Here is a 57,671-nt window from a genome sequence, read left to right as displayed (position 1 = left end):
GCGTGAGGCATGTTGCAAGACATGTCCCAGAGGAATGATCGTCCAGGCCCTTTTGGGCTAGACAGAACCCGGCTTACAGACCGTCTGGCATTTTTTCTCCCCTCTTTTCCCGCGTATAAAGCTGGGCACGCATGGGCTTTTACATGCCCTTTTTACTTCAAAAGAACATAACATGAACGAATAATGTCTTCTCCACACCCGATTCTACGCAATCAATACATTCGCGCGACTCTCCAACAAAGTATGAATACTTTATAAACGGCGGTTTTCTGCTATTTTTTCTTCGCTTTTAATTTGCGTCCCATGTGATCCCATGCTATCCCACGGCAGACCACAAAAGTGGTTGCGGTCCCATGTTCCCCGCCCCTCCAAGGAGCAGAAACCATTGGCTCAAAAGGACTTCTGAACTTCGTGAGTGTGTTCCTCGGCACGCATGAAAATCGATTCGACGCAAAAGGACGCGTCTCGATTCCTGCTGGGTTCCGCTCCGTTCTCAAGTCACAGCAGAAGGAAGGCGATGCGCTGGTGATTCTCCGCCCGTCCCATACGCTGCCCTGCATTGAGGCATGGCCAGCCGTGGCCTTTGCCCGCCTGACCGAGCCACTGGACCGGCTGGACATGTTCTCCGACGAGCATGACGACCTTGCCGCCGCCATTTACGCCGATGCCTACCCCATGGACCCCGACCGTGAAGGCCGCCTGATGCTGCCCGACTTCCTGCGCGAACACGCCGGGTTGCAGGACGTCTCTACCGCCGCCTTTATGGGGGTTGGCCGCATCTTTCAGATCTGGGAACCCGAGGCTGCGCGCCTGCGCCGGACCGAAGCACGCCAGAAGTCCCGCCGTGTCACCATTCCCGCGGCATCGCAGACCAGCCAGAGGGAAGACTAGGCTATGAACGCGCTCCCGCTTCCCTCCGCCATCAAGCCGCCCAGCAGCGGGCATGTACCCGTCATGCTTGATGAGGTGCTGCACTATCTGGCTCCCACCCGTGGTGAGGCCATTCTGGACTGCACCTTTGGCGGGGGCAGCTATAGCTGCGCCATTTTGAACACGGCGGAATGCACCGTCTGGGCCATAGACCGCGACCCGGACGCCATAGCCCGTGGGCAGGTGCTGTGCGCTGAAATGGAAAAAGTGGAAGGCCGCTCACGCCTGCATATGCTGGCAGGCAGTTTTGGCCACATGGCCGAACTGACGGAGCAGGCCCATGCCCCCCGTTTTGATGGCATTGTCATGGACCTTGGCGTGTCCTCCTTCCAGATTGATGAGGCCGAACGTGGCTTCTCCTTCCGGTTTGACGGGCCGCTGGACATGCGCATGGCCAGGCAGGGCCGCAGTGCAGCCGACATCATCAACACCGCCCCCGAGGCGGAACTGGCCGATATCTTCCATTTTTATGGGGAAGAACGCCACGCCCGCCGTGTGGCCCGCGCCGTTGTCGCCGCACGGGCGGAAGCTCCGCTCCACACCACGCTGCAACTGGCCGAGGTCATCCGGAGCGTAGTGCCACAGGACCGCTCGGGCATTGACTCCGCAACCCGCAGCTTTCAGGGCCTGCGGATTGCCGTGAATGATGAACTGGGCGAAATCGAACGTGGGCTGGAACAGGCCCTGACCCTGTTAAACGATGGCGGGAGGCTTGTTGTTGTCTCCTTCCACTCGCTGGAAGACCGGCTGGTCAAGCGCGCCATGCAGCGCGCTCTGGGCAAGGATGTCAGCTTTTCCCGCCATGACCCGCGTGCATCACTCGCCCCGGCGGCCCCGGCGGCCTTTGTGGGCCTGACCAGCAAGGCCATTCGCCCAGGCGATGCCGAATGCCGGGCTAACCCCCGTGCCCGCAGCGCCCGCCTGCGCGCCATGATGAAACGTCCTTCTCCATCCGCTTCTTTGACTAAAGGATTGAGTGCATGATCCCCCGCCCATTTACATGCTGCTGCGCTGTTCTGGCGATTGCATCGGGGTTTTTCCTTTATGCAAAGAAGCACCAGACAACCCTGCTGGACCAGCAGATTTCCGCCATTGTCAGCGAAACCGAACACGTGCGCGGGCAGACCGCCATGCTGCGTACGGAATGGGCACTGGAAAACCAGCCAGAACGGCTCGCAGCCCTTGCTGTCAAACATGCGGCTTATCTTCAGTCCATGAACCCGACCCAGTTCGTGCGGATGGCAGACCTTGCGCAACATCTGCCTGATGTGGTCCACGAACCCGTGGCCGTGGCGCAGACCAGCACGCCCGCACAGAGTGCACAGACTGCACAGAGCAGCAAACCCGCAGCAGCCCAGCCCTCCACACCCGTGGCCGTCACCAGCAGCAGCGCCGCCCCGGCGCACCAGCCCACGCCACAGCCTGAACGTGAACACACTCTGGCTGTAGCCGAGGCCGCTCCCGCGCCTCCACATCCTCTGCCTGTGCGCGCCATCCACCCACGCCCGGTAACTGTTGCCGTGGAAAGCCCGGCACAGGCCCCGCATGTTCTGGTTGCACCCGCACCGCTGCCGCCCCCGGTTGCACCGCATGATGCCCCCATTGCCCGCGTAGCGATAGCACCCCGCCGCCAGCCCGCGCAGGTGGCCGATGCCCTCCGCTCCGGCCTGCACCAGAACCCGGCAACAGCCAGCGCGGATGATGCGGACCCCTCTGCCTCCCGGCGTCCAACGCTGGCTGCTGCCAGCCGGGCGGAAGCCATGGCCCCACGCCGTCTGGCCCAGAACAGTGATGATATAGCACCTGTGCGCCACCCCCTGCCGGTAGCCGCGGCAAGCTGGCACCCTGTACGCGCACATAGAGCACCCATGGCAGAGGGTTATATGGAAGCCCGGGCAACTTCCGGTTATACGAACGGGTCCCTGCTGAGTCGCGGTAGCGACGCCCTGCCCGCCCCTGTTCCTGTAACCAATTGATTGTTTTGGCTGAAAGTCCTTCTGATACGATATGGTCGGCACCCCACGCCATGATTCCGAAACAACACGCACAATCGGTGTAACGGGGGATGACCTGCGCGCCCGCGCGCACAGGGAAACAATGCATGTGCGGCTGTTATGGGTGTCCGCCGGGTTTTGCGCGTTGTTTGCCTGCGTTGCCATCAAGCTGACAATAGCCACAGTACTGCACCCCATGGTGCCCGAGCAGCGCCAGATTGCACCACAGGTTCCCAAAATACCCAAAATCGACCCCAAGGGCAGTCTGGCGGGGGATTATGCTCTGCCGCAGGTCCACCGGGCCTCCATTGTGGACCGCAACGGGCAGACACTCGCCCTTTCCCTGCCGGTGGCGCAGGTTTACGCCAACCCACAGGAACTGATCGACCCGGTTGACGTTGCCCACAGGCTCAAATCTGTCCTGCATGACCTGAACGAACCAGAAACCGCCGAGCGTTTGGCCCGGCACAAGCAGTTCGTGTACATTGCGCGCAACATTACGCCCCAGCAGGAACTGGCTATTAACAATCTGGGTATTCCCGGCATTTATTTTGAACCGGGAGAACAGCGGCACTACCCGCTTGGCCACATGGCCGCCCAGATTATGGGGGCCGTGGATATTGATGATAACGGCATTGCCGGTGTGGAGCGCTTTTTTAACAAACGCCTGCTGGTGGACCGCAAGCCCCTGCGGCTCTCGCTGGATATTCGCGTGCAGTCCGCCGTGCGTGAAGAGGTCGCCGCCGCCAAGGATACATTCCAGGCCATTGGCGCATGCGGCATTGTCATGGATGTGCGCACGGGCGAAATTATCGCCATGGTCAGCCTGCCCGATTATGATGCCAACGAGTTTTCCCACGCCACAAACGACGAGCGGTTCAACCGCACCGTAACCGGGCTGTATGAACCGGGCTCCACCTTCAAGCTGCAAACCACCGCCATGGGGCTGGAGACTGGCACCATTCATATATGGGACAGTTTTTCCTCCATTCCGCTCAGGATCGGGCGCTTTACCATCCGGGACATGAAGAACGACCATTTTGCTCCGTGGTTGTCCCTGCCCGAGGTCATGGCCTATTCCTCCAACCCTGCGGCGGCGCATATCGCGCTGGATGTGGGCGGCAAGCGGCAGGCGGAATGGCTGCGTAACATGGGCTTTTTTGCCCCCGTGCCGGTGGAACTGCCCGAAGCCGCCCGCCCGCTGATACCCCGCCAGTGGGGCCTTGCCACAACCATGACCGTAGGGTTTGGCCACGGCGTGGCAGAACCTCCGCTGGCCATTGTGCGCGGCACGGCAGCCACGGTTAACGGTGGTATTCTGGTCACTCCCACCCTGCTGGCACAGGAAGACCCCGACCCTCCCGCACCAGACGCCCTTGCCACCCCCGCGGAAGAACTCCAGCAGGGCGTGCAGAGTGCTGCCCTGCGGCAGACAGTGCCCGCCCTGCCAACAGGTACCGGTGCCCCCATGCCTGAAGCCCCGGTTATTCCGCAGGGCGTGCGCGTTCTTTCCGAAAGCAATTCGGCCCTGCTGCGCAGGCTGCTCCGGCTGGACGTTACGCAGGGCACGGGGCGGACGGCTGAATCCCCGGGGTATTTTGTAGGCGGAAAAACCGGCACGGCAGAAAAAATCGGCCCGCATGGCGGCTACCTCAAACACGTCAACATTTCCGCCTTTACCAGTATTTTCCCCATGAACGCGCCGCGCTACGCCGTGTACGTCATGCTGGACAGCCCGCAGCCCACCCCCCAGACCCACGGCTGGACAACAGCAGGCTGGAACGCGGCTCCCACGGTCTCCCGCGTGATCTCACGCATTGGCCCCATGTTGCAGATTTTCCCCGATGTGGAGCACGCAGCCCAGATTGATGCCCAGTTGGCCATACCCATGCACCCGGCGGTGCCACGGGGCGTTCGCCCGCTCGGTCCGGGGAACGACCCCGGAGACCCGCGCAAGCTTGAGGCCGAACACCGCGCCACCCAGCAGGCAGAAAAACTGGCACGCACCACGGCTGCGCATACTCTGGCAATCCGCAAAAAAACAGCAGGGGAGAACATGGACGAATGAGCACACACCTCTCCATCCTGCTGCGCGCCCTTGACCTGAGCGCTACCGCCACCGACCCGCATGTGAGCGCCATTACGGCCGATAGCAGGCAGGCAGGTCCGGGCGTTGTGTTTGCAGCACTCCCCGGTACGAGGGTGGACGGGCGCACCTATATTGCAGCAGCAGTACAGCAGGGGGCAGCGGCCATACTGGCCCCAACCGGCACATCCTGGCCACAGGGTGTACCAGAGCGGCCATTTATCACCAGTCCCGACCCGCGCCACGTGCTGGCCCTTTGGGCTGCCATGCTGGCTGGCCCGCAGCCCGCACATCTGGTTGCCGTAACAGGCACAAACGGCAAAACCAGCACAACCGACTTCCTGCGCCAGATCTGGGCATTGCAGGGCCACAGGGCCGCAGGCATTGGCACATTGGGGCTGACCGGGGCCGAGGGTACGGGGGTTACCTTCCCCCCCCTGACAACACCGGACCCGGTCGCACTGGCCAACGGACTGGCCGCGCTGGAACGCGCAGGGGTGCATTACGCGGCACTGGAAGCATCATCCCACGGGCTGGAACAGGGGCGGCTGGATGGGCTGCACCTCCAGGCTGCCGGGTTTACCAACCTTACCCGTGACCACATGGATTACCACGGCACCATGGCGGCCTACCGCACGGCCAAATTACGGCTGTTTGATACCCTGCTCCCCCAGAAGGCCATTGCCGCCGCCAATGCGGACATGGATGCCACAACACTTGATGCACTGCACAGCATTGCCAAGACCCGTAACCTGCACCTGCGCCTGACCGGCACCAACGGTACGACCCTGCGCCTGCTGGACTGCCAGGCCGTACCCGCCGGGCAGGAACTGCGCATAAGCTGCAACGGGCTGGTTAAAACCGTCATGCTCCCTTTGCCCGGGCGTTTTCAGGTCGATAACGCCCTGCTGGCTCTGGCTCTGGCCGTGCAGGACGAGGCCGCCATACCCGCAGCACTGGACCTGCTGCCCGCTCTGGTCGGGGTACGCGGGCGCATGGAACGGGTCGCCATATTGCCCAATGGCGCCAGTGCGTATGTGGATTATGCCCACACACCAGATGCGCTGGCCCGCCTGCTATCCTCCCTGCGGCCACATGCGCAGGGTCGGCTGGTGGTGGTTTTTGGCGCAGGCGGAGACCGCGACAGGGGTAAACGCCCCCTTATGGCACAGGCTGCCGCACATGGCGCTGATATTGCCATAATCACAGATGATAACCCCCGCTCGGAAGACCCCGCGCAGATCCGTGCGGAGGTCCGCGCTGGCGCGCCCGATGCGCTGGAAATCGGGGATCGCAGGCAGGCCATAACAGAGGCCCTGTCCATGCTTGGAGCAAAGGATGTGCTGGTGGTGGCAGGTAAAGGCCATGAACAGGGGCAGATTATAGGCACAACCGTGCTACCGTTTGATGATGCCGCGGTTATTCGCACTGTCGTGGGGCAGCCATGACCGCCTTGTGGACCCGCCCGGAACTGGAACAGGCAACGGGTGGGCATTTTCTGCCTGCAGCAGGCCCTTCCGCCCCCACAGGCACACAGCCTGAAGCACCTGCCAGAAGCCTGACTGATCAGGCCATTACCGGCATTTCCATCGACACACGCACCCTTGCCCCCGGTGATCTGTTTATTGCCCTTAAGGGCGATGCCAGCGATGGCCACGCCCATGTTCAGGCTGCACTGGACAAGGGAGCAGCATGCGCCATGGTGCATGCCACAGACGGACTGGCCGACCCGCGTGTGCTGGTGGTGGCCGATACAATGGTGGGCCTGCAACAGCTTGCCCAAGCCGCGCGTGCGCGTTTTACCGGCAAGGTCGTGGCCGTAACCGGCAGCGTGGGCAAAACCACCACCAAGGACATGCTGCGCCTGTGCCTGAGCGCCAACGGCCCGACCCATGCAGCCGTGGCTTCCTATAACAACCACTGGGGCGTACCCCTGACCCTTGCCCGCCTGCCCCGAAATGCAGCCTTCTGCATTAGTGAAATCGGGATGAACCACCCCGGCGAGATCCTGCCCCTTGCCCGCATGGTTCGCCCCGATGTGGCGGTTATTACCACCATAGGCTCCGCCCATCTGGGCCATATGGGGAGCCTGGACGCCATTGCTGCGGAAAAAGCCTCCATCATCACCACCCTGCCAGCCCATGGCGTGGCAGTGGTGCCCGATGATGCGCACGGTACCTCTTTTTTTGTTCAGGCCGCACAACAGGCCCACGCAACCCTGTGGCGCACGGGTTCCTGCCCAGACAGCACCGCGCATATGGGCACTGTGCGCTCCGGGGCCGATGGCACACAGTTTACAGCCAGTATTGCAGGGGTGGAGGTAGCCGTGCATGTGCCAGCACCCGGCCTGCATCTGGCCCGCAACGCGCTGGCCGCACTGGCCGCCTGTGCAGCCCTTGGGGCGGACCTGCCCAAAGCGGCCACGGCACTGCAAGGTTTTGCGCCCGGCAAGGGCCGGGGAGCGCTCAGCCACATTGCGGGGGGTGCCATAACCCTGCTGGACGAGAGCTATAACGCCTCTTCCGCCTCCATCCGCGCGGCATTGGACGTACTGCACCACCTGCCTGCCACCCGCCGCATTGCCATTCTGGGCGATATGCGCGAACTGGGAACATTCTCTACGACTGAACACGCAGCCCTTGCTCCAGTCGCGGCTGCCTCGGCCGATCTTGTTTTCTGCTGCGGATCTTACATGAAAACCCTTTTCGACGCCCTGCCCCCCGCCAGACAGGGGGCATGGGCGGATAATGCCGCGGCCCTTGCTCCTCTGGCCTGCGCCGCCCTGCGCGGGGGAGATGCCGTGCTGGTCAAAGGTAGTCTGGGTAGTCGCATGCGCGATGTCATTGCAGCCCTTGAAACCCTTAACACCGTGGAGTCCACCTGAATGCTGTATCTACTGGTCTCTCACGCGGTGCATGACGGGCACATTACACTGCTCAACCTGCTGCGTTACATTTCCTTCCGGGCGGGCTGCGCCTTCATGACCGCACTGGGGATCAGCCTGCTTCTGGGCAGGCCGTTCATTACCATGCTGCGCCGCATCCAGCGTTACGGGCAGCCCATCCGCGCGGTTGGGCCTGAACGGCATCTGGTCGAAAAAGCCGGAACCCCCACAATGGGCGGCATGCTTATCCTGATCGCCCTCACGGTGGCCACCCTGCTCTGGGGTAATCTGGAAAACGGGTTTGTATGGGCCGTGCTGCTGACCACGCTGGGCTTTGGCCTGATTGGCTTTGCCGATGATTACCGCAAGCTGGCACGGCGCAATACGGATGGGCTTTCCAAACGGGCGCGCCTTGGCTCGGAATTTGCCATATCGCTCATATGTGGGGGATGGTTGCAGTATCTGATGCCGCCTGATCTGGCCAACCATCTGGCCTTCCCCTTTGCCAAGGAACTGCTGCTCCCCCTCGGCCTGCTCTACCCCGTGTTCGCCATGATCGTGATTACCGGCTTTGGCAATGCGGTCAATTTTACAGACGGGCTGGACGGGCTGGCCATTGGCCCCGTCGTGGTGGCGGCTCTGGTCTTTGCCATTCTGTCCTACGTTGTGGGCAACCATGTTTTTGCAGATTACCTTCAGGTCCATGCCGTGCCCGGCACGGGAGAACTGGCAGTATTCTGCGCAGCCCTTGTCGGGGCCGGGCTGGGCTTTTTGTGGTTTAACGCACCACCTGCCGCCGTATTCATGGGGGATACGGGCTCGCTCTCTCTGGGTGGAGCACTTGGCTCGCTGGCCGTTGCCATCAAGCACGAACTGGTGCTGTGCATTGTCGGCGGGCTGTTTGTGGTGGAAACACTCTCGGTCATCATTCAGGTATTCTGGTACAAGCGTACGGGCCGCCGCGTGTTTCTTATGGCGCCCATCCACCACCATTTTGAAAAAAAGGGCTGGGCTGAACCCAAGATTGTCATCCGGTTCTGGATTGTTTCCATCGTGCTGGGCATGTGTGGTCTGGCCACGCTGAAACTGCGATGAGCACCTTCCCTCCCACTGTGTTTGCCGTAAAACGTTTTGCCGTGCTGGGCCTTGGCCGCAATGGCCTGCCCGCCGTGCAGGCACTGGCCGCATGTGGCGCGCATGTTCAGGCATGGGATGACGGAGAGGCCGGACGCCACGGCCTGACACAGGCTCTGGCCCACATGCCCCCCGAACAGGCTGCCCGCATCACCTGCGCCCCGCTGGAGGATCTGGCGGGGTTTGACGCACTTGTTCTCTCTCCCGGTATTCCGCACCACCTGCCGCGCGTGCACCCGGTCGCCGCACTGGCCATTGCAGCGGGTGTGCCCATTCTGTCCGATGCGGAACTGCTTTATTGCGCGGTTCGCGCCGCAGGCAGCAAGGCGCGCTTTGCGGGCATTACCGGCACCAACGGCAAATCCACCACCACCACCCTGCTGGCCCATATTCTGGAACAGGCCGGTGTCCCGGTTGCAGCCGGTGGCAACCTTGGCCCCGCAGCGCTGGCCCTGCCCCTGCTACCCGATAACGGCGTGTATGTGCTGGAAATGTCGTCCTACATGCTGGAGCGGCTGGACACCCTGCATTTTGACGCCGCCTGCCTGCTCAACCTGACCCCGGACCATCTGGACCGTCACGCAGGCATGGCCGGGTATGCACAGGCCAAGCAGCGTGTGTTCGCGGGCCAGACAACGCACGATATTGCTGTTATTGGCATTGATGATGCTGAATGCACCCGCATTGCCGGGCGTCTGGCCCAGTCGGCCACACCCTGCATAACCGTGTCGGGCACCAACCCTGCCGCCAGCTATTACGGCCGGAATGGCGTGGTCTGGCACAACAGCGTGGTACTGGCCACACTGCCCCCTGCCCTGCCGGGTGCCCATAATGCCCAGAATGCGGCTGCCGCACTGGCCATGGCCCGCTTTCTGGGCGTTACGGATACCGTGGCAGCGCAGGCCATTGCTTCCTTCCCCGGTCTGCCGCACCGGCAGAAACTGGTTGAAACCTGCAACAACATTGCCTTCATTGACGATAGCAAGGCCACCAATGCCGATGCTTCCTCCCGCGCATTGGGGTGCTATGACCAGCTGGTATGGATCGCAGGGGGGATGGCCAAGGAAGGCGGGATAGAAAGCCTGAGCCCATATTTTGGCCGTATCACGCATGCCTTCCTTATCGGGCGGGATGCAGCAGAGCTGGCGGCAACCCTTGCGCGCCACAACGTGCCCCATACCGTGGTGGAGACACTGGAAAAAGCAGTCCCTCAGGCCTACAGTCTTGCACAGCAGACCCATACGCCCGTTATCCTGCTCTCACCCGCCTGTGCGAGCTTTGACCAGTATGCCGGGTTTGAGGCTCGCGGGCAGCATTTTCAGGCATTGGCCCATGCTGTGCGTACGCAGCAGATGAGCAAGACGGGGCAGTAGGACAAGCATGGCCGGTTATTCCCGCATTGATGATTCGCCCTTGGGCCGCTGGTGGCGGAATGTGGACCGGACAACGCTGGTCTGCACCTTCATTCTTATCGGCTTTGGCTACATTCTCATGCTTGCAGCCAGCCCGGCGGTTGCGGTGCGCATTGGTGCGTCGCGCAACATGTTCATTTTCAAGCAGGTCATGTTCCTGAGCGTGGCGGGGGTTATTGTCACCGGAGTTTCCATGCTCTCGCGCAAGACGGTGCTGCGGCTCTCCCTGATCGGGGGGGCGCTCATGCTGGGTGCGACCATGCTGACACTGGTCCACGGGATCGAGATCAAGGGCGCGCGGCGCTGGATTGCGCTGCCGTTCATGTCCCTCCAGCCATCCGAGTTTCTCAAACCCTGCTTTGCCGTGGTCACGGGATGGCTGCTGACCCAGCGCCGTATTTCGCGCTATTTTCCGGGGATGCTCATCGCATTCGGGCTGTATGGGCTTATTCTGCTGCTGCTTAAATCCCAGCCCGATATTGGCATGCTGACGGTTATTACCGCCGTTTTTCTGGTCCAGTTATTTGTGGACGGGCTGAACCTGATTTTTGTGGGTTTTGGTTTTGCCTGCATGATTGCCGCAGGCATTGCCGCGTTTTTTATCTTCCCGCACGTGCGCTCGCGCGTGGAGCGGTTCATGCACCCCAATGTGGGCGACCATTACCAGATTGATACGGCCCTGCGCGCCTTTGGCAATGGCGGGCTTATGGGCCGCGGACCGGGTGAAGGCCGGGTAAAGGACCTGCTGCCCGACGCCCATGCGGACTTTGTGTTTGCCGTGGCGGGGGAAGAATACGGGCTTGTGATCTGCCTGCTGATCATTTGCGTTTTTGCCGCTATTGTGGTGCGGACCCTGCTGCGCCTGATCCGCGAGGATGACCCGTTTGTGGTGATCGCCACCACCGGGCTGCTGACGGGTTTTGGCCTTCAGGCGTTTGTTAACATGGCTTCCACCTTGCATCTTATTCCTACCAAGGGCATGACGCTGCCATTCATTTCCTATGGGGGGTCTTCGGCCATGTCTGTTGCTCTGGCTATTGGCATGGTGCTGGCCCTGACCCGGCAGCAACCGGGGGGCCTGCGCTCGGGCAATGGCTTCATCTCCACTCTCAGACAATGGCGCTCAGCATGAAGCCACAGACTATTGTGATTGCGGCCGGGGGCACTGGCGGCCATTTTTTCCCCGCCGAGGCACTGGCCGACGCACTGGTTGCCCGTGGCCACCACATTGTACTGATGACCGATGCCCGCGCGGGCAAACGCATCAGCGGTGTTTTTGCCAACGCACCGCAGTTTGTTCTGCGTGGTGCGGGTGTGGCCGGGCGCGGCCCCATACGCGCCCTGCGCGCAGGGGTGACACTGCTGGCCAGCGCATGGAAGGCACGGGGCATCCTGCACACCCTTCAGCCTGACGCGGTCATCGGTTTTGGCGGCTACCCCTCCATTCCGCCCCTGCTGGGCGCGCGGCTGCTGGGCCGCAGGCACCCGACGCTGATCATTCATGAAGGCAATGCCGTTCTGGGCAAGGCCAATGCCGTGCTCTCCCGCTTTGCTGACGTGATTGCCACCTCCTTCCCCACCGTAGCCAAGCTGCCCATGGGGGCCCGAACGGTGCTGACCGGCATGCCCGTACGCCCCGGCATTGCCGCGCTGGCGGGGGAAGCATGGCCCACCCCGAACGGGACGATCAACCTGCTGGTCTGGGGTGGCTCTCTGGGGGCGCGCATTTTTTCGCAGGTGGTGCCCGCAGCCATTGGCCGCCTGCCAGCCGCCCTGCGCGCACGCATCCACATTACCCAGCAGGCCCGCGCGGATGATGTGGACACCGTGCGCAAAGCCTATGCCGCTATTGGCGTGCAGGCCCGTGTGGAACCGTTTTTGAACGATGTACCCGACATCCTGCGCGCAGCCCATCTGGTTATCGGGCGGGCGGGGGGCTCCTCGGTGGCGGAAATTACCACCGCAGGCCGCCCTGCGCTCATGGTCCCCCTGCCTATTGCCGCCTCCGACGAGCAGACCGAAAACGCCCGCGCCATAACGGACGTGGGCGCAGGCTGGATGATCCGCCAGCCCGACTTTACCGCACAAACACTGGCAGCCCGCCTGCAAGACCTTTTCACCGCCCCGGACGACCTGGCCCGCGCAGCCGCTGCCGCCGCCACGCTGGCCCGCCCGGACGCCGCCCTCCGTCTGGCTGATATAGTAGAAGAATGCCTCCAACTTTCTCCTTCACCCGCCCATCCGCCCTCACACGAGACGGAGACACGCACATGAGAGCCCTGCCCCTTTCCATCGGAACCATCCATTTTGTCGGCATTGGCGGCATTGGCATGTCCGGCATTGCAGAGGTTCTGTGCCTGCTGGGCTACTCCGTACAGGGCTCGGATATAGCGGAAAACGCCAATGTCAAACGCCTGCGGGCTGCGGGTATTCCGGTCACGATCGGGCATGACGCCGCCAATCTGGGCAAGGCGCAGGTTGTCGTCATTTCCACTGCGGTCAAGCGTGACAACCCCGAAGTTGTCGCCGCCCGCGCCAAGCTGATCCCTGTTGTCCGCCGGGCGGAAATGCTGGCCGAACTCATGCGCCTGCGCTGGTCCGTGGCCATTGGCGGCACACATGGCAAAACCACCACCACCAGCCTTGTAGCTGCCGTGCTGGAAGCCGCCAAGCTGGACCCCACCGTCATCAACGGCGGGATTATCGAGGCGTACGGCACCAATACCCGCATGGGTAAGGGCGACTGGATGGTAGTGGAAGCGGATGAGAGCGATGGCTCGTTCCTGCGCCTGCCCTCCGTTATTTCGGTCGTCACCAACATGGACCCCGAGCATCTGGACCACTGGGGCTCTGCCGAGGCCATGGAGGCGGCGTATGACCAGTTTGTCTCCAACGTGCCGTTCTATGGTTTTGCGGTGCTGTGCATAGACCACCCTGCCGTGCAGCAGATGATCCCGCGCCTGTCTGACCACCGGATTGTCACCTATGGCTTTTCCCCACAGGCGGATGTGCGGGCCGAAAAGGTGATTACCGACAAGCTGGGTGCTACGTTTGAAGTCACGCTGACAGACCGCGTTACCCGCCGCACCCGCAAGGCCGGGCCTTTCCGCCTGCCCATGCTAGGCGCGCATAATGTGCAGAATTCCCTTGCCGCCATTGCCGTCGCGACCGAAATGGACATCAGTGATGATGTGATCCGTTCCGGGCTGGCCAGCTTCCGTGGGGTCAAGCGCCGCTTTACCCGTACGGGGGAAGCCGGTGGCATTACCGTAATTGATGATTACGGGCACCACCCGGTAGAAATTGCCGCCGTGCTCAAGGCCGCCCGTCAGGCCGGAGCCAGCCGGGTTATTGCGGTCATGCAGCCGCACCGCTACTCCCGCCTGAAAACCCTGTTTGCAGATTTCTGCACCTGCATGAACGACGCCGACACGGTTATTGTCTCCGACGTGTACGCAGCAGGCGAAGACCCCCTGCCCGATGCCAGCCGCGACAGGCTGATAGAAGGGCTGCGCGAACGCGGGCACCGCTCCGTTGTCCCGCTTTCCAGCCCCGAGCATCTGGCGGAAATGATCAACGCCATTGCCAAACCGGGGGACTATGTTGTGTGCCTGGGTGCAGGCACCATCACCAACTGGGCGCAGGCCCTGCCCGCCCAGCTTGCCGCCTTGCAGGCTGAACAGAAAGGTGGAAGTGCGGCATGAACACCACGCCCGCAACCACGCTGGACGATATGGTCCGCCACGCTTTTGTCGGCACGCGCGGGCGCGTTACCGCGCAGGCCCCGCTGGGGGCGCGTACGTGGTTCCGCGTTGGTGGTCCGGCGGAATGGCTGTTCCAGCCTAGGGATGCGGAGGATCTGGCAGGCATGCTCCAGCGTCTTTCCCCCGAACTGCCCGTGATTGCCCTTGGAGCCTGCTCCAACGTGATTATCCGCGATGGCGGGCTGGACGGCATTGTGGTGCGCATGGCCCGTGGCTTTGCCGATATTGCTGTGGAAGCGGACGGGCTTGTGGTGGGCAGCGCCTGTCTGGATGCCACAGTAGCCGAACACGCGGCACAGGCCGGGCTTGCGGGGCTGGAGTTTCTGGCCGGTATTCCCGGCTCCATTGGTGGGGCCGTGCGCATGAACGCCGGAGCCTATGGCGCGGATATTGCCAGCGTGCTGGACTGGGCGGAAATCGTGACCCGTGATGGCAATATGGTCCGCCTTGGCAACGCCGCCCTGCGCTTTGGCTACCGCCGTTCCGGCCTGCCCGAAGGGGCCATGGTGGTGCGCGCGCGCCTGCGCGGCATGCCTGCCAGCCCGGCGGACATAGCCGCACGCATTGGCGATATCCGCACAGCACGCGAGCAATCCCAGCCTGTGCGCGCACGCACGGGTGGCTCCACCTTCCGCAACCCTGAACCCGAGGTTTCCACCCGCAAGGCGTGGGAACTGATTGATCAGGCTGGCTGCCGTGGCCTGCGCCAGGGCGATGCCCAGGTCAGCGAAAAACACTGTAACTTCCTGATCAACCTCGGCAATGCCACCGCCCATGACCTCGAAACACTGGGGGATGCGGTGCGTCAGCGCGTTGCCCGGCACTCGGGCGTGCAACTGCAGTGGGAAATCAAACGTCTTGGCCGCACACAGGGAGCCCGCGCATGAGCACCTCCAAACGGATTACCGTACTTATGGGCGGCATATCGTCCGAGCGGACGGTCAGCCTGTCTTCCGGGCAGGGCGTGGTCGAGGCCCTGCGCAGTCTGGGCCATACGGTCAGCACGCTTGATGCCGGGGCCGATCTGGGCGCACTGGTTGCCGAACTGGGCGCTCAAAAACCCGATGTTGTGTTTAACGCACTCCACGGCCGCTTTGGTGAGGATGGCTGTATTCAGGGCATTCTGGACTGGATGGGCCTTGCCTATACACATTCTGGCGTGCGGGCGTCCGCCACAGCCATGAACAAGGCCGCCGCCCGCGCCGCTTTTATTTCCGCTGGCCTGCCCGTGGCCGAAGGCCGGGTCATTGACATTGCCGAACTTGCCGAGGGCGACCCCCTGCCCGCCCCCTACGTGGTCAAACCCGTCAGCGAAGGCTCGTCCGTTGGCGTCTCCATCGTGCGGCGCGGCGCCAATGTGCGCGAACGCATTGTGCGGGAGTGGACATTTGGCCCGCATGCGCTGGTAGAGGAATTTATTCCCGGGCGCGAAATTACCGTGGGTGTGATGGGCGAACGCGCCCTGACCATAACAGACATTACCCCCACGGGCAGCGGCCACGATTTTTACGATTACGACGCCAAATACAGCACCGGCGGCTCGCGGCATGAACTGCCCGCCCGCATTGCCCCCGATGTTGCCCAGCGCGCGCTGGACGTGGCGGTGGCCGCCCATAAAACACTGGGATGCGCCGGAGCATCCCGCTCGGATTTCCGGCTGGATGATGCAGACCCGGCCAACCCGCGCCTGATCCTGCTGGAAGTCAACACCCAGCCGGGCATGACCGCAACATCGCTCCTGCCCGAGCAGGCCGCCTATTGCGGCATTAGCTTCCCCGCCTTGTGCCACTGGCTTGTTGAGCAGGCTACCTGCCGCCAATGAAGCGACCCGCCAGCCGCCCCTCCCGCACGGGATTATTCCTCAAGCGCCAAAAACGCCTGCTGCGGTCCGTTATCGGACTTATACTGCTGGCGGGGGCGGGGGCTGCGGTTTATCTGGCGGTGCCTCTTCCGGCCCTGCAAAACCAGATTGCCCCCTTGCGCGACAAATTACTGGGCACCTCCGCCCTGCGCGTAACCAGTATCCGGGTTGAAGGGGCCAGCCTGACCAGTGATGCGGCCATCCACGCGGCCCTGAACATTGCCGTGGGTGACCCGGTTCTCAACTTCAACGTCACCCGCGCGCGTGAGAACCTGACCGCCCTGCCGTTTATTGACCATGTGAGCGTTGAGCGCCACCTGTCTGGCGAGATTGACGTGCACATTGCCGAGCGCCCGCCTTATGCGGTGTGGCAGCATCAGGGCCATTTTATCCTGATCGACCGGCAGGGGCAGAAAGTGCCGGATCAGGGCGCGAACGACAAGGACGCCACCGCCTTTGCCAAACTGCCACTGGTTGTCGGTGACGGCGCGAACGAGAACGCCGCCGCCCTGATAGACGTGCTGGCACTGGAACCGGACGTAAAATCCCACGTAACGGCCGCTGTACGTGTAAGCGACCGCCGCTGGAACCTGAGCCTGAAAGATGGCGCAACCGTGCTCCTGCCCGAAGGGGAGGAAGCCCCGGCCATTCACCGGCTGGCCAGGATTAACGCCACAACACAGCTGCTTGACCGCCCCGTCGAGCTGATTGACATGCGCCTGCCCGACCGGCTGACCATAAGGGAACGCCCCCCCGAACCGCCAGCCTCCCCCCCTGCGCAGGCAGGGGATGGCATAAAAGGCAGCCCACACACACCCCACCATACCCAGCCCCCCAAACCCGCCACGGAGGAAAGCCGAGATGAATGACACCGCGCACTCCCCTGCTTCCCCCGCACTGAATCTGTCGGACCGGCTGCACAAAAAGCGGAGCCATTCCTCAGCCTCTCCCACACTGCGCATGAGCGGGGGGGAGACACCTCTTCCGCTCCCGCCCAGTGAGCGCAACAAACGCCCGCACACATGGCGCAACGGCTACAGTGCGGTGCTGGATATTGGCTCGACCAAAATTACCTGCCTTATCGGCAAGGGGGAACCCAACGGCATGCTGCGCGTGGCAGGCTTTGGCTGGCGTCGCTCCGCTGGTGTGCGCAATGGCGCCATTACCGAGCTGCAGGAGGCCGAAGCCGCCATACGTGCAACCGTGGCGCAGGCCGAAAACATGGCCGAGCGCACCATAGACAAGGTGGTGGTCAACCTGTCCTGCGGGCATCCGGCCAGCCGTCTGTTCAATGTGCGCTGGCCCATTGGCGGGCGGGTCGTGACCGAGGCGGACATCCGCCGCGTGGTGACCGAAGGGCGTGTGCAGGCCACCGTGCAGGGGCGCGATGTCATTCACACCCTGCCCATAGATTTTACGGTGGATGATACCGAGGGCGTGTCCGACCCACGGGGGCATCTGTGCGAAACGCTCAAGGCGCGCCTGCATATTATTGATGCCGCCACCACCGCCCTGCTGAACCTTGAAACCGTACTGAGCCGTGCCGAACTGCGCATGGAGGCACTTGTGTCCTCCCCGCTGGCATCCGGCCTGTCCGTACTGGACAGGGATGAACGCGACCTTGGCACAACGGTTGTGGACATGGGTGGGGGCACCACATCCTTTGCCGTCTTTGGCGAGGGCCAGATCCTGCACACCGCCCAGATCGGGGTCGGTGGGCTGCATGTAACGCGTGACATAGCCCGCGGCCTTGGCACATCACTCGACAATGCCGAGCGGCTGAAAACCGTGTATGGTAGCGCGGACCTCTCCTCCGACGTGGAGGACGAAATCCTGACCGTGGAACTGCTGGGCAATGATGTGCCCCATTTTGAGCAGATCTCCCGCGCCCAGCTTGGCCGCATCATCCGCCCCCGCATGGAGGAAACACTGGAACTGGTGCGCGAAAAACTGGACGGCGCGGGCCTTGGCATGGCCGCCAGTGGTCGTATCGTACTGACCGGGGGCGGCTCCCTGCTGGATGGAATCCGCCCGCTGGCCGAGCGTATTCTGGGGGTGCCTGTCAGTGTTGGCCGTCATTCCGGCCCCGGTTTTAACCGCTCGGTCCGTCTGGGCAGGCCCAAGAATATTGCCGGTCTGCCAGAAGATACGGCAGCCGCGGCAGGCTTCGCCACGGCTGCGGGCCTGCTGTTCTGGGCCGCCAGCGCGGAGCGTCCGTTCAGCGATGTGGAATTCCGCGAAGCCGCGCCAACTGGTTTTTTAAAAAAACTGGTTGCTTTTATTCGTGAGAGGGTTTGATTTGCCCTACGAAAAGTTGGTAAACTATTTGCAATCTTATCTGCAACACCCCTGTTAACCCGCCGCAGTCCGGGAGAGACACATGACACTCAACCTAACCGTTCCACCCCAGACTCATGCCGATTTTTCGCCCAGAATAACCGTTATAGGTGTTGGCGGCGGGGGGACGAACGCGGTTGACAACATGATTGCCTCCAACCTGCAGGGTGTGGAGTTTGTTGTAGCCAACACCGATGCGCAGAGTCTGGCCAAAAGTCTGGCCGACAGCCGCATCCAGCTTGGCCCGCATCTGACCCACGGCCTTGGCGCAGGCGCCAAGCCCGAAGTGGGCCGGGCCGCAGCGGAAGAAGCGGCGGACGAAATTGCCCGCTACCTGGACGGCGCACATATGGTGTTCATCACCACCGGCATGGGTGGGGGTACGGGTACGGGTGCGGCTCCGGTTATTGCCCGCATGGCGCGTGAGCGGAACATTCTGACCATTGGCGTGGTCAGCAAGCCCTTTGCTTACGAAGGCAAGCGCCGCGCACGTGTGGCGGATGAAGGTATTCTGGAACTTCAGCAGTATGTTGATACGCTGATTGTCATCCCCAACCAGAATCTCTTCCGCATTGCCAACGAACGCACCACCCTGCGTGAAGCCTACAAGCTGGCTGACGAAGTTTTGAACATGGGTGTGCGCGGCGTGACCGACCTGATGATGGAACGCGGTTACGTCAACCTCGACTTTGCCGACATCCGCAGCGTTATGGCGGAAATGGGCAAGGCCATGATGGGCACAGGCGAAGCCGAAGGTGAAAACCGTGCAGTGGAAGCCGCCGAAGCCGCCATTTCCAACCCTCTGCTGGAAGACACCTGCATGGCCACCGCCAAGGGTCTGCTGGTCAATGTTACCGGTGGTGAAGACATGACCTTCTTTGAAGCGGAAGAAGCCTTCAACCGCATCTGCCGCGAAGTGCCTGAAGACGCCAACATGATCTTTGGCACGGTTATTGAAGAAAAAATGAGTGGCCGGATACGCGTATCCGTTGTTGCCACCGGCATAGATGTCCCGCCCAACGGGACCGAACGCGCGCATCTGATGGCCGTGGAAACCGAAGCCCAGCCAGAACAGGCCTACGCAGCCCCTGCGGCACAACAGCCCAGCGCCCCCCCGCCCGTACAGCCGCAGGCACCCATGGCCGAACAGAGCGCTCCCTTACAGCAGCAGGCCTATGCGCCTCAGCCCGGCCATGCCGCCCCCCCGGCACACATGGTTCCCGGTCAGGTTGCCGCTGCTGCACAACAGCCCCGCCAGCCTGCACCGGCCCCGGCGCCCGCGCCTGCACCTGCACCTGCGGCATCCAAACATGCCAATCTGTTCAGCGAACCGCCGCGTCCCTCGGCCTACCCTGTGCAGGACCCGAATGCGCGCAGCCTGTTTGGCCGCGTGACCGGCGCATTCCGCCGCGCCGCCACGCCAGAAACGCGGGATGAGCCTGTAGCGCAGTCTCACCCCACCATCAGTCAGGCCGAACAGGGTGCGCCACGTCATGGTGAAGGCGATAACGGGCTGGAAATCCCCACCTTTCTGCGCCGCTAACCCATATGCGCCATCCCCTGCCCGGCACTGGCGCGCCACATGGCGGGGGATGAAACAGATGGCAATAATCATTGACTCGCATCTGCTCCCGACAGGCCCTAGCGTTGGTGTAACGTAACTTTCCACACCAGTACGGGGCGGTCGGGATCATGGATAATCTGTCTGGGGAGCTTACCCCATGTTCCAAATCTGTGGAGTTCCTCCCCACCACCATGCGACAGATGCGCCAAAAAACCGCACCGGCCCAGCATACGCTGCATCAAGCCATTTCTGCTGTGGGCATTGGCCTGCATACGGGTCGCTCCATTAACCTGACCCTTGCCCCCGCCCCCGCAGGGCATGGCATTGTTTTCCAGCGGACCGATCTGCCGCAGGCAGCCCCTCTGCCCGCACGCTATGACTATGTGGTGGAAACACATCTGAGTACCGTTCTGGGCGAAAAAGCACGCCCCGAAAACCGGGTTGCAACCGTTGAACATCTGATGGCCGCCCTTTGCGGATGCGCCATAGACAACGCGCTTGTTCTGGTCGATGGACCGGAAACCCCGGTGTTTGATGGCTCCGCCACGGATTTTGTCTTTCTGCTCGACTGCGCCGGACGCAAGACACAGGATCTGCCACGCAAGGTGGTGCAGGTGCTCGAGCCTGTTCGGGTAGAGCACCAGAATGCTTGGGTGGAACTGCTCCCCCACAGCAGCCCAAACCCGCATCTGTCCATGAGCATTGACTTTCCCGCCCGCGCCATTGGCGCACAAAGCTATGCTCTGGACCTGACCCCGACCTCCTTCCGCAACGAACTCGCACGCAACCGCACCTTTGCCATGCGGCAGGAAATTGAAGCCCTGCATCAGGCCGGGCTGGCATTGGGTGGGTCTTTGGATAACGCCATTGTCGTGGATAATGACGTTGTGCTTAACCCGGCGGGCCTGCGCTGCCCGGATGAGTTCATCCGCCACAAGATCATGGATGCGGTGGGGGATCTGTATCTGGCGGGCTGCGTGCTCAACGCCAGCTTCCGGGGTAACCGCTCGGGCCACACGCTCAACAACATGCTGCTCAAAACCCTGTTCGCCCAGAGCACTGCATGGCAGGACACCACAGACCTGCAATCCACTTCTGCTGCGGCCTGACCAGCTTTTTATACGGCACTTTCAATAATCGGCGTTTCTTTGCTTTTCTTGACCCGCTGACATGCTATAAGATTTTGTCTCGATCTGAAGAGCCGGTATGTTTGATATTTTTATAAAAACACAGTCAGTCCGTCGTCATCTGCCGTTCGTGCTCTCAGCTCTGATGCTGACCGGGCTTACGGGATGCAGTCTTTTGACCGGCAGCAAAAAAGGGCCAATCACGCCCAAAATTGCACCACCGGAGACGCTCTATAACAACGGCATTGATGCCCTGCGCACGCGCCGCTACGCACTGGCTGCCGCCGAGTTTGAAACACTCCAGCAGAACTACCCCTATTCGGGCTACATCCCCAATTCGCAGCTGATGGAAGGGTATTCCTACTACCTTAAAGGGAAATACCCCGAAGCCGTGCAGCAGTTGAACCGCTTTATCAGCCTGCACCCCACCAGCACCGATTCCGCCTATGCCTATTACCTGCGCTCGCTCTGCTTTTACGAGCAGATAGCAGACGTACAGCGTGACCAGCAGGGCACGGCGGAAGCCATGGACGCGCTGGAAGAAGTGGTTACCCGCTTCCCCCAGAGCAAATACGCCCGCGACGCCCAGCTTAAAATCGACCTGTGCCGTGACCATCTGGCCGGTAAGGAAATGCTGGTTGGCCGTTATTACCAGCGCGAACGCAATTATGAAGGTGCGATCAACCGCTACCAGCGCGTTGTGCAGGATTTCCAGACCACCAACCATGTGCCCGAAGCACTCGAACGTATGGTGGAAGTGTATCTGGACCTTGGGTTAACCGATCAGGCGCGCAAATCCGCCATTGTTCTGGGTTACAATTACCCTAGCAGCCAGTGGTACCACTACGCTTACAGTAAACTGAAGAGCTACCACCTGCTCGACGGCAAACTGCCTCCTCCGGGTACCGCTGTAACCACCCCGGCCAAACCGGACCTGCTCAAAGCACAGGCATCGGATACGCGGGATGAGCGTATAGGTGCCCCGGCAGCCATGCAGCAGCCTGCCGCTACCACTCCGGCTACGGGTTCCTCGACCCCTGTGACCAACACGCAACCGGCCCCGGCTCCTGCGGCGACCGCTAAGAAGTAATACGGCTTTTTCACTTTCACTCTTGAATTAAGAACACAACAGGAACATACAGGACTCGCCTTTCCTGCTCACAGCAAGGGTATGCCTGTTCAGGCTCAGGTGGGAGCAGGCGCATTTGTTTAGTCTGCTCCGCAGACTCCAGTCATTTCAGGTGTGAACCTAAAAGCCGGATGTCGCCATGCTGACCCATCTTTCCATCAGAGACGTTGTGCTGATCGAGGCTCTGGACCTTGCTCTCCACCCCGGTTTTACCGCCTTAACGGGGGAGACCGGGGCAGGCAAATCCATCCTGCTGGATAGTCTGGGCCTTGCCATGGGCGAGCGCGCCAATGCGGGCCTTGTTCGCGCCGGCGCGGAGGAAGCCCGCGTAACCGCCTGTTTTGAAACTCCGGCAAGCCATACGGTTTATACCCAGCTGGAAGAACAGGGTATTCCCGCCGACAAAGGTGAACCCCTTGTGCTGCGCCGGGTCATCTCGCGCGAGGGGCGGTCACGCGCATGGATCAACGACCAGCCCGTGGGCCTGACGCTGCTGCGCAGGATTGCTTCCGCTCTTATCGAAATTCAGGGCCAGCACGAGCAGATGGGGCTGGCGGATGCCTCCACCCATCGCGGTCTGCTGGATGCTTACGGCATCAAACCCTCCCTTCTTAAAAAAGTCGCACAGGCCTTTACCCATTGGCAGGACCTGAGCCAGAGCCTGGCCAGCGCGCAACAGGCACTGGAAGACGCAGCCCGCGAGGAAGAATGGCTGCGCCATACGGTGAGCGAACTCTCCACTCTGGCTCCCCAGCCGGGGGAGGAAAGCCAGTTGGCGCAGCAACGCCATGCGCTCCAGCAGGCCGAACGCCGGGGCGAGGCCGTGGCAGCTGCCCTGTCCGAGCTAACCCCGCGTGACCGCCGCTCCACCGGGCCAGCCGCCGCCCTGCGCGCTGCCAACCGCGCCCTTTTGCGTCTGGTCCCTTCCACCACCCCGGACAACACACCGCCTGAAACCGATGGGCTGGCAGGCCGTATCGCCGAAGCCCTGAGTGCGCTGGAAAGCGCAGAAAACGCTCTGGCCGAAGCCGAAAGCCTGCTCTCCCGCCTTATGGCTGATACAGAAGCCAACCCGCGGGAACTGGAAGAGACGGAAGAAAGGCTGTTCGCCCTGCGCACCGTTGCGCGCAAGCACAATGTGCCGGTGGATGAGCTGGCAGCTTTACTGGCGCAACTGACTGCGCGCATCCATGCACTGGACAATGGCGCGACCGAGCTGGAGGGCCTGCGCAAAGCCACGGAAGACGCCCGCCTTGCCTATATGGAGGCCGCACGCGCCCTGACCGATGCCCGCGCCCTTGCCGCCAAAAAAATGGAGCAGGCCGTAACGGCCGAACTCAAACCCATTAAACTGGAAAAAGCCCGTTTTCTGGCCGAATTGCAACCTCTCCCCCCCGAGCAGTGGAGCCGCTACGGCATGGAGCAGGTAACATTTCTTATCGCCGCCAACCCCGGCCAGCCCCCCGGCCCCATTGCCAAGGTGGCATCGGGGGGTGAACTGTCCCGCCTGATGCTGGCGCTCAAGCTGGTTCTGGCCGGGCAGTCAGGCATTGGCACGCTCATTTTTGATGAAATTGACGCAGGTGTAGGCGGTGCAACCGCTGCCGCCATTGGCGAGCGCCTGCACCGTCTGGCACTGAATGTGCAGGTATTGGCTGTTACCCACAGCCCGCAGGTTGCCGCCAGTGCCGATGCGCATTTACGAATTGGCAAACAGACCCGTAACGGACAAACCGCAACCCACGCCATAGCTCTGGCAGAAACCGAACGCAGGGAAGAAATCGCACGCATGCTGGCAGGAGATACCATTACCGATGCAGCCCGCGCTGCCGCCGCCAGCCTGCTGGACCCCAGAAAATGACAACGAACACCACCCCGGTCACAGAGATGAGCAGTGATCAGGCCCGCACGGAACTGGCCGAACTGGCCAGCCAGATTGCCTACCACAACACCGCCTACCATAGTCACGACGCCCCGGAAATCAGCGATGCGGAGTACGATGCCCTGCGCAAGCGCTATAATGAGCTTGTCGCCCTCTACCCCGATGCCGAACCACAGAACAGTGCAGCCAATGCGGTAGGAGCCAGCGCGGATACGGGGCTTGGCAAGCACATTCACCTTGCCCCCATGCTCTCGCTCGACAACGTGTTTGACCGTGAGGAGTTTGAAGGCTTCATAACCCGTGCGGCCCGGTTTCTGGGCTTGAATCAGGCAGATACTTCCAGCCTGCGTCTGGTGGGTGAACCCAAGATTGATGGCCTTTCCATCAGCCTTACCTACGAATCCGGCAAATTCATCCGGGGCACCACACGGGGCGATGGCACGGAAGGGGAGGACGTAACCGCCAACCTGCGCACCCTGCGCGCCCTGCCTCTGGAACTCCCCGCCCCCTACCCCGACCTGATCGAGATTCGTGGGGAAGTCTTCCTCTCCAAAACCGACTTTATCGCACTCAATACCGCGCAGGAGGCAACGGGCAAACGCCTGTTTGCCAATCCACGCAATGCGGCTGCAGGGTCCTTGCGGCAACTGGACCCCGGCATTACGGCCCAGCGCCCGCTCTCCCTTTTTGCCTATGCGCAGGGTTTCTGCTCGGACAAGGCAACTCGTAGCCACTGGGCCTATCTGGAGCAGCTCAAGGCATGGGGGTTTATGGTCAACCCGCTCTCCCGCCAGATTGAGGGAGCAGCCGATGCCGAAGCTTTTTTTGAGGAAATCAACCGCGAGCGCGCCAGTCTGGCCTATGATATTGATGGCGTTGTTTACAAGATAAACGACCTGGGCCTGCAGGAACGTCTGGGCTTTGCCGGCCGTGCTCCCCGCTGGGCCATAGCGTGGAAGTTCCCGGCAGAGCAGGCCATTACACGCCTGAACGCCATAGAAATTCAGGTCGGACGCACCGGTGCCTTGACCCCTGTTGCACACCTGGAACCGGTTAACGTTGGCGGGGTGCTTGTCACCCGCGCCACCTTGCACAATGAGGACGAAATTACCCGCAAGGATGTGCGCGAAGGTGACCTTGTGTATGTCCAGCGCGCAGGCGATGTGATTCCTCAGGTGCTTGGTACGGTCCCAACGGGTGAGGCCGCACCCGAGCGGCAGCCTCTTTTTCATTTCCCCGATCATTGCCCCGTATGCGGCGCGCTGGCCGTGCGCCCCGAAGGGGAAGTGGTGCGCCGCTGCACCGGCGGGCTGACCTGCCCCGCACAGGCAGTGGAGCGGCTGATCCATTTTGCCTCCCGCCTTGCCTTTGACATTGAAGGGCTGGGTGAGCGCAGTATTCGCGAGTTTTATGAAGCCGGGCTGATCCACACCCCCACCGACATCTTCCGGCTCAAGGCCCACGCCGCTGCGCTGGAGCAGCGCGATGGCTGGGGTGAGCAGTCCGTGCGCAACCTGCTTCAGGCCATAGAGGACCGACGCACAATTCCGCTCTCGCGCTTTATTTACGCGCTGGGCATCCGCCGTATTGGAGAAAGCAACGCCCGCCTGCTGGCCCGCCATTACGGCAGCTATGCCAACTGGTTGCGGCAGATGGAGGCGGCCACCATTATCGGCTCTGACGCCCGACTGGAACTGGGGTCCATTACTGGTATTGGCAACGCCATAGCAACGGATGTGGTGGCCTTTGTCGCTGAGCCCCACAACCAGACCACGCTGGCCGAACTGAGCGCCGAGTTGACCATTACCGAGGAAACTGCCGCCAGTGGCGGCCCTCTGGCGGGCAAGACCATTGTATTTACCGGCACGCTGCTCACCATGACCCGCCCGGAAGCCAAGGCCACGGCCGAACGCATGGGGGCCAAGGTGTCCGACTCCGTCTCAAAAAAAACCGATCTGGTGGTGTTGGGGGAAAAAGCAGGCTCCAAGGCCAAAAAAGCAGCAGAGCTGAACATTGCCACCATGGACGAGGCAGAATGGAACGCCTTTTGCGTAACAAACGGATAGAACCGCCACACCCGCAGTTTTTTACCGTTTACGTGTAAAAGAGAGATTGCCCGGCGACCAAATCTGCGCCATGTTGCTGGGCAACGAAGGGGTGGAGTTCGTCGTCCAAACTAAAAATAAAAATTCCGTGCCCAGTCCGGCTGCTGTTCCGGTCTCCCCTGTTCCCATCCCCTCGGTCGGAACTTCAGCTCATCTGGCACAAAAGAATGAAGTGAACGGCAAAATGACCAAGTGGATCTACAGTTTCGGCGCTGGCCAAAGCGAAGGCAACGCCGGGATGCGCAATCTCCTCGGCGGCAAGGGCGCCAATCTGGCGGAAATGGCCAATATTGGCCTGCCGGTGCCCCCAGGATTTACCATTACCACTGAAGTCTGCACCGCCTTTTACGATAACGGACGGAAGTACCCCGCCGAGCTGGAATCCCAGCTTGAAGCGGCGATGGGGCTGGTAGAACAGGCCATGGGCCTGCGCTTTGGCGATGCCGAAAACCCGCTTCTGGTTTCTGTCCGTTCCGGTGCGCGCGTTTCCATGCCCGGCATGATGGACACAGTGCTCAACCTTGGTCTGAATGACGCAACGGTTGAAGGCCTTGTCCGCTCCTCGGGCGATGCCCGCTTTGCATGGGACAGCTACCGCCGCTTCATTCAGATGTACGGCTCCGTTGTGCTCGGTGTGCCGCACCACGAATTTGAAGACCTGCTTGAACAGGCCAAGCGCGCCGCTGGCAAAATTGATGACACCGCCCTGACCGCCGAAGAATGGCAGGATGTTGTTAAAAGCTACAAGCAGATCGTCCTGTCCGAAACGGGAACCCCCTTCCCCGAAAACCCCAAGGACCAGCTGTGGGGCGCTATTGGAGCCGTCTTTGGCTCATGGATGAACCCGCGCGCCAACACCTACCGCAAACTGCATGACATTCCCGCAAGCTGGGGCACGGCTGTTAACGTTCAGTCCATGGTGTTCGGCAACATGGGGGATGACTGTGCAACGGGCGTGTGCTTCACCCGCGACCCGTCCACGGGCGAAAACATCTTCTACGGCGAATACCTGATCAACGCACAGGGCGAGGACGTCGTGGCCGGTATCCGCACCCCGCAGCCCATGGCGGAGTGTCGCTCGGTCGAGGGCCAGACCTCGATGGAAAAAGCCCTGCCCAACGCTTATGGTGAACTGCTCAAGGTGCGTGACCTGCTTGAGCGCCACTACCGCGACATGCAGGACATTGAATTTACGGTGCAGGCCAACAAGCTCTACCTGCTCCAGACCCGCTCGGGCAAACGTACTGCCGCCGCAGCCCTGCGCGTAGCCATTGACATGGCCAAGGAAGGCCTGATTACGCAGGAAGAAGCGGTAACCCGTGTGCCTCCCGCATCGCTCGACCAGCTGCTTCACCCTGTGCTGGACCCCAAGGCCGAACGCCAGTTGCTGACCCGCGGCCTGCCTGCTTCCCCCGGTGCTGCAACCGGCATAATCGCCTTCTCCGCCGAAGACGTGGAAGACCGCGCCGCCAAGGGTGAAGACGTTATTCTGGTGCGTATTGAAACCTCGCCAGAGGACGTACACGGCATGCACGCAGCCCGTGGTGTGCTGACCACCCGCGGTGGCATGACCTCCCACGCAGCCGTTGTGGCCCGTGGCATGGGCCGTGTCTGCGTGGCCGGTGCCGGCAGCATTGCCGTGGACTACAAGGCCCAGACCATGACCGTGGATGGCCATACGCTCAAAGCGGGTGAGTGGATCACGCTCGACGGTGGTACGGGTGCTGTTTACAAGGGTCGCGTTCCGACCATTCCGCCCACCCTTTCGGGCGATTTTGCCACCCTTATGGGCTGGGCAGATGGCGTACGCCGCCTTGGCGTGCGCGCCAACGCCGAAACCCCCGAAGATGCGCAGACCGCCCGCCGCTTTGGTGCGGAAGGCATTGGCCTATGCCGGACCGAGCACATGTTCTTCGGCCCTGACCGTATTGGCCATGTGCGCCAGATGATCATGGCGGATGACGCACAGACACGCGCCCGCGCCATTGAGGCCCTTCTGCCGTTCCAGCGCAGCGACTTTACGGAACTCTTCCGTATTATGGCTGGCCTGCCGGTCACCATTCGCCTGCTCGACCCGCCGCTGCATGAGTTCCTGCCGCATGGTGAGGCCGAACTGGCTGATGTGGCCAAGGCACTGGGCAAGGATGTGGAAAGCCTGCGCGCACGCCGCTCGGCCCTTTCCGAATCCAACCCCATGCTGGGCCATCGTGGCTGCCGCCTTGGCATTACCTACCCCGAAATCTACGCCATGCAGGTGCGTGCCATTACCGAGGCCGCGCTGGACATTGCAAAGGAAACCGGGAAGGCCGTGGAACCCGAAATCATGATCCCGCTGATCGGTACCAAGACCGAGCTGGATCTGGTTCGTAAATCCTGCGAAGGCGTTATTGCCGATGTGCTGAGCGAACGTGGCGTCAAGCTTGCTTACAAGATTGGCACCATGATCGAACTGCCCCGCGCCGCCCTGACGGCGGACCAGATTGCACAGAGTGCCGACTTCTTCTCCTTCGGCACCAACGATCTGACCCAGACGACCCTTGGCCTGTCGCGTGATGATGCAGGCTCATTCCTGCCCGAATACGTGGAAAAAGGGCTGCTGCCGCAGGACCCCTTCATTTCCATCGACCGCGAAGGCGTGGGCGCTCTGGTCCGCATGGGTGTGGAAAAAGGCCGTGCCACCAAGCCCGACCTCAAGCTGGGCATTTGTGGTGAACATGGTGGGGACCCGCTCTCCATCGCCTTTTTTGAGGAAGTCGGGCTGGATTACGTCTCCTGCTCCCCCTTCCGTGTGCCGGTCGCCCGTCTGGCCGCAGCACAGGCGGCTCTTGCCACACGCAATAACAAGGCTGTTAAAGCCTAAGGAAAAAATGGCCGCCTCATAAAGAGGCGGCCATTTTTCAATCTGATACCATGCAAAAAATTCTTACTCTTCACCTTGTGTCCGAGGCTACGGGGCAAACACTCGATTCGGTGGCACGGGCCTGCATAGCGCAGTTCCCCAACACTGAAGTCCGGCTACGGCACTGGAACCTGATCCGCACCCAGATCCAGCTCCGGCGGGTTTTGCGGCATATTGCCAATAACCGTGGGCCGGTTATGTCCACCCTGACAGACCCGATCCTTCAGGCGGATATGGAAGCCGGTTGCTCCAGCCTGAAGATCAGGCTTCTGGACGTGCTGGACAACGCCCTGAACTTTCTGGCCGAAGAAACCGGGGAAGAGGCAACCCGCCACCCCGGCGGCCAGTATATTATGGACGAAAACTACTACCAGCGCATTGAGGCCATGCATTATGTGCTGGCCCATGATGATGGGCAGGAAACACGCGGCCTGAACAAGGCGGATGTTATTCTGGTTGGCGTCTCGCGCGTTTCCAAGACACCGACCTGCTTCTATCTGGCTAACCGGGGCATAAAGGCGGCTAACGTGCCGCTGGTTATGGGCATAGAACCGCCAGAAGCCCTGTTTACCACCACCAAGCCGGTCATTGGCCTGACCATAGACCCCGAGCGACTGATTGAAATCCGCCGCAACCGTCTGAACCAGATGATCCCGGGCAAATCCCGCCCCGAGGCCATAACCGATTACGCCTATATTGATCTGGAAAAAGTGCAGGAAGAACTGCACTGGGCAAGGCGGTTATGCCGCCGTCATAACTGGCCAGTCATAGATGTAACGCGCCGCTCCATTGAGGAGTCGTCCGCTTCCATTCTGGAACTGATTGCCACCACAGCCTGAGAACACGCCCCTGCCGCCCTTTTAAACCGGGCCGCAGGGGCATTCTTCCAACCTCCGCCTCTGGTTAAACAGAGCCATGAGACTGTGGAAGATATTTAGTCGTTCATTTCCTGGGGTGTCAGTCTTTGCACCCGCACGGCCTGCCCCTGAGCGTTGTAATAAATCACACTGCTCCCACGCCGCTGGGCATAACCGTCGGGCTGCCCGTCTTTGGTCCAGAACAGCAGCCTGTTTGTATCAGGCTGTTCCACCACCCTGTCCCCCGGCGGCACAAAACGGTATTTGCTAAAATCCTTATGCGCGCGTGGCAGGGGCAGCTTGCCCGCCAGATTGTGCATGCTGGAGGCCCGATGGGCGTCCGTATCATCATCATCCCCGCCGTTCAGCGGATCACCGTCGGCATGGGCGGGCACACCAGCCATAAGGGGCAGTGCAAGCGCACACAAGCCAAACATGATTTTCCATTTTTTGCGGAATACCGGCATCATGTCGGTGCTGTCTCCTTTACTCAGACCTCAGGTGGCAGGATTTGCCAGTGCCGGGCTAGCGTAACACAGGTTAACATCTGCTACCGCGTTACTCCTGTTACAAAAGACTGTCAGCCCCCAGTTTGGGCATATGCCCCTCATTGAAACTGCACATTGCCCCCGCCCGACTTGCCCGAACCCGAACGGAAAGGATAAGAAGAGCGCATGACACAAACGCTGGTCGGCCCTTTTTTGCTGGAACGGGATATTAAAAAAAGCCGCTTTCTTGCGCGCGCAATTCCCATTGCCAGCATTGCGGAAGCCGATGCGTTTATTGCCAGCATTGCCGCTGCCGAACCGGACGCCACCCACCATTGCTGGGCATGGCAGTTTGGCCCCCACTGCCGCTGCCACGATGCGGGAGAACCCTCGGGCACGGCAGGCCGTCCGATTTTGCAGGTGGTTGTCGCCCAAAAGCTGGACCGCGTAGCTATTGTGGTGTCCCGCTGGTTTGGGGGGATCAAACTGGGTGCGGGCGGGCTGGTGCGGGCCTATGCTGGCACAGCAGCCGAATGCCTGCGTGAAGCCCCGAAGGAAGAACTGATCAAGCGGATCAGGCTTGGGTTCCACTGCCCGTTTTCATTACTGGGAATTATTCAGGCACGCCTGCCTGAGTGGGGCGTAGAGGCCGAACCACCCGTTTTTGATGAAAACGGGGCGTGGTTCCAGCTTCTGCTCCCCCAGGCTTTGCAACAGGAGGTCTGTGCAAAGCTGACCGACCTGACCAGTGGTCAGGCCGATATTCGCCTCATGGAAGACCAGCCAATACCAGCCTAGCGGGGGGTAACCCAGCCATTGCCTGTGGAATCCCCCACCTGCCCCGAACCAAACGGGCCGGAATTCTGGTAAGCGGAACCATAGCGCGACAGGTCGGACCCCGTGACAGAATCCCTGTGCACCTTGGCCAGATGATCCGGGTCATCCCCATGCTGGAACTCCATGGATGGAGCATCCTGATAACCGGGGGGCAGGCTGCGGTGCCCATGCACGGTCTTTGCTTCGGTCGATTTACCCGCGCCAGCCCCCGTATCCACGTTGCCATTCCCTTCGGAAAAGGAAACATCATCGCTCGGGGTCATCAGGGGGTCCGCGTGAGCAACATTTGCTGCCCCCCCAAGGCCTGCCACCAGCAGAAGGCCGGACATCACGTTTACAAACGGTCTACGCAGCTGCGCCATCGCGCGTTACCCCGCAAGAAAAAGGAAAAAACACCCACACCAACCATAAAGCACAGGACCGTGCGGGTTCCATACTGGCCACCCTTATCACACCAAAAGTGCAAAAATCCAAATCCTCTGACCAGAAGTGGGGCAGATGCCACACCATTGACCAGAACATGGCTTGGACCAGCAAACGCTATTTGCCTAATCCGTGCATATTAGACATAAAGGCAGCCGCCTTTGGCAAATTCATGCCCAAGAGAGATTGTTTTTATCCTTCTGCTTACCATTTGTGTGTAATCAGCCCAACTGAACAGGAACGCGTTATGAGTGCTACGCTCACCCAGCCCAACCCGACGTCTGCGACCTGGATGCCGGATAGCTGGCGTTCGTTTCCGTTCAAGCAGATTCCCACCTATCCGGATGCGGTAGCCCTTAAAAACGTTGAGGACCGGCTGAGCGCATACCCTCCGCTGGTTTTTGCTGGTGAAGTGCGCCGCCTGCGCAACCATCTGGCCCAGGCCGCACAGGGTAAGGCTTTTGTGCTCCAAGGCGGCCCGTGCGCGGAAAGCTTTGGCGAGTTCAAGGCCGATATCGTGCGCGACACCTTCCGCGTGCTGCTGCAAATGGCCGTAGTGCTCACCTTTGGGGCCAAGGTGCCGGTCATCAAGCTCGGCCGTATGGCTGGCCAGTTCGCCAAACCCCGCTCTTCCGATATGGAAACGGTGGATGGCGTCAGCCTGCCCTCCTACCGGGGAGACATCATCAACGGGCCGGAATTCACCCCCGAAGCCCGTATTCCCGACCCGGCCCGGATGGAAACAGGGTACTTCCAGTCCACCGGAATCCAGAACCTGCTGCGCGCTTTCTCCCGCGGGGGGTATGCCAACCTGCACGAAGTGCACCGCTGGAACCTTGGTTTTGTGGAACGCTCCCCGTTGGCCAACCGCTACCGCACCATGGCCGAACGGATTGGTGAGACCCTCGCCTTCATGCAAGCCTGCGGGATTGACGCAGCCTCCTCTGCCCAGGTGGATGAAACCGAGTTCTATACCTCGCACGAGGCCCTGCTGCTGCCGTACGAGCAGGCTCTGACGCGCGTCGATTCCACATCGGGCGAATGGTATGACTGCTCGGCCCATTTTGTATGGATCGGGGACCGCACCCGCCAGCCAGATGGTGCGCATGTGGAGTTCCTGCGTGGGGTGCGCAACCCCATTGGCATCAAGGTCGGCCCCACCACCAGCGTGGAAGACATCAAACGCCTGACCGCCATCCTCAACCCCCACAACGAGGCCGGGCGCATTACCCTGATCTCACGCATGGGGGCGGAAAAAATCGAACAGTTCCTGCCCCCGCTCATGCGGGCGGTCAAGGAAACGGGGCAGCCTGTGACATGGATCAGCGATCCCATGCACGGCAACACCATCTCGACCGGGAACAAGATCAAGACCCGCTCGTTCGATGCCGTGATGCAGGAAGTCAAAGGCTTCTTTGCCGTCTGCGCAGCCGAGGGCGTACCTGCTGGTGGTGTTCACCTGGAAATGACCGGCCAGAACGTGACCGAATGCGTAGGCGGTGCCCAGCGCCTGACCGAAGCAGACCTTGGCGCACGGTATGAAACCTTCTGCGACCCGCGCCTGAATGCCGAACAGTCTCTGGAACTGGCATTCCTGATCGCGGAGGAGTTGACCGGCCGCAACTAGGGTCGCGCTGCTCTTTGCCTGATCACAGAAACGGGGGGTGGCCTTTACGCCACCCTCCATCACACCCATCATCTGTGCAGTGTTTGGCAGAAAAGAGCATTTCAGTAATGACGCAGTCCCCCTCTGGCGTAACGGCTCCCGGTATTACCACGGCACAGGCCGCAACCGCCCTGACAGATGCAGAAATCCGGGCACGCACGGATTCCTACTTCAACCGCACCTGCCAGATTGTCAGCCACTTCGGGGATTGTGAGGTCACTTACGCCTTTTTCCTGCGCTGCCCTGTTATTTCCGCCCCCGGCATTATGCTGGAATGGCTGAAAAACGTCATGGCCGAGCGCGGCAGCCACTACAGCGTGGACCTGCTCCACCCCGAGGGCGAATGGGTTGGGGCGGGGGAACCGCTGGTCTATGTTACCGGCTCGTTCCTGCATCTGGCGGATCTGGAAACACTTCTGCTCCAGAAGCTGGGAAGTTCCTGCGTTGCGGCCCTGCGGGCTTACCAGATGGCGCTCTCCCTGCCGCAAACCCGCTTTCTGGCCATGGATGCCCGGCATTGCGCGGGGTATGAAATGCAGGAACTTATGGCCTACGCCGCCTCCGTTGGCGGACGGGCTGCCCAGCAGGACGGAGCGATAGGCTTTGTTGGTACAGCCAATGATGCCGTTTCCACCTTTTTTGGCACCACACAGGGCGCGGGCACCATGCCCCACGCGCTTATTGGGTATGCGGGTTCCACCGTACGGGCGGCGGAAATGTTCCAAGAGACATTCCCCGATTCCGACCTTGTGGTGCTGGTGGACTATTTTGGGCAGGAAATAACCGACGCACTGGCCGTATGCCACCGGTTTGAGGAACTGGCCAAAGCAGGCCGCCTTGCCGTGCGGCTGGATACGCATGGCGGGCGGTTTATGGAAGGGCTGAACCCGCAGGAATCCTATACCGTGGTCAACCGGCACGCCCCCGAGGCCCTGCGCCGCTACCGCTCGGACCGTGAACTGCGCTACCTGATTGGCACAGGCGTTTCCGCCGCATCCATCTGGAAAATGCGTGAAGCACTGGACGAGGCAGGGTTCCAGCAGGTGCGGATTATTGCCTCATCGGGCTTTGGGGTCACCAAATGCGCCTGTATGGCCGATGCCCATGCCCCCATAGACGTTGTCGGCACAGGCTCGTTCATTCCCGAAATATGGAACGAAACCTACGCCACAGCCGATATTATTTCGTACAATGGTGTTGAGCGGGTTAAAATCGGGCGCGAATTCCTGTTTGCCTCCGCCCGCAACAAAAAAGACAGCTAGGAAAACCTCATGAGCGAAACCGAAGCCCCTCAGGAGCAGGGCTGGAAAGTCCGTATTCTGGACCTGTCCGGCGGTGCCGAAGACAATATTGTGGAAGAGGTTGGCGTTTTTCATGACCTTGCCCACGCCAACGCCTTTGCCCGCGCCTATGTGCGTGACAGTGTGGAACGCTGCCGCACGCCCGGCGCCTCCGCCAAGGACGTGCTGGACACATGGACCAGCTTTGGCGAGGACGCCGTGGTAATAGACGCAGAAGACGATGGCTGGCGCTCCGCCAACGAACTGGACGACTTTACCGCAACCCCGGCAACCCCCATGGAGCGTGACTGGCGCATGCTGGACCCCCGCCGACTGGTGGACGGTGAAGACATCCTGCTTGAAGATGATGAGGACGCGGGAGTGGAAGAGGACGACACGGACACGTTCGACCCCGGCCTGCACAACCTGCACTAATTCCCGCCCACAGGCGGCAGTGGCAGGCAGCCCTAACCGGCATGCTACCCCTGTCCCCTGTTTTATGTTTCCTTCGTGCTGGTCTTTCCAGCCCATTCACGGCATAAGCCCCTGTTATGAAACTCCGCTTTGCGCCCAGCCCTACGGGCCTTCTCCATGTGGGCAATGCCCGCCTTGCCCTTGCCAACGCCCTGTTTGCCCGCCGCAACAAGGGCAAATTCCAGCTGCGTATTGATGATACGGATACCGGTCGCTCGCGCGAGGAACTGGTCGGCGCCATCCAGCAGGATCTGGAATGGATGGGCATTACGTGGGACGAGACCTTCCGCCAGACCGAGCGGCTGGACCGCTACGCTGCCGCCATTGAAAAGCTCAAGGCATCCGGCCACCTGTACCCCTGCTTTGAAAGCGAGCAGGAACTGGCCGCAAAGCGCGAAACCCAGATCCGCCAGCACCGTGCCCCCGTGTATGACCGCGCCATGCTCAGAATGACCGAGCAGCAGCGCGCACAGGCCGAGGCCAATGGCAAGGTGCCTTACTGGCGCTTCAAACTTTCTGGCCGCATTGTGCGCTGGCGCGACCTTGTTATGGGGGAATGTCAGGTCAAGCTGCCCTCCGTCTCCGACCCGGTTCTGGTCCGTACCGACGGCACGGTGCTGTACACGCTGGCTTCGGTTGTGGATGACCTGGAAACAGGGATCAGCCACATTATCCGTGGGGAAGACCACGTCACCAATACCGGTGTGCAGATTGACATAGCCGAAGCTCTGGGCGCGCGCCCCGACCACTTCCGCTTTGCCCACCTGCCCCTGCTGTTGGATGAAAACGGCGGCAAACTTTCCAAACGGTTTGACGCCTGCTCCCTGCGCACCCTGCGTCAGGACGGGGTGGAGGCGGAGGCCCTGATCTCCTACCTCGCACGCCTTGGCAGTTCGGATGACCCGGCGCTCATGCCGTTTGATGCGCTGGCCCAGAGCTATGACCTGTCACATATCTCGCGCTCGGCTGCACGGTTTGACACGCGCCAGCTTCTGGCCATGAACCACCGCTACCTTGCCCAGCTTCCCTTTGCCACCGTGGCCGACAGGCTGCCCAAAGGTGCTACGGAAGCCTTCTGGCTGGCTATTCGCAGCAATATCGACCTGCTTTCGGAAGTCAGGCTGTGGCTGAACGTTGTGGAGGGAGACATTATCCCTCCCGTGCAGGAAGAAGACGAAGCGTTCCTGCAGGATGCCGCGGCCCTGCTCCCACCCGAACCGTGGGATGTGGAAACATGGAAGGCATGGACAGCCGCGATCAAGGACAAGACAGGCCGCGGCGGTAAAAACCTGTTCCACCCCCTGCGTGTTGCCCTGACGGGGGAAGAACACGGGCCTGAACTGCGCGACCTGCTCCCCCTTATCGGCCGCAAACGCGCGCTGGCCCGCCTGCTGCCCTCTCAGGTCTAAACCAACGGCAACGCCATATGGCTCCGGCATAGGCTGCTGGGGCCATATGCACAGTTCCTGTAGCGGGTCTGACTGAACATCTTCTGGCCCGTGTCTTTTTGTCCAGTGCGCGTAACATGACTTGACCGTACGTGTTGCCGCCTTTCAATTAGGGGCTGTGCCACTTTAATCTGTCAGTCTGGAATCTGTATGCGCCCTGTTCTGCACCGCCGTACATTCGGTTTGGGCCTGACCGCGCTTCTGGCCGCACCCACAGCCGGACGGGCAACCAGCATACCCGACCCGATGGACCGCCCTCCGCCCGAACTGGAGGACTTAAAGTGGCACCCGCCACTGCGGGAGGCCATTCAGGCGCTGATGAACGCGCATGGCCATTATTCCGACACCTATAATAGCAACGCTCCCCCTTATGTGGTGATGGACTGGAACAACACCGCCATAGTGGGTGATGTGCAGCAGACATTGTTCCTGTTCATGCTGGAACACTTCTGCTTTCTGCTGCCCGCCCAGAAGTTCCGCAGCCTGATCCATGTGTACGCATCCAGCCAGCCCCTGCCAGCACCCTTTGCAAACCTGACCGGGCAGCCGGTTACTTTTCCCGACCTTGTGAGCGATATTGTAGAGGATTACAGCGCACTGGCCGCCCGCTATGGGCACATGCCCCACCCTATTGCGCGTGAGGAATTACAGGATAACCCCGCCATGCTGGCCTTCAGGGTGCGCATGGCGTTCTGCCATCAGACGGTGGCCGCCCTGCACGGCCCTGATGCAGCACAGCAATGGCTGATCCGGCTGGTTGCGGGGCAAACCCAGACCGATGTGATTACCCTGAGCCGCGCCGCCAATGAATGGTGCCTTGGGGCTTCGATCAGCAACCAGAGGTGGGTCTGCCCCGCCTCCCGCCCCGGCAAGGCTGGCCCTGTGCAGGCGGACATAACGCAAATGCTGCGGCTAACGCCCGAAATGGGCAACCTGCTCCAGATTTTGCAGGAACATGGGATAGACCCCATTATCTGCTCTTCCGCACTGGAAGATCTGATTGCCCTGTTCGCCACCTCGGCCGAATACGGCTACAATTTGCGGCACGAGCATGTGTTTGGCGCACGGCTGGTCGAGCGCAAGGGCGTTATGGAACCCACCGAGGTCTCCCACTCCCCATTTCCCGCAGGGGTTGGAAAAACCGAGCTGATCCGCCTCCATTTTGAACAGAAACGCAAGCAGCCCCCCCTGATGATCTTTGCGGGGGAAAGCAGCACGGCCAACCTGCTCAGATCCTTCCCCGATACACCGCTATGCTGCCTGATCAACCGCAAACAGTCCGAGGATATGGAGGTCTTCCTGCGCGAGGCCGCGCAGCCCGCAACGGCTGGCACACCCCGCAGGCTCTACCTACAGGGACGGGACGAAAACACGGGCGAATGGCGGCCCCATACCAGCAGCCTGCTGCTGGGCAGCACAACCCCCACCCTGCCAGCCTGAACCATCGGGCACAGGGGGCAGGCATGGACTGCGGGCAGATTACGCGGACCAGACCTTACGCGGCTTCCAGCGGTTGAGCAGCAGGGAATTGCTGACCACGGAGACGGAACTCATGGCCATAGCCGCCCCGGCAAAAACCGGGTCCAGCAGCCCAAAAGCTGCCAGAGGCAGGCCCAGTATATTATAAATAAAGGCAAAAAACAGATTTTGCCGAATTTTGAAAACCGTTGCGCGGGAGAGCGAGAGCGCATCCACCAGTGCCGTCAACTGGCTGCGCACAAGTACGACATCGGCCGTTTCCAGCGCAATATCGGCCCCTGCACCAATGGCAAAGCTGACATCGGCCAGTGCAAGGGCTGGCGCATCGTTAATGCCGTCCCCCACCATGCCTACACAATGCTGGCCATTGGCCCGCAGCCGCGCAATCTGGGCAGCCTTGCCATCTGGCAGCACTTCGGCCACGACCTCATCAATACCCACCTGCCGGGCTACGGCCTGTGCTGCACGCGCGTTATCCCCACTGAGCATGACAACCCGCAGGCCCTCGCTCCGCAAGGCGGCAATAGCAAGCTGGGCCTCTGGCCGCACCTGATCAGCCAGACCAAAATAGGCGACCACCGCACCGGCCCGGGCCAGCGCAACAATGCTCTGCCCCCGTGCCTGCCAGCCATCGGTCAAGGCATGGTCAACCGGGTAGCCAAGCTGGAGCATGTAGGCCAGCGAGCCCATATGCACATCCTGCCCATCCACGCGGGCCTGTACCCCCAGCCCCGGTATGGCCTTAAAGTCGCTCAGGACCGCAGGCTGGGCACCCCGCTCCGTGGCATAGGCCACAATGGCGCGGGCCAGCGGATGTTCGGAACTCTGCTCCAGCGCGCAGGCCAGCCCCAGCATGGCCTGTTCCGCCACACCGGGCGCACCTTGCACCTGCACAACACCGGGCCGCCCCATGGTGAGCGTGCCGGTTTTGTCCGTAACCAGAATATCCATCTTACGCGCCTGTTCCAGCGCATCCGCATTGCGAAACAGAATACCCGCCTGTGCGCCAAGGCCCGTACCAACCATAATGGCCGTGGGCGTTGCCAAGCCCAAAGAGCACGGGCAGGCAATAACCAGTACGGACACCGCATTGACCAGACAGGCCCCGAAGTCATGCGTGATAACCCAGCCAAGGCCAAGGGCCAGCAAGGCCAGCACCAGCACGGCAGGCACAAATACGGCCGCTACGCGATCAGCCAGACGCTGCACGCTGGCCTTGCTGCCCTGTGCCTGCTCCACCATGCGTACGATGCCCGAAAGCACGGTTTGCGCGCCAACCTTGGTGGCCTGCACACGCAACGCCCCGGTCTGGTTGAGCGTACCTGCAAACACGCGGTCCCCTGCGGTTTTGGCAACAGGAGCACTTTCCCCCGTTAACATGGCCTCATCCAGATCGGACTGGCCATCAAGCACCTGCCCGTCCACGGCAACGCTCTCACCGGGGCGAACCATAAACACGTCACCGGGTACAAGCTGTTCCACCGGCTGTTCCACCCACTGGCCATTGCGCTCCACCTGTGCCGTGCGAGGTTGCAGGTGCAGCAGGCTTTGCATGCCTGCGCTGGCGCGGGCCTTGGCACGGGCCTCCAGAAGCCGCCCAAGCAGAACAAGGGTCATGACCAGTGCGCTGGTTTCAAAATACACAGGCTGGTCAAGGCCAAACAGCATGACAACGGTGCTGAACACAAAGGCAATGCCCGTGCCCATAACCACCAGCACATCCATATTGGCAGCCCCACTGCGCAAGGCATGCATGGCCCCACCATACAGGGAGCGCCCACACCAGACCTGCACAACGGCTGCCAGCACACATTGCACCCACAAGGGCAGCATGGCTGTATGCAGCCCTACCAGCATGCCCAGCATCTGCCCCACAAAAGGCAGGCTCAGCACGGCGGCAAGCACAAAATTACGCCATTCGTCATGCAAGGTGGCCTTGTGCTGCGCGGCCTGCGCTTCCGGGTCCTGCTGGCTGTACAGGGTTGCGCCGTAACCCGCTTTTTCCACCCGCGCGATCAGGGCTGCGGTATCCACCACACCGGGCACAAAACTGACATGCGCGCGCTCGGTCGCCAGATTGACCGATGCCTGAACAGACGGCAGAGCATTGAGCACTTTTTCCACCCGACTTACGCAGGAGGCACAGGTCAGCCCGGTCAGGGCCAGATCCACACTGGTCGTCCGGGGCGCAAAGCCCGCGCTGTGCACGGCGGCAAGCACCTGTGGCAACTGGGCGGTGGGGTCCTCCAGCGTAACCTGCGCCCTTGCCGTGGCAAAATTGACCGATGCCTGCAAACCCTGCTGGCGGTTAAGCACTTTTTCCAGCCGGGTGGCACAGCTGGCGCAACTCATGCCCTCTATGGAAAAACTGACAATCTGGCTCATGCTCTTGTTGCTCCGCGCCCATGGTCACACAGACCGGGGCCAAACATGCTTACGCACAGGGAGTGGTCGGGTTGGAACCCTATCCATTCTTCTTGCCATATATGCCCCCTAGGGGTATATTTAAAAGATGCTGTGTCGTTCTTTCCTGCATCAGATGGTGATAGGCTGCCTGCTTGTGCTGGCCGCAACTCTGGGGCTTTGGGCTGCACATACACCCGCGCAGGCGGCGCAGCCCGCCATGGCCCATACGGCCATGCACATGGCCGGGCACAGCATGACGGCTACATCCGCCCTGCACAACCACATACCAACAGCCATAAGCTGCCCCACAACCACGGCGGCCACACACCACCTTATGCACCACCACGGCGCATGCTGCATGACGGGGAATGCCCTGTCTGTTGTTGATACAGCGGTTGGCGTGCTGCCCAGTGGCCTGTTGTGGCACACCCGGGCTCGCCCGGTTTTTGCAACACTCCCCACCCTGCCCGACCGCAGGACAGCCCCCCTGCTGCGCCCGCCCAGACTGCACACGGCCTGACCACCCGCCGGAGCCACATCTCCGCCCAATCAGCCAGACGCCCTGCCCCGTGCAGAGCGTGCAGTATGGACCAGACCATGCCCAATTCCTCCCTCCGTCATGGCAGGGGCATTGCACGCCGCCAGTTTATAACTGGCGCCAGCGCACTTGCCGCCATGACCACTCTGCCTGCCGTCCCCCGTGCACAGGCCGATACCCTGTCTGCCCCCGTCATCCCCCCCAACCCACAGCAGGTTTATGACCTGACCATAAGCCCGATGGCCTGCACCATTGCCGGCAAAACCCAGACCATACCGGCCATGAACGGCAGCATGCCCGGCCCCACCCTGCGCTGGCGCGAGGGGGAGATGGTAACCCTGAACGTGCATAACCATCTGGCCGAGGATACCTCCATCCACTGGCACGGCATACGCTGCCCGGCCGATATGGACGGCGTACCAGGCCTGAGCTTTGGCGGCATTGCGCCGGGGCGGAGCTTTACGTACCGTTTTCCCGTCAAACAGAGCGGAACCTACTGGTACCACAGCCACTCCAACATGCAGGAAGCGCGCGGGCTGTATGGGGCCATTATCATAGACCCCCGCACTCCACCGACCACAACATGGGAGCGGGATTACGTTATCCTTCTCTCCGACTGGTCGGACGTGGCCCCGCACGACATTATGAACAACCTGAAATTTCAGGACGACTACTACAACTTTCGCCAAAGGACGGCTGTCTCCCTTGTGCATGACGCCAAGCGGGATGGTCTGGGGGCCGCCATAAAAAACCGCCTGCAATGGGCAGGCATGAACATGTCCGCCACCGATATTTCAGACGTAAGCGGGATTATTTACACCTACCTGATGAACGGCTGCACGCCCGACACCAACTGGACCGGGCTGTTCCGCCCTAACGAGCGGGTCAGGCTGCGCTTTATCAACGCCTCTTCCATGACCTTTTACGACATCCGCATTCCCGGCCTGCAAATGGATGTGGTGCAGGCCGATGGCAACGACGTGGAACCCGTGCGGGTTGATGAGTTCCGCATTGGTGTGGCCGAAACCTACGACTGCATCGTGCAGCCCACAGACAGCAGAGCCTACACCATTTTTGCCCAGACGGAGGACCGCACGGGCTTTGCGCGCGGCACGCTGGCCCCCGTGCGGGGTATGCGGGCCGCCATTCCCCCCATGGACCCACGCCCCGTACGCACCATGCTGGACATGGGCATGCCCCCAGCCATGCAGGGCATGGACATGAAAGGCATGGATATGTCGGGCCCCAAACCACCTGCCGCCCACACGCCACCGCTGAATGTTGAAAACCAGAACATTGCCCGCATGCCCACCGACCGGCTGGCTGATCCGGGGGATGGACTGCGCGATAATGGCCGCAGGGTGCTCACCTACGCCGATCTGCGCGCCCTGCACCCGGTGGCGGACACACGCCCCCCCTCGCGCGAGATCACGCTCCACCTGACCGGCAACATGGAGCGCTACATATGGGGCTTTGACGGCAAAAAGTTCTCCGAAGCAGAGCCAATTCCCCTGCGGCTGGGTGAACGTGTCCGCTTTACCCTGATCAATGACACCATGATGGAACACCCCATTCATCTGCACGGATTCTGGAGCGAGCTGGAAAACGGGCAAGGCGCTTACAACCCGGTCAAACATACCATTATCGTGCAGCCGGGGAGCAAGCTCAGCTACCTTGTCTCGGCCGATACACCCGGATTATGGGCCTATCATTGCCACCTGCTCTACCATATGGACCTTGGCATGTTCCGCACCGTGGTGGTGTCATGAGCAGATACACGCCCGCCGCCTGCGCGGCCCTGCTGCTGCTTGGCATAAACCTGCCCAACACCAGCCCAGCCCATGCCGCCAGCCCACAGCCCGCCATGGCGGGTATGGCAGGCATGGAGGATATGCCCGGCATGGACATGAGCGAGGGCATGGATATGCCAGCCCACCCGGCCCCGCAGGCCCCCACGCATGGTGCGGCCCACCCTGCCCCCGCCGCCCGTGCCAGCACGCCACCACCAGCCACTTCCGCCACCAGCGGGGTGAGCATACACCCCCCAGCCTCCGGTACATTCCGCGTGAGCCTGCCCCCCTTGGCACCCAGCAGCCAGTGGCCGTCGACCCCACCGGCAACACCGGTCGTGCATTATATGCACAACATTCCCCCGGTCATGGACCACAGCACTTATTTTCATATTCTGATGGAGCAGTTTGAAGGCCGCTACACAGCGGGGGACAGCCTGCTGCGCTATTCCGGGCAAAGCTGGTTTGGCACCGACCATGACAAGCTCTGGATCAAATCCGAAGGCACGGTGGACGGGCACCGCCATATGAGTGATGGCGACCACGAATTTTTATATGACCACGCTATTTCCACCTATTTTGACCTACAGGCCGGTGTGCGGCTTGATCTGGATAGTGGCCCAACCCGTGCGTGGGGGGCTGTTGGGGTGCAGGGGCTTGCCCTGTACTTTTTTGATGTGTCAGCCACAGCCTATTTTAATGCCCAAGGTGTGGCGGGCAAGCTGGAAGGCTCCTATGACCTGCTGATTACCAACCGCCTGATCCTGCAACCTCAGGCGGAGTTCAACTTCTATTCCCATACCGATGCCCAGCGCGACGTCAGCCGGGGTTTTTCCGACATTGATGCGGGTTTGCGCCTGCGTTACGAATTCAAGCGCAAAATAGCCCCCTATATTGCCGTGACCTATGCCGGTCATTACGGCAATACCGCAAACCGCAGGCCCAACTGGCGCGGCACAGCCGATAACGGGCCAGAGGACATCCGCTTTACCTTTGGCGTGCGCACGTGGTTCTAACTCCTGCCAGCGCCTGAGCGCATACTCTCTTTTGCGTCCGGCGCGCAGACACTCTACACAGGGAACAAGACCACACTCCGGGGCGGCTGCGGGGCCTGAAAGGTTCCTCACCCGTTCCGGCCCCTGCCTCTTCTTGTTCGGAACAGCCTGTAGAAGCCCATGTCCACAGACAAACCCGGTTGCCATGCCTGCACACCCCCCGTCCCGGCCAGCACGGAACGACACGTGACCCAGCCGGACAAGACTGCCCTGATCAACCGCCTCAAACGGATTGAGGGACAGGTTGGGGGGATATTGAACATGGTGCAGGATGACCGCTACTGCGTGGATATTCTGACCCAGCTTTCCGCCGTCAAATCCGCACTGGATGGTGTGGGAGTGCAGATCCTGACATCCCACGCCAAAGGCTGCGTGCGCACCGCCATTGCTGAAAACGGCGGGGAGGAAGCGCTGGAGGAACTGATGGGTGTTATCCGCAAAATGGTAAAATAGGGCATTCTGCAAAAAGACCGCCTCCCCACACGACCGCCATGATGCTGAGACGCCGCGGCACACCACGGCAGAAGCAGCTTTGGCGCGTGAGCAGAACATTCCCTCCACGCTATATTGACCCGGCCAGACATCCTCCGTAAAAAGCGTCAGTTTTCATCCCGCGATGCCCCATCAGGCGCAGCTTTACTGAGCGCCGGAGGCGCCGCTTTCCCATGTCCATGACTTTTGCCGACCTCTCCCTGATGGAGCCGCTGCTCCTTGCTCTGGCCGAGGCAGGGTACGTAAGCCCCACCCCCATTCAGGCCCAGTCCATTCCTCTGCTGCTTGAAGGCCGTGACCTGCTGGGTCTGGCGCAAACAGGCACGGGCAAAACAGCCTCTTTTGCGCTGCCACTCCTGCACCGCCTTGCCACAAACCCGCGCCCCGCCCCCAAAGGAGGCGCGCGTATTCTGGTTCTGGCCCCCACGCGTGAGCTTGTGTCCCAGATTGCCGATGGTTTTGAAAACTTTGGCCGCCACCTGCCCTTTAGCGTAACAACGGTATTTGGCGGCGTAAGCCAGATGCATCAGGTCAACGCGCTCAGGGACGGTGTGGATATTCTTGTTGCCGCCCCCGGACGCCTGCTGGACCTGATCGAACAGGGGCTTTGCGACCTGTCGCAGCTTGAAGCCCTGGTGCTGGACGAAGCCGACCAGATGCTCGATATGGGCTTTGCCAAACCGATAGAGCGGATTGTGGCAACCCTGCCCAAAGACCGGCATACCGTGCTGTTTTCCGCCACCATGCCCAAATCCATTGCCGCACTGGTGGAAAACCTCCTGCGCGATCCGGCCAAGGTGGAAATTGCCCCACCCTCCACCACCGTGGACCGGATTGAACAGTCGGTCATGTTTGTGAACGCCGCCGACAAAAAAACAGCCCTGCTCGCGCAGTTGCAGGAACCTGACATTGGTCAGGCGGTTGTTTTTACCTTGCAGAAAAACATTGCCAACGAAGTCTGCTCTTTTCTGACCGATGCCGGAATTACGGCGGAAGCCCTGCACGGCAACCGTTCACAGGGGCAGCGGGAGCGCGCGCTCAATGCCTTCCGTGAGGGCACGGTGCAGGTTCTGGTTGCCACGGATATTGCAGCCCGCGGGATTGATGTGGATACGGTCACGCATGTTTTTAACCACGACCTGCCTAGCCTGCCCGAAAGTTATGTCCACCGCATAGGCCGCACCGGGCGCGCGGGGCGGCGTGGCATTGCCGTAACCCTGTGCGATGCCGAGCAGCGCGCATGGCTCCATGATGTGGAACGTGAGATCGGGCAGACCCTGAGCGTCCATACCGAGCATGAATGGCACTCAGAAGACGCCCGGAACTCCACCATGCGCGCCCCCGTGCTGGGTGGTGGGCCAGTCAAACAGGTCAAACCGCAGGTCAAGCGTGAACGCAAGGTCTGGACTGAGGAAGAAAAACAGGCCGCACGCGCTGCATCCCAAAAAACAGCCTGAATAATAGAGCCATTTTTACAGGCAGGCATGGCGGAACGCTGCCATGTCCGCCCCGCCTGCCGCACGCATGGGGTTAGTCCCGTGCGGCAGCCACGCCATCGCGCACGCGCTGGCCTATGGTGGCATCAATATTCTTCCAGTATTCAAACACCCGGGACAGAACAGGTTCCTCAACACCCTGTAGAACATGGCCGACAATATTGCTCACCAGCCTGTCCCGCGCGGCACTGTCCATAACGCGGTTGATCAGGATATTGGCCTGCGCAAAATCATCATCATCGACGCGTAAGGTGTAGGCCTCCCGCACAAAGGCTCCATCGGCCTCCCAGACTGCGTTATCTGGAAAACGCTGTGCATCCGCCACCGGACCACCCTTGGAGTTGGGCACATAAGCCGGGTCATGCGCGGGATGCATGCGCATTGTGCCGCCCTTGGTGTACCCATGAACGGGGCATTTGGGTGCGTTAACCGGGATCTGCTTGTAATTCACGCCAAGGCGTGCGCGGTGGGCGTCCGCATAAGCAAAAGCGCGACCGAGCAACATCTTGTCAGGAGACAGGCCGGTGCCGGGTACAAAATTGTTCGGTTCAAACGCAAGCTGTTCGATCTGGGAATGAAAATCCGTTGGGTTCCGGTCAAGCGTGAGCCTGCCGACATCAGTCAGCGGATAGTCCTCATGCGGCCAGACCTTGGTCAGATCAAACGGGTTGATGTGGTAGGTTCTGGCATCCTCATACGGCATGATCTGCATTTTGAGCGTCCAGCTCGGATACTCCCCACGCCTGATTGCCGCGTACAGGTCCCGGCGGTGATAATCCGCGTCCTGCCCGGCAATTTTACCGGCCTGCTCCTGCGTCAGGCACTGAATGCCCTGATCGGTTTTGAAGTGGTATTTAACCCAGAACCGCTCCCCCCGTGCATTGACCCACATGTAGGTATGGCTGGAAAAACCATCCATATGCCGCCATGATGCCGGAATACCCCGGTCCCCCATAAGCCAGGTAACCTGATGTGCGGTTTCCGGGCTCAGGGTCCAGAAATCCCACTGCATGTCGTTGTCACGCAGGCCGTTATCGACCCGGCGCTTCTGGGAATGGATGAAATGCTGGAATTTGAGCGGGTCACGCACAAAGAAGATCGGCGTATTGTTGCCGACCATATCAAAGTTGCCTTCATCCGTATAAAACTTCAGGGCAAAACCGCGCGGGTCCCGCCATGTATCGGGGCTGCCAGCCTCCCCCGCCACGGTTGAAAACCGGGCCACAACCTCGGTTCTGGCACCCGGCTGCAAAAACTTCGCACAGGTGTACTCACTTATATCGTGCGTGACTTCAAACGTACCAAATGCGCCACTCCCTTTGGCATGGGGCTGGCGGTCGGGGATCATCTCGCGATTAAAAGCCGCCATCTGCTCGATCAGGTAATGATCATGCAGAACAATAGGGCCATTCGCACCAACAGTCAGCGAATGTTCATCGCTCGAAACCGGGATACCGGATTCCGTTGTGTGTATTTTCATGGTTGAATCATGTGTCACTACGGTCTCCTTCGCATGTTCGCCGTACACTGAAGGCAACGCATATCCTGTGCCGGGTGTTCACTGCCTGCGCATCACTTTTTCCGGCAAGGGCCAATCATGGGCTCAGATGCGTGGTCGTACGCCACCCCTACAGACCGAGGGGCCACACACTGCAAGACACAAAAAAGGCTCCCCCACCATCTGGCGGGGGAGCCTTTAAGCACAGCGTAAACGCCGTAAGGGTCGCAGTCTTAGTTCTTGGTTTTGTCAACCAGACGGGACTTGGCGATCCAGGGCATCATGCCACGCAGCTTTTCGCCAACGGCTTCAATCTGGTGGGCATCGTTACGAGCGCGGGTGGCTTTGAAGAACACGTTGCCGGACTTGTTTTCCAGCACGAAGTTGCGCACGAAGGTGCCATTCTGGATGTCCGTCAGGATGTCCTTCATGGCCTTCTTGCTTTCCGCCGTGATCACGCGCGGGCCGGACACATACTCACCATATTCCGCAGTATTGGAGATGGAGTAGTTCATGTTGGCAATGCCGCCTTCGTAGATCAGGTCCACGATCAGCTTCATTTCGTGCAGGCATTCAAAGTAAGCCATTTCCGGGGCGTAACCGCCTTCGACCAGCGTTTCAAAGCCAGCGCGGATCAGTTCGACCAGACCACCGCAGAGCACGGCCTGCTCACCAAACAGGTCGGTTTCCACTTCTTCCTTGAAGGACGTTTCGATCGTGCCTGCACGGCCACCACCAATGGCGGAAGCGTAGGACAGGGCGATGTCCAGAGCCTTGCCGGACTTGTCCTGTGCAATGGCCACCAGGCAGGGCACGCCGCCGCCACGCTGGTATTCGGAACGCACGGTGTGGCCGGGGCCTTTGGGTGCGATCAGGAACACGTCCAGATCAGGGCGGGCTTCGATCAGGCGGAAATGGATGGACAGACCATGAGCAAAGGCCAGAGCGGCACCCGGCTTGAGGTTCTTTTCCAGAGATTCGGTGTACAGTGTGCCCTGACCTTCATCGGGGGTCAGCACCATAACAACATCTGCCCAGGCGGCGGCCTTGTCGGGCGTCATAACCGTAAAGCCGGCATTGCGGGCTTTTTCCACTGCCGTGGAGCCTTCACGCAGGCCGATCACAACGTCGGAAACACCGCTGTCCTTCAGGTTGTTGGCATGGGCATGACCCTGGCTGCCATAACCGATAACGGCCACCTTTTTGGACTTGATCAGGTTAACGTCGGCGTCACGATCATAATACACGCGCATAGCCATTATACTTTTCTCCCTGTTGCCGGGGGTCAGTCCCCGGCGTTGCACCTGTCTATACTTCAGAAGTTCTGAATTGTCTGCGGCCCGCGGCAAATGGAGGCAACCCCGGTGCGGGACACCTCAACCAGCCCGAGCGGGCGCATCAGCTCAATAAAACTGTCCAGCTTGTCTGTGGAGCCGGTCAGTTCAAACACAAAGGAACTGGCGGTTGTATCAACCGCCCGTGCCCGAAAAGCCTGTGCAATGCGCAGGGCCTCGGTCCGTGGTTCGCCAGAGGACACCACTTTGACCAGAGCCATTTCCCGCGCCACATAAGGCCCTTCCGCCGTAAGGTTGACCACGCGCGAGACGGGGACAAGCCGCTCAAGCTGCGTTTTGACCTGCCAGATGGAAGACTGCGTGCCCGTGGTCACAATGTTTACACGGGAGGTCTGGCTGTGCTCATCCACCGGAGCCACGGTCAGGCTCTGGATGTTGTAGCCACGGCCCGAAAACAGCTCCACAATACGGGCAAGAGCACCACTCTCGTTATCCACCAGAAGGGAAATAACAGCGGAACCGGAAACTTCGACCTGCATACTCATGTTTCTCACAATCAAGGCAGAAGGGACAAGACGGAACCCGAAAGAACAGAACTGGCCAATCAGACCAGCATCTGCCCTTCCTTGCTGATCGTGGCACTGCCTGCTTCCTGCTCCGGGCCAAGGATCATCTGGTTATGGGCGGCACCAGATGGGATCATGGGGAAGCAGTTTTCCCCCTCCGCCACGCAGATATCCACCAGCACGGGACCATTATGCTCCAGTGCCTTCTGGATGGTGGCATCCAGCTCATCCAGCCGGGTGGCGCGCAGGCCGGTGGCATGGAAACTCTCCGCCAGCTTTACAAAATCCGGCAGGGCATCGGAATAGCTTTCCGAATAGCGCGAACCATGTAGCAGTTCCTGCCACTGGCGGACCATGCCCATGTAGTGGTTGTTGATGATGAAAATCTTAACCGGCAGGCGGTACTGCGCGATAGTCCCCAGTTCCTGAATGTTCATCAGGGTTGAGGCTTCCCCCGCAATATCCATGACCAGCGCATCGGGGTGTGCAATCTGCGCGCCAACGGCGGCAGGCAGGCCGTAGCCCATGGTGCCAAGCCCGCCCGATGTCAGCCAGTGGTTGGGGGCATCAAAGCGGAAGAACTGCGCAGCCCACATCTGGTGCTGCCCGACTTCGGTGGAAACATACGTATCCCGCCCGGTGTGGCGTGCCAGTTCGTAAATCCGCTGGATGGCCTGCTGCGGCTTGATCACGGCATCGGGGGCCTTGTCCTGCCCAAAGCGCAGGCAGTCCAGCGCGCGCCAGCTTTCAATCTGCGCCCACCAGGCAGCCAGGTCAGACTTATGGGCGTAGGCGGGCTGTTTTTCCCACTCCTCGATCATCAGGTCGATAATCTGCCCCACATCCCCCACAATGCCTTCGTTGACATGCACGATCTTGTTGATCTGGGAGGGATCAATATCAACATGGATTTTGAACGAGCCGGGGGAGAACGCATCCAGCCGCCCGGTTACCCGGTCATCAAACCGGCTGCCAAGGGCGATCAGCACATCGCAGCCATGGGTTGCCAGATTGGCCTCGTACGTCCCGTGCATGCCCAGCATGCCAAGGAATCGCTGGTCCGTACCGGGGAACGCCCCCAGCCCCATGAGCGTGGATGTTACGGGAAACCCCGTCAGATCCACCAGTCGCCGCAAAGCAGCACTGGCCTGCGGGCCGGAATTGATAACCCCGCCCCCCGTATAAAACAGCGGGCGTTTGCCTGCCTTCATGGCCGCTACCGCGCGGGCAATGGCCTTACGATCTGGCTGGGAACCCATGCGGGTGGTGCGCGGGGTTACGGCGTGTGCCTCCACATAAGGGGCATCGCCCACCGTAATGTTCTTGGGCAGATCAATCAGCACCGGGCCGGGGCGGCCGGAGCGGGCAATGGCAAAGGCTTCATGCACCGCAGGGGCCAGATCTTCGGGCCTGCGCACCAGATAATTGTATTTGGTGACCGGGCGGGTAATGCCCGTTGTATCCGCTTCCTGAAAAGCGTCATTGCCAATCAGGGGAGTGGGCACCTGCCCGGACAGGCAGACCAGCGGAATGGAATCCATCATAGCGTCCAGCAGGCCGGTTACGGCGTTGGTCGCCCCCGGACCACTGGTGACCAGCACCACACCCACCTTGCCGGTGGAGCGGGCATAGGCCTCCGCCGCATGCACGGCGGCCTGCTCGTGCCGCACCAGAACGTGGCGGATATGATTCTGCTTGAACAGCGCATCATAAATAGGGAGAACGGCGCCACCGGGGTAGCCAAAAATAACCTCCACACCCTGTTCGACCAATGCGCGCAGAAGAACTTCCGCACCCGGCAGGGTGATGGTTGTCTGAGCGTCCAGTGTGGTCGAACCCGTTGTGCGTGTCATAGCGTCCTCTCTTCCCGGAATTGGGAGCAGGTCGCCTGTTTAGGACCCGATACTGGGTGCGTCAATCCCCTTTAGAATAAAGGAAACAATTTCATCATACTTTCTTTCCGAAAATTGCTCAAAATCGGAGAAACAGGCATTAACCATACAGGTCAGCCCTTCCGCCGTAAGCGGGTGGTGGGCAAACCATGTGGCCTGCCGCTTGGTGTAGCGCCCTGTGGCGGCAACAGCGCGGCTTGCGGCTTCGGCCTGCGTGATCTCCCCCCGCAGCATGGCGGCCAGTTCGGGCACACCATGGGCGCGCATGACGGGCAGGTCAGGGTCCAGATTCTGTTGTAACAGGGCGCGCACCTCCTCCACGCCGCCCTGTTCCAGCATGGCGGCAAACCGGGCCTGTATGCGAGCACGCAGTTCCGCACGGGACGGGTCCAGACGCACGGCCACAAAACGGGCCGGGGCGGGCGGCAGGCCGGGCTGGGCCAGCCACCAGTCCAGCCCATGGCCTGTAGCCTGCCATACCTCCCACGCACGGGCCACACGCTGCGAATCCACTGGCTTGAGGCGTAAAGCCGTTTGCGGGTCCACCGCCATAAGCCGCGCATGCACGGCGGGAGCACCTTCCTCCGCCACCAGAGCACGGGCAGCCTTCTGCACGGCGGGGGGACTTTGTGGAATCTGGGCCAGTCCATCGGTCAGGGCGCGCATATACATGCCCGTACCCCCGCATAGTATGGGTAACTGCCCTGCGTGCCACGCCTGCTGCATGGCGGCCAGAGCCTGCTCGCGCCACCATGCCACGCTCCCCTTATGGGCTGCGGGCAGCACACCATACAGCCGGTGGGGTACGCGCTGTTCTTCCGCCACATCCGGGCGGGCGGTCAGCACACGCAGGTCTTTATAAACCTGCATGGAATCCGCGTTAATGACCACGCCCTCCAACTGCTGGGCCAGCCTGAGCGCCAGGGCGGATTTGCCCGAACAGGTCGGCCCTGCCAGCACAAGGGCCGGGGGCTGGCTTTGCGTGTAGCGGGTTGCCGGGCTGGGGCATGGGTGTTCTGCTTGCTTCATGTCCGTATTCCTGCCACACACCCAAGTGCCATGACGAGCCTTGTTCTGACCCTTGTTGCCCCCCGTGAGGCAACAACACTCGATACCGCCACAATCTCCCTCGCGCGTGATATTATCCGCGCCAGGGATGAAACCGTTATCCTCTCCCCCGGAGAGGCAGTGGATATTCCCTGCCCGGCCTGCACGCCAGACGTGCTGGCCCAGTTGCACACACATCTTGGCAACAGGGTGGACGTGGTGCTGAGCCCTGCGGAAGGCCGCCGCAAGAAGCTGCTGGTCTCGGACATGGACAGCACCATTGTCGCCAACGAAACACTCGATGATCTGGCAGCCCTTGCCGGTATTGGGGACAAGGTTGCCGCCATTACCACTCGTTCCATGAATGGCGAGCTGGATTTTGCCACCTCCCTGCGCGAACGCGTAGCCCTGCTCAAAGGCTTGCCCCAAAGCCTGCTGGAAAAAGCATGGCAGGATGTACGCCTGAACCCCGGCGCGGTGGAAATGGTGCGCACCATGCGTGCGCATGGAGCCTACACGGCGCTGGTATCGGGCGGGTTTACCTTTTTTACCTCTCGCGTGGCCGCCCTTTGCGGGTTTGAGGAAAACCACGCCAATACCCTGCTGACCGATGCGACCGGCCACCTGAGCGGCGCCCCCGGCCTGCCCATTCTGGGTGCGCAAACCAAACTGGACCTGCTCGAACAGCTCAGCACGCGCCACAAGCTGGCCCCCGAAGCCACTCTGGCCATTGGTGATGGTGCGAACGACCTGCCCATGCTGCGCGCCGCAGGGCTGGGCATTGCCTTTTTTGCCAAGCCGGTTGTGCGTCAGGCCGTAGCGGCCCAGATCAACCATACCTCGCTCCGCACCGCGCTGTTCATGCAGGGCTACCCCGCATCCGCCTTTGTAAGCGCATAACCCGTAACACCAGCCGCTGAGCGCCTGTAGAAAAGTAAGGCAGCACCATGCAGTTTGACCCAAGGGATATTTCAACCTACCCCATAGCCCGCGTACTCAGCATTGTACTGGGCGTGGGGCTGGTGCTGTACTGCTTCAACTTCTACCTGACCCTGCCACAGGACACACCCGAGCACGTCATGCGGCATGTGGCTGCGCTGATTGTCGGCACCGTTCTGCTACTGGGCAGTATCTGGATCTAGGTTCAGCCCAACCCACCCTGCTTTTTCCATAAGTGAAGCGGGCAGCACTTCCATCCTTCAGGACGCATTTTTTCCTCCCCATGCCTCCAGCACCTACCGCAAGGATGTCGCCTGCGTGAGGGGATGCGTGTTTATGCGTTGCCTACCCCTCCCCTCTAGGGTAGGGTGCCTGTATGGTTCATCACTCTCACCCCCTTATCCGGCGGCAACTGCAACAGGCCCACGGGCACCTTGCAAAAGTTATTGCCATGCTCGACGAAGGCCGAAGCTGCTCCGACCTTGCGCAACAGCTTGAGGCCGTGGAAAGCACAATCCGCAAATCCAAGCGCATGCTGGTGCAGGACCACCTTGAACACTGCATCATAGACGCCATTGCCGCAGGCGAGATCAGCCGCGAGGATGCCTTGCAGGCTTTTGCCGCCCTGACCAAATACCTGTAAGCGCATGCTGCATGTCTTGCGCCACCGCACCTACCGCCACCTGTTCGGGGCCCAGCTTGTTGCCCTGACCGGCACCGGCCTTGCCACCGTAGCACTGGGGCTGCTGGCCTTCCGCGTGGCGGGGGGGCATGCCGGGGCTGTGCTGGGCACCGCACTGGCCATAAAAATGCTGGCTTATGTGGGGCTTGCCCCCCTTGCAGCAGCCTTTGCAGGCCATCTGCCCCGCCGCACAGCACTGGTTCTGCTGGACCTTGTACGCTGTGGTGTGGCCGCCTGCCTGCCGTTTGTGAACACGGTCTGGCAGATTTACGTTCTGATCTTTATCCTTCAGGCGGCTTCTGCCGCGTTTACACCGACTTTTCAGGCGACCATCCCCGATATTCTGCCCGATGAGCAGGATTATACCGATGCGCTCTCCCTCTCCCGCATTGCGTATGACATGGAAAGCGTACTCAGCCCGTTACTGGCTGCGGCCCTGTTGAGTGTCGTGTCCTTCCACGCCCTGTTCGTGGGGACTGCACTGGGCTTTCTGGGTTCTGCCGCTCTTGTTGTCTCTGTTCGCCTGCCCGCCCCCAGACCTGCACCGCACCGGAGCGTGTACAAACGCACAACCCGTGGCATACGCCTCTACCTTGCCACTCCACGCCTGCGGGGCCTGCTGGGCATTAACATGGCCGTGGCCGCCGCGGCCTCCATCGTCCTGGTCAACACGGTTGTTTATGTGCAGGGCATATTCGGGCTGGGGCAGAGCGCAACAGCGCTCGCACTGGCCTGCTTTGGGGCTGGCTCCATGCTGGCAGCCCTTGGTCTGCCCCGCGTGCTGGCACACTGGGCGGACCGTACAGTCATGCTGGGTGGGGCCAGTGTCCTGTGTGTGGGGGCTGCTCTGGCCACAGGTTTGCCCGGCTATGGCTGGTTGCTGCCACTCTGGGCTATGCTGGGCATTGGGTATTCCGTTGCGCAAACACCATCTGGCCGCCTGCTCCGCCGCTCCGGCACAGCGGAAGACAGACCCGCGCTGTTCGCGGCCCAGTTTTCGCTCTCTCATCTATGCTGGTTGCTGGCTTACCCGCTTGCCGGACGCGTGGGGGCTGCGTTTGGACTGCCTGTTGCCGCTATGGGGTTATGCGTGCTGGCCGTTATGGCCACGGTGCTGGCGTCTCTGATCTGGCCCGCACACAACCCGGACACCCCCGAACCTTTACCACCCCGGTAGCCTGAGACAGCCCCACCAGAGCCCGCCGGACCAGAAGCCGCACAACAGATGCGGCCCCTGCCCTTCCATGCACTCTGGGCGGGCTAGAACCCGAGCCTGCTGTGCATTTCCTCCACCAGTTCTGTCGCGTCGTCCAGTGGGGTCACGTTCCATGGCGTGGGCAGGCGGATGGCACTCTCACCCAGCACACGCACGCGCCCGGCCAGTTCAAGTTCTTCAACAAACTCATTGATCCGACGGGATTTGCCGGGCAGCGGAAAAACCGTAACAGGCGCACGCCCTGCCACAGATTCGGACATCATGGAAACGCTGTCTATGGTTACAAGCAGGCTGTCGGCACAGGCGATCAGCCCGATATAGGGGTTATCCCCCTCCCCATCCCATACAAAGCCGCCTGCGGGTTCTATAATTTCCTTCAGCGCAGCCAGTGCCTGCGGGTCTGTCCGGCGTGAGGCGGTCACAATCAGGCTGCCGCCTTCATCCTTGCGGGTCTGCACCAGCACATGGGCCAGTCTGCGGGCTTCTGCCTCACCTAAATGGAAGCGCCCGTTGGAACCGCCAACAAGGGCCGCTACCAGCGGGCGGGGCAAATGGGCAAGCCGTGGCTCCCACTCCTGCCGGGCGTTTGCAAGCTCCTCGGGGGTAAGGCCATGCAGCGCGGTGCGGCCCAACAGAACATTGGGGCCAGAAATATCGTCATGTCGGCAGGCCAGAATCAGGTCAAAGCGGGCGAGCGACTGCCGGGGGTTCTGAATCTGCACCACCGGACGGTGGCGCGCGCGCAGGGCCGCCCCAATGGCACCACCCTTGCCGCCAATGCTGATCACCACATCCGAGCGCAGCAGATCCTTGTGGGATTCCAGTAACTGCCCGCTGCTACCGCGCAGGCATGTCCGGCCAAGCCAGCGCGGGCCAGCCAGAGCCACACGCGCCACACGGCCGGGGCATACAGGCTGGAACGCACCGTCCCACCCGGCACGGTGGGCAAGCCCCAATGCCTGCGAACGCATACCGGCAAAATTCTCCCCCACCACAAAAGCACGCGGGACCGCTCGGGGCAAATCCCCTACCGGGTTTGAACCAGTTTGCGCACCTGCATACATTGCGCTCGCCATAACGCGCATTCCTCCGCTACACATCGGCCTTTGCAACCACGCGCCCTGCATGGTCCGCTTTGTCCTTGCTATCGGTTTATCTTTAAAAGCAAGGCACCTTGTACGCATTACAGACCACAAGAAAGGCAACAGTATGTCCGCTAGCTTCAAGGATACGGGTCTGTCTCCAGCCCTTTGCGCCCATGCACAGCAGGCGGGAATGACACATCCGACCCCCATCCAGCTGGCGGCCATTCCCGCGGCACTGGAAGGGCGGGACATTCTGGCCACCGCCCCGACCGGCACCGGCAAAACGGCAGCTTATGCGCTGCCCATGCTGCACAGGCTGCTCAAGGCCCGCAAACCCCGCACACTGCTGGTTATGGTCCCCACGCGTGAACTTGTGTTGCAGACCGCCAGAGTCTTTCGCGCCTGTCTGGGGGAAGGGGATACAAAGCAGGCGAACACCAGAACGCACACCCCCCCCATTATCTGCCTGTATGGCGGCGCGGACCGGGATGAGCAGGCCGCAGAACTCATCCAGACCAGTGGCATGAGCCGTATTCTCATTGCAACACCGGGGCGTCTGCTGGACTTTATTGGCACGGGCACGTGCGACCTTGCGGACTGCTTCCAGCTTGTGATGGACGAGAGCGACCGCCTGTTCACCCACGAGTTTGAGGAGGAAACCCGCACCATCCTCAACTACCTGCCCACACCACGCCAGACACTGGCCTTTTCCGCCACCATGCCCGCCGCCTGCAAGGCCATGCTGGCCAGCATTGTGCACAAGCCGCTGGAGCTGAGTGTTGAAAAACCACCCGAGGAGCGCCCCGCCATCCGTCAGGGTGTGCTGTTTATGGAAGACGAGCAGAAGGCAGCCTTCCTCAAGACGTTTTTTGGTCGCAGCCCCAAAACACGCAGCATCGTGTTTGTCCGCACCAAAGCGGAGGCGGATGTGCTGGCCGCCACACTCAAAAAAGCGCGTCTGGCCGTAGCCCCCCTGCACGGGGACCTTACACAGGACAAACGCACAAGCACGGTAGCCAGCTTTGGCTCTGGCCGCCTGTTTATTCTGGTCGCAACCGATGTAGCCGCCCGCGGGCTGGATATTGCCTCGGTCACGCAGGTCATTAACTACGATGTGCCCGAACAGCCCGAAACCTACCTGCACCGCATTGGCCGCACGGGCCGCGCGGGGCAGAAGGGCTCTGCGCTCACCCTGTGTTCGGGGGCGGAACGCAAACGCCTGCGGCAGGTGGAAGTTGGCGCGCATGTCAAACTCCGCGTGCTCAGCACGGAGCAGGCACTCCCGCCAGCAACGCCGTCTGGCCCGCGTGCAGGGGCAGGCAAGCCCCGCCCAAAAACCAAAGGCGCATAATCCCCCCCAACACCACAACGCGGGCATGTCCCTCATACCCGCAACCATTCCACACCCGCTTGCAGGGAGGGGATTGCAGCCACACGCAACCCGAACCATACTCAGGCCATGTGGTGCAGTTTTTTTCTTCCTCACCCATTATGCCGATCTTTGGGGACAACACTCCGTTGCAAAGCACCGGGGCAGCCATGAGCTGTGCCGCAAAGCGCAAACGGGGTGGCAAAAGCTCTTACCGCTTCCGCACCCTGTCAGAAGTTCTGCCA

At 61.1% G+C, this 57,671-nt stretch carries 47 protein-coding genes and 1 other RNA gene (1 of these 48 running past the window's edge); 39 read left to right on the top strand and 9 right to left on the bottom strand.

What is annotated here, in order from left to right:
• The 23 genes from rnpB to AB2L51_RS09800 all read left to right on the top strand — a co-directional run.
• Window positions 1-92, top strand: an RNA gene (gene rnpB / locus AB2L51_RS09910) — RNase P RNA component class A; it begins 321 nt to the left of the window's first position.
• Window positions 93-411: 319 nt separating this feature from the next.
• Window positions 412-891, top strand: coding sequence for a division/cell wall cluster transcriptional repressor MraZ (gene mraZ / locus AB2L51_RS09905; protein WP_166111404.1), 480 nt, complete (start codon window positions 412-414; stop codon window positions 889-891).
• A 3-nt stretch (window positions 892-894) separates the two neighbouring features.
• Window positions 895-1,914, top strand: coding sequence for a 16S rRNA (cytosine(1402)-N(4))-methyltransferase RsmH (rsmH, locus tag AB2L51_RS09900; protein ID WP_395582221.1), 1,020 nt, complete (start codon window positions 895-897; stop codon window positions 1,912-1,914).
• Window positions 1,911-2,906, top strand: coding sequence for a cell division protein FtsL (gene ftsL / locus AB2L51_RS09895; protein WP_395582222.1), 996 nt, complete (start codon window positions 1,911-1,913; stop codon window positions 2,904-2,906). Before rsmH ends, ftsL begins: the two co-directional genes overlap by 4 nt.
• Before the next feature lie 31 nt (window positions 2,907-2,937).
• Window positions 2,938-4,992 (top strand): peptidoglycan D,D-transpeptidase FtsI family protein, encoded by a 2,055-nt coding sequence (locus tag AB2L51_RS09890; protein WP_395582223.1) that lies wholly within the window; start codon window positions 2,938-2,940, stop codon window positions 4,990-4,992.
• Entirely contained in the window at window positions 4,989-6,458 is a 1,470-nt protein-coding gene (locus AB2L51_RS09885) for a UDP-N-acetylmuramoyl-L-alanyl-D-glutamate--2,6-diaminopimelate ligase (protein WP_395582224.1), read from the top strand. The genes AB2L51_RS09890 and AB2L51_RS09885 overlap by 4 nt, the downstream gene beginning before the upstream one ends.
• Entirely contained in the window at window positions 6,455-7,894 is a 1,440-nt protein-coding gene (locus AB2L51_RS09880) for a UDP-N-acetylmuramoyl-tripeptide--D-alanyl-D-alanine ligase (protein WP_395582225.1), read from the top strand. The genes AB2L51_RS09885 and AB2L51_RS09880 overlap by 4 nt, the downstream gene beginning before the upstream one ends.
• On the top strand, window positions 7,895-8,989 hold the full coding sequence (gene mraY / locus AB2L51_RS09875) for a phospho-N-acetylmuramoyl-pentapeptide-transferase (protein WP_395582226.1): 1,095 nt from the start codon (window positions 7,895-7,897) through the stop codon (window positions 8,987-8,989).
• Window positions 8,986-10,401 carry a UDP-N-acetylmuramoyl-L-alanine--D-glutamate ligase gene (gene murD / locus AB2L51_RS09870; protein ID WP_395582227.1) on the top strand — a complete coding sequence of 472 codons (1,416 nt, stop codon included), beginning with the start codon at window positions 8,986-8,988 and terminating at the stop codon, window positions 10,399-10,401. The genes mraY and murD overlap by 4 nt, the downstream gene beginning before the upstream one ends.
• A gap of 7 nt (window positions 10,402-10,408) precedes the next feature.
• Entirely contained in the window at window positions 10,409-11,572 is a 1,164-nt protein-coding gene (locus tag AB2L51_RS09865; RefSeq protein WP_395582228.1) for an FtsW/RodA/SpoVE family cell cycle protein, read from the top strand.
• The gene (gene murG / locus AB2L51_RS09860; protein ID WP_395582229.1) at window positions 11,569-12,714 is read left to right on the top strand and encodes an undecaprenyldiphospho-muramoylpentapeptide beta-N-acetylglucosaminyltransferase; all 1,146 of its coding nucleotides are present in this window, start codon (window positions 11,569-11,571) and stop codon (window positions 12,712-12,714) included. The genes AB2L51_RS09865 and murG overlap by 4 nt, the downstream gene beginning before the upstream one ends.
• The gene (gene murC / locus AB2L51_RS09855) at window positions 12,711-14,144 is read left to right on the top strand and encodes a UDP-N-acetylmuramate--L-alanine ligase (protein ID WP_395582230.1); all 1,434 of its coding nucleotides are present in this window, start codon (window positions 12,711-12,713) and stop codon (window positions 14,142-14,144) included. Before murG ends, murC begins: the two co-directional genes overlap by 4 nt.
• Window positions 14,141-15,091 carry a UDP-N-acetylmuramate dehydrogenase gene (gene murB / locus AB2L51_RS09850; protein ID WP_395582231.1) on the top strand — a complete coding sequence of 317 codons (951 nt, stop codon included), beginning with the start codon at window positions 14,141-14,143 and terminating at the stop codon, window positions 15,089-15,091. The genes murC and murB overlap by 4 nt, the downstream gene beginning before the upstream one ends.
• On the top strand, window positions 15,088-16,026 hold the full coding sequence (locus AB2L51_RS09845; protein WP_395582232.1) for a D-alanine--D-alanine ligase: 939 nt from the start codon (window positions 15,088-15,090) through the stop codon (window positions 16,024-16,026). The genes murB and AB2L51_RS09845 overlap by 4 nt, the downstream gene beginning before the upstream one ends.
• Entirely contained in the window at window positions 16,023-16,934 is a 912-nt protein-coding gene (locus AB2L51_RS09840; protein ID WP_395582233.1) for a cell division protein FtsQ/DivIB, read from the top strand. Before AB2L51_RS09845 ends, AB2L51_RS09840 begins: the two co-directional genes overlap by 4 nt.
• A complete protein-coding gene (gene ftsA / locus AB2L51_RS09835) occupies window positions 16,927-18,363 on the top strand; it encodes a cell division protein FtsA (protein ID WP_395582234.1) in 1,437 nt (478 codons plus the stop codon). The genes AB2L51_RS09840 and ftsA overlap by 8 nt, the downstream gene beginning before the upstream one ends.
• Before the next feature lie 82 nt (window positions 18,364-18,445).
• Window positions 18,446-19,945 (top strand): cell division protein FtsZ, encoded by a 1,500-nt coding sequence (ftsZ, locus tag AB2L51_RS09830; RefSeq protein ID WP_395582235.1) that lies wholly within the window; start codon window positions 18,446-18,448, stop codon window positions 19,943-19,945.
• Between the two features lie 149 nt (window positions 19,946-20,094).
• Entirely contained in the window at window positions 20,095-21,075 is a 981-nt protein-coding gene (gene lpxC, locus AB2L51_RS09825; RefSeq protein ID WP_395582236.1) for a UDP-3-O-acyl-N-acetylglucosamine deacetylase, read from the top strand.
• Window positions 21,076-21,172: 97 nt separating this feature from the next.
• A complete protein-coding gene (locus tag AB2L51_RS09820) occupies window positions 21,173-22,183 on the top strand; it encodes an outer membrane protein assembly factor BamD (protein WP_395582237.1) in 1,011 nt (336 codons plus the stop codon).
• A 178-nt stretch (window positions 22,184-22,361) separates the two neighbouring features.
• Window positions 22,362-24,083, top strand: a complete 1,722-nt coding sequence (recN, locus tag AB2L51_RS09815; protein ID WP_395582238.1) for a DNA repair protein RecN — start codon at window positions 22,362-22,364, stop codon at window positions 24,081-24,083.
• A 26-nt stretch (window positions 24,084-24,109) separates the two neighbouring features.
• A complete protein-coding gene (gene ligA, locus AB2L51_RS09810) occupies window positions 24,110-26,170 on the top strand; it encodes an NAD-dependent DNA ligase LigA (RefSeq protein WP_395582264.1) in 2,061 nt (686 codons plus the stop codon).
• 223 nt (window positions 26,171-26,393) lie between these two features.
• Window positions 26,394-29,069: a pyruvate, phosphate dikinase gene (gene ppdK / locus AB2L51_RS09805; RefSeq protein WP_395582239.1), complete on the top strand. Its 2,676-nt coding sequence runs from the start codon at window positions 26,394-26,396 to the stop codon at window positions 29,067-29,069.
• A gap of 50 nt (window positions 29,070-29,119) precedes the next feature.
• Window positions 29,120-29,947 (top strand): pyruvate, water dikinase regulatory protein, encoded by an 828-nt coding sequence (locus AB2L51_RS09800; protein WP_395582240.1) that lies wholly within the window; start codon window positions 29,120-29,122, stop codon window positions 29,945-29,947.
• 95 nt (window positions 29,948-30,042) lie between these two features.
• On the opposite strand, the gene AB2L51_RS09795 is transcribed toward AB2L51_RS09800, so the two are convergent.
• Window positions 30,043-30,435, bottom strand: a complete 393-nt coding sequence (locus tag AB2L51_RS09795; protein WP_395582241.1) for a hypothetical protein — start codon at window positions 30,433-30,435, stop codon at window positions 30,043-30,045.
• Window positions 30,436-30,639: 204 nt separating this feature from the next.
• Between AB2L51_RS09795 and AB2L51_RS09790 the strand changes: the two genes are divergently transcribed.
• Window positions 30,640-31,251 carry an IMPACT family protein gene (locus tag AB2L51_RS09790; protein WP_395582242.1) on the top strand — a complete coding sequence of 204 codons (612 nt, stop codon included), beginning with the start codon at window positions 30,640-30,642 and terminating at the stop codon, window positions 31,249-31,251.
• Here AB2L51_RS09790 and AB2L51_RS09785 read toward each other — a convergent pair.
• The gene (locus AB2L51_RS09785; RefSeq protein WP_395582243.1) at window positions 31,248-31,652 is read right to left on the bottom strand and encodes a hypothetical protein; all 405 of its coding nucleotides are present in this window, start codon (window positions 31,650-31,652) and stop codon (window positions 31,248-31,250) included. The two genes, AB2L51_RS09790 and AB2L51_RS09785, sit on opposite strands and share 4 nt — an antisense overlap.
• A 308-nt stretch (window positions 31,653-31,960) precedes the next feature.
• Here AB2L51_RS09785 and AB2L51_RS09780 point away from each other — a divergent pair, with 308 nt between their 5' ends.
• The 5 genes from AB2L51_RS09780 (at window position 31,961) to AB2L51_RS09760 (ending at window position 38,021) form a co-directional block, all read left to right on the top strand.
• Window positions 31,961-33,340 (top strand): class II 3-deoxy-7-phosphoheptulonate synthase, encoded by a 1,380-nt coding sequence (locus AB2L51_RS09780; RefSeq protein WP_395582244.1) that lies wholly within the window; start codon window positions 31,961-31,963, stop codon window positions 33,338-33,340.
• A 107-nt stretch (window positions 33,341-33,447) separates the two neighbouring features.
• Window positions 33,448-34,641 (top strand): nicotinate phosphoribosyltransferase, encoded by a 1,194-nt coding sequence (locus tag AB2L51_RS09775; protein ID WP_395582245.1) that lies wholly within the window; start codon window positions 33,448-33,450, stop codon window positions 34,639-34,641.
• A 9-nt stretch (window positions 34,642-34,650) separates the two neighbouring features.
• Window positions 34,651-35,094, top strand: coding sequence for a hypothetical protein (locus AB2L51_RS09770; protein WP_395582246.1), 444 nt, complete (start codon window positions 34,651-34,653; stop codon window positions 35,092-35,094).
• A 116-nt stretch (window positions 35,095-35,210) separates the two neighbouring features.
• On the top strand, window positions 35,211-36,542 hold the full coding sequence (gene gltX / locus AB2L51_RS09765; protein WP_395582247.1) for a glutamate--tRNA ligase: 1,332 nt from the start codon (window positions 35,211-35,213) through the stop codon (window positions 36,540-36,542).
• 189 nt (window positions 36,543-36,731) lie between these two features.
• The gene (locus tag AB2L51_RS09760; protein WP_395582248.1) at window positions 36,732-38,021 is read left to right on the top strand and encodes an HAD family hydrolase; all 1,290 of its coding nucleotides are present in this window, start codon (window positions 36,732-36,734) and stop codon (window positions 38,019-38,021) included.
• Window positions 38,022-38,060: 39 nt separating this feature from the next.
• Here AB2L51_RS09760 and AB2L51_RS09755 read toward each other — a convergent pair whose 3' ends face one another.
• Window positions 38,061-40,445, bottom strand: a complete 2,385-nt coding sequence (locus AB2L51_RS09755; protein ID WP_395582249.1) for a heavy metal translocating P-type ATPase — start codon at window positions 40,443-40,445, stop codon at window positions 38,061-38,063.
• Window positions 40,446-40,572: 127 nt separating this feature from the next.
• Here AB2L51_RS09755 and AB2L51_RS09750 point away from each other — a divergent pair, with 127 nt between their 5' ends.
• The 5 genes from AB2L51_RS09750 to AB2L51_RS09730 all read left to right on the top strand — a co-directional run bounded on the left by AB2L51_RS09750 (window position 40,573) and on the right by AB2L51_RS09730 (window position 45,798).
• A complete protein-coding gene (locus AB2L51_RS09750) occupies window positions 40,573-40,986 on the top strand; it encodes a hypothetical protein (protein ID WP_395582250.1) in 414 nt (137 codons plus the stop codon).
• Between the two features lie 77 nt (window positions 40,987-41,063).
• A complete protein-coding gene (locus tag AB2L51_RS09745) occupies window positions 41,064-42,773 on the top strand; it encodes a copper resistance system multicopper oxidase (RefSeq protein WP_395582251.1) in 1,710 nt (569 codons plus the stop codon).
• Window positions 42,774-42,868: 95 nt separating this feature from the next.
• Window positions 42,869-43,810: a copper resistance protein B gene (locus tag AB2L51_RS09740; RefSeq protein ID WP_395582265.1), complete on the top strand. Its 942-nt coding sequence runs from the start codon at window positions 42,869-42,871 to the stop codon at window positions 43,808-43,810.
• Window positions 43,811-43,969: 159 nt separating this feature from the next.
• A complete protein-coding gene (locus AB2L51_RS09735; RefSeq protein WP_395582252.1) occupies window positions 43,970-44,302 on the top strand; it encodes a metal-sensitive transcriptional regulator in 333 nt (110 codons plus the stop codon).
• Window positions 44,303-44,514: 212 nt separating this feature from the next.
• Window positions 44,515-45,798 carry a DEAD/DEAH box helicase gene (locus AB2L51_RS09730; RefSeq protein ID WP_166111496.1) on the top strand — a complete coding sequence of 428 codons (1,284 nt, stop codon included), beginning with the start codon at window positions 44,515-44,517 and terminating at the stop codon, window positions 45,796-45,798.
• A gap of 73 nt (window positions 45,799-45,871) precedes the next feature.
• Here AB2L51_RS09730 and AB2L51_RS09725 read toward each other — a convergent pair whose 3' ends face one another.
• The 5 genes from AB2L51_RS09725 to miaA all read right to left on the bottom strand — a co-directional run bounded on the left by AB2L51_RS09725 (window position 45,872) and on the right by miaA (window position 52,117).
• Entirely contained in the window at window positions 45,872-47,335 is a 1,464-nt protein-coding gene (locus tag AB2L51_RS09725; protein ID WP_395582253.1) for a catalase, read from the bottom strand.
• A gap of 233 nt (window positions 47,336-47,568) precedes the next feature.
• Entirely contained in the window at window positions 47,569-48,588 is a 1,020-nt protein-coding gene (gene ilvC, locus AB2L51_RS09720; protein WP_395582266.1) for a ketol-acid reductoisomerase, read from the bottom strand.
• A gap of 62 nt (window positions 48,589-48,650) precedes the next feature.
• Complete coding sequence (gene ilvN, locus AB2L51_RS09715) at window positions 48,651-49,169, bottom strand: acetolactate synthase small subunit (protein WP_166112078.1); 519 nt, start codon at window positions 49,167-49,169, stop codon at window positions 48,651-48,653.
• Window positions 49,170-49,234: 65 nt separating this feature from the next.
• A complete protein-coding gene (gene ilvB / locus AB2L51_RS09710; protein WP_395582254.1) occupies window positions 49,235-51,049 on the bottom strand; it encodes a biosynthetic-type acetolactate synthase large subunit in 1,815 nt (604 codons plus the stop codon).
• A 39-nt stretch (window positions 51,050-51,088) separates the two neighbouring features.
• Window positions 51,089-52,117 carry a tRNA (adenosine(37)-N6)-dimethylallyltransferase MiaA gene (miaA, locus tag AB2L51_RS09705; RefSeq protein ID WP_395582255.1) on the bottom strand — a complete coding sequence of 343 codons (1,029 nt, stop codon included), beginning with the start codon at window positions 52,115-52,117 and terminating at the stop codon, window positions 51,089-51,091.
• Between the two features lie 30 nt (window positions 52,118-52,147).
• Here miaA and serB point away from each other — a divergent pair, with 30 nt between their 5' ends.
• From serB to AB2L51_RS09685, 4 genes are all read left to right on the top strand, one after another.
• On the top strand, window positions 52,148-53,035 hold the full coding sequence (serB, locus tag AB2L51_RS09700; RefSeq protein WP_395582256.1) for a phosphoserine phosphatase SerB: 888 nt from the start codon (window positions 52,148-52,150) through the stop codon (window positions 53,033-53,035).
• Window positions 53,036-53,082: 47 nt separating this feature from the next.
• Window positions 53,083-53,277 (top strand): hypothetical protein, encoded by a 195-nt coding sequence (locus AB2L51_RS09695; RefSeq protein WP_395582257.1) that lies wholly within the window; start codon window positions 53,083-53,085, stop codon window positions 53,275-53,277.
• 173 nt (window positions 53,278-53,450) lie between these two features.
• The gene (locus AB2L51_RS09690; protein ID WP_395582258.1) at window positions 53,451-53,717 is read left to right on the top strand and encodes a metal-sensing transcriptional repressor; all 267 of its coding nucleotides are present in this window, start codon (window positions 53,451-53,453) and stop codon (window positions 53,715-53,717) included.
• 4 nt (window positions 53,718-53,721) lie between these two features.
• Window positions 53,722-54,933 carry an MFS transporter gene (locus AB2L51_RS09685; protein ID WP_395582259.1) on the top strand — a complete coding sequence of 404 codons (1,212 nt, stop codon included), beginning with the start codon at window positions 53,722-53,724 and terminating at the stop codon, window positions 54,931-54,933.
• An 83-nt stretch (window positions 54,934-55,016) separates the two neighbouring features.
• Here AB2L51_RS09685 and AB2L51_RS09680 read toward each other — a convergent pair whose 3' ends face one another.
• Window positions 55,017-56,048, bottom strand: a complete 1,032-nt coding sequence (locus AB2L51_RS09680; RefSeq protein ID WP_395582260.1) for a mitochondrial fission ELM1 family protein — start codon at window positions 56,046-56,048, stop codon at window positions 55,017-55,019.
• Between the two features lie 133 nt (window positions 56,049-56,181).
• Here AB2L51_RS09680 and AB2L51_RS09675 point away from each other — a divergent pair, with 133 nt between their 5' ends.
• Window positions 56,182-57,408: a DEAD/DEAH box helicase gene (locus AB2L51_RS09675; RefSeq protein ID WP_395582261.1), complete on the top strand. Its 1,227-nt coding sequence runs from the start codon at window positions 56,182-56,184 to the stop codon at window positions 57,406-57,408.
• Window positions 57,409-57,671: the final 263 nt, after the last annotated feature.

The organism is Acetobacter fabarum (assembly GCF_040702925.2).
GTDB classification, from domain to species: Bacteria; Pseudomonadota; Alphaproteobacteria; order Acetobacterales; family Acetobacteraceae; genus Acetobacter; species Acetobacter fabarum_B.
The sequence above is the reverse complement of the archived record's forward strand: the minus strand, read 5'-3'. Positions and strand labels throughout refer to the sequence as shown.

Bases quoted from the DNA above. Each gene is read 5' to 3' on its own strand.
- rsmH (WP_395582221.1), top strand. From the start codon at position 895: ATGAACGCGCTCCCGCTTCCCTCCGCCATCAAGCCGCCCAGCAGCGGG.
- ftsL (WP_395582222.1), top strand. From the start codon at position 1,911: ATGATCCCCCGCCCATTTACATGCTGCTGCGCTGTTCTGGCGATTGCA.
- AB2L51_RS09890 (WP_395582223.1), top strand. From the start codon at position 2,938: ATGGTCGGCACCCCACGCCATGATTCCGAAACAACACGCACAATCGGT.
- AB2L51_RS09885 (WP_395582224.1), top strand. From the start codon at position 4,989: ATGAGCACACACCTCTCCATCCTGCTGCGCGCCCTTGACCTGAGCGCT.
- AB2L51_RS09880 (WP_395582225.1), top strand. From the start codon at position 6,455: ATGACCGCCTTGTGGACCCGCCCGGAACTGGAACAGGCAACGGGTGGG.
- mraY (WP_395582226.1), top strand. From the start codon at position 7,895: ATGCTGTATCTACTGGTCTCTCACGCGGTGCATGACGGGCACATTACA.
- murD (WP_395582227.1), top strand. From the start codon at position 8,986: ATGAGCACCTTCCCTCCCACTGTGTTTGCCGTAAAACGTTTTGCCGTG.
- AB2L51_RS09865 (WP_395582228.1), top strand. From the start codon at position 10,409: ATGGCCGGTTATTCCCGCATTGATGATTCGCCCTTGGGCCGCTGGTGG.
- murG (WP_395582229.1), top strand. From the start codon at position 11,569: ATGAAGCCACAGACTATTGTGATTGCGGCCGGGGGCACTGGCGGCCAT.
- murC (WP_395582230.1), top strand. From the start codon at position 12,711: ATGAGAGCCCTGCCCCTTTCCATCGGAACCATCCATTTTGTCGGCATT.
- murB (WP_395582231.1), top strand. From the start codon at position 14,141: ATGAACACCACGCCCGCAACCACGCTGGACGATATGGTCCGCCACGCT.
- AB2L51_RS09845 (WP_395582232.1), top strand. From the start codon at position 15,088: ATGAGCACCTCCAAACGGATTACCGTACTTATGGGCGGCATATCGTCC.
- AB2L51_RS09840 (WP_395582233.1), top strand. From the start codon at position 16,023: ATGAAGCGACCCGCCAGCCGCCCCTCCCGCACGGGATTATTCCTCAAG.
- ftsA (WP_395582234.1), top strand. From the start codon at position 16,927: ATGAATGACACCGCGCACTCCCCTGCTTCCCCCGCACTGAATCTGTCG.
- ftsZ (WP_395582235.1), top strand. From the start codon at position 18,446: ATGACACTCAACCTAACCGTTCCACCCCAGACTCATGCCGATTTTTCG.
- lpxC (WP_395582236.1), top strand. From the start codon at position 20,095: ATGGATAATCTGTCTGGGGAGCTTACCCCATGTTCCAAATCTGTGGAG.
- AB2L51_RS09820 (WP_395582237.1), top strand. From the start codon at position 21,173: ATGTTTGATATTTTTATAAAAACACAGTCAGTCCGTCGTCATCTGCCG.
- recN (WP_395582238.1), top strand. From the start codon at position 22,362: ATGCTGACCCATCTTTCCATCAGAGACGTTGTGCTGATCGAGGCTCTG.
- ligA (WP_395582264.1), top strand. From the start codon at position 24,110: ATGAGCAGTGATCAGGCCCGCACGGAACTGGCCGAACTGGCCAGCCAG.
- ppdK (WP_395582239.1), top strand. From the start codon at position 26,394: ATGACCAAGTGGATCTACAGTTTCGGCGCTGGCCAAAGCGAAGGCAAC.
- AB2L51_RS09800 (WP_395582240.1), top strand. From the start codon at position 29,120: ATGCAAAAAATTCTTACTCTTCACCTTGTGTCCGAGGCTACGGGGCAA.
- AB2L51_RS09795 (WP_395582241.1), bottom strand. From the start codon at position 30,435: ATGATGCCGGTATTCCGCAAAAAATGGAAAATCATGTTTGGCTTGTGT.
- AB2L51_RS09790 (WP_395582242.1), top strand. From the start codon at position 30,640: ATGACACAAACGCTGGTCGGCCCTTTTTTGCTGGAACGGGATATTAAA.
- AB2L51_RS09785 (WP_395582243.1), bottom strand. From the start codon at position 31,652: ATGGCGCAGCTGCGTAGACCGTTTGTAAACGTGATGTCCGGCCTTCTG.
- AB2L51_RS09780 (WP_395582244.1), top strand. From the start codon at position 31,961: ATGAGTGCTACGCTCACCCAGCCCAACCCGACGTCTGCGACCTGGATG.
- AB2L51_RS09775 (WP_395582245.1), top strand. From the start codon at position 33,448: ATGACGCAGTCCCCCTCTGGCGTAACGGCTCCCGGTATTACCACGGCA.
- AB2L51_RS09770 (WP_395582246.1), top strand. From the start codon at position 34,651: ATGAGCGAAACCGAAGCCCCTCAGGAGCAGGGCTGGAAAGTCCGTATT.
- gltX (WP_395582247.1), top strand. From the start codon at position 35,211: ATGAAACTCCGCTTTGCGCCCAGCCCTACGGGCCTTCTCCATGTGGGC.
- AB2L51_RS09760 (WP_395582248.1), top strand. From the start codon at position 36,732: ATGCGCCCTGTTCTGCACCGCCGTACATTCGGTTTGGGCCTGACCGCG.
- AB2L51_RS09755 (WP_395582249.1), bottom strand. From the start codon at position 40,445: ATGAGCCAGATTGTCAGTTTTTCCATAGAGGGCATGAGTTGCGCCAGC.
- AB2L51_RS09750 (WP_395582250.1), top strand. From the start codon at position 40,573: ATGCTGTGTCGTTCTTTCCTGCATCAGATGGTGATAGGCTGCCTGCTT.
- AB2L51_RS09745 (WP_395582251.1), top strand. From the start codon at position 41,064: ATGCCCAATTCCTCCCTCCGTCATGGCAGGGGCATTGCACGCCGCCAG.
- AB2L51_RS09740 (WP_395582265.1), top strand. From the start codon at position 42,869: ATGGCGGGTATGGCAGGCATGGAGGATATGCCCGGCATGGACATGAGC.
- AB2L51_RS09735 (WP_395582252.1), top strand. From the start codon at position 43,970: ATGTCCACAGACAAACCCGGTTGCCATGCCTGCACACCCCCCGTCCCG.
- AB2L51_RS09730 (WP_166111496.1), top strand. From the start codon at position 44,515: ATGTCCATGACTTTTGCCGACCTCTCCCTGATGGAGCCGCTGCTCCTT.
- ilvC (WP_395582266.1), bottom strand. From the start codon at position 48,588: ATGCGCGTGTATTATGATCGTGACGCCGACGTTAACCTGATCAAGTCC.
- ilvN (WP_166112078.1), bottom strand. From the start codon at position 49,169: ATGCAGGTCGAAGTTTCCGGTTCCGCTGTTATTTCCCTTCTGGTGGAT.
- ilvB (WP_395582254.1), bottom strand. From the start codon at position 51,049: ATGACACGCACAACGGGTTCGACCACACTGGACGCTCAGACAACCATC.
- miaA (WP_395582255.1), bottom strand. From the start codon at position 52,117: ATGAAGCAAGCAGAACACCCATGCCCCAGCCCGGCAACCCGCTACACG.
- serB (WP_395582256.1), top strand. From the start codon at position 52,148: ATGACGAGCCTTGTTCTGACCCTTGTTGCCCCCCGTGAGGCAACAACA.
- AB2L51_RS09695 (WP_395582257.1), top strand. From the start codon at position 53,083: ATGCAGTTTGACCCAAGGGATATTTCAACCTACCCCATAGCCCGCGTA.
- AB2L51_RS09690 (WP_395582258.1), top strand. From the start codon at position 53,451: ATGGTTCATCACTCTCACCCCCTTATCCGGCGGCAACTGCAACAGGCC.
- AB2L51_RS09685 (WP_395582259.1), top strand. From the start codon at position 53,722: ATGCTGCATGTCTTGCGCCACCGCACCTACCGCCACCTGTTCGGGGCC.
- AB2L51_RS09680 (WP_395582260.1), bottom strand. From the start codon at position 56,048: ATGGCGAGCGCAATGTATGCAGGTGCGCAAACTGGTTCAAACCCGGTA.
- AB2L51_RS09675 (WP_395582261.1), top strand. From the start codon at position 56,182: ATGTCCGCTAGCTTCAAGGATACGGGTCTGTCTCCAGCCCTTTGCGCC.